Below are 56,508 nucleotides of genomic sequence, written 5' to 3'. Positions count from 1 at the left end.
CCGCGGTCAGGCTGCCGAGGCCGGCGCCGAGGAGGATGCCGAGGGTCATCCAGGTGAACACCGGCCACAGCACCGCACCCTTGCGCTGGTGCTCCAGCACCGAATTGATCGAGGTGAAGATGATGGTGGCCAGCGAGGTGCCGACGGCCAGGTGGGTCAGCACGCTCGGCTCGAAGCCCTGGGCGGTGAAGCTGAACACCAGCACCGGCACGATGATGATGCCGCCGCCGACGCCGAACAGCCCGGCCAGCACGCCCGCCGCCGCCCCCAGCAGCATGTAGAGAAGGAATTCCATGACACCCCCGTAAACGAAGCGGCATGGTAACGGATGCGCCCCCGCCCCTCCAGCCGCGGGCGACCAGCGCCGGCGACCGCAGCCGGGCGGCGCGCCGAAGGCGCTGCGACGGGGCCGCCACGGCACAGCCGCGACAGGCGGCCAGCGCCTGCGAGGATCTGTTGACGCTTAACCGTCAACAGGTCCTAAACTGCCTACGACAAGGAGAAGCCCATGTGCCTGATCGTGTTCGCCTGGCGCCCCGGCCATGCCCAGCCCCTGCTGCTGGCGGCCAACCGCGATGAGTTCTACCACCGCCCGAGCCTGCCCCTGGGCCAGTGGGCGGACGCCCCCGGCCTGTACGCCGGACGCGACCTGCAGGCCGGCGGCACCTGGCTGGGGGTAACGGCGGACGGCCGCTTCGCCGCCCTGACCAATATCCGCGACCCGAACCAGGCCAAGGGCCCGCGTTCGCGCGGCGAACTGCCGGTGGACTTCCTGCGCGGCGCGCTGGACGCCGAGAGCTACCTGGCCGAGGTGGTGGAGCGCCGGGGGCAGTACAGCGGCTTCAACCTGCTGCTGGGCAATCGCCACGAACTGCTCTTCCTCAATTCCCAGGAGGGCCGCATCCGCCGCTTGCAGCCGGGTCTCTACGGCCTGTCCAACGCCGAGCTGGATACGCCCTGGCCGAAAGTGCTGCGCGCCACCGCCCACCTCGCCGGCTGCCTCGGCGACCCGCAGCCGCAGCCGCTGCTCGACCTGCTGCGCGACTGCAGCCAGCCGCCGCGGGTGCTGCTGCCGGACACCGGCATCGGCGTGGACTGGGAACTGCTGCTGTCGAGCATCTTCATCGTCGGCCCCGGCTACGGCACCTGCGCCAGCAGCGCCCTGCTGCTGCATGCCGACGGTAGCCTGCAACTGGTCGAGCGGCGCTTCGATACCCAGGGCAATGTCGAAGGCGAGATCGACCTGCGTCTGACGCCGACCTAGGCCGGCAGCAGGGCAACGGGGGCGGACGCCGGCAACAGGGCCTGCTGGAGCGACGGCGCGGGGCCGCTGATGCGGAAACCCGCGCAGAGGCCGCTCAGATTGCCGGCCAGGCGCTCCAGACGCAGGCTGTCCTCGGCCACCTCGGCGGCGCCGCGGGCCGTATCGACAGCGATGCCGCGGGCCTGTTCGATCAGGCGCTCCACCTCGGCGGCGGCGGTCAGCTGCTCGCGGGTGGACACGCCAATGCTCTTGATCGCCTCGATCGAGCAGTGCACCCGATCCAGCAACTGCACCGTGTTGCCGGTGTATTCCACGCAGCGCTGCACCAGCTCCTGGCTGCGTTGCATGGCGACCACCGAACGCTCGGCGCCACCCTGCAAGGCCTGGATCATGGCCTGGATTTCGCCCGTGGCCCGCTGAGTGCGCTGCGCCAGCTGACGAACCTCGTCGGCCACCACGGCAAAGCCGCGGCCCTGCTCGCCGGCCCGCGCCGCCTCGATGGCGGCATTCAGCGCCAGCAGATTGGTCTGCTCGGCCACCGCATGGATCACCTCCAGCACATGCCCGATCTGCCGGGTATCGGCGGCCAGGGCGTGGATCACCGCGTTGCTCGCCTGCATGTCCAGCGCCAGCGCCTGGATGCACTGCTGAGTCTCGGCAATGGCCTGCACGCCGGCGCTGGCGTCGGCATCGGCGGTCAGCGCAGTGGCCGCCGCCTGTTCGGCGCCGGCCGAGACGCAACCGACCGCTAGGTGCAAGTGGCCGACTGCCTGATCCATCCGCTGCGACACACCGAGCAGGGTTTCGCCGCCGCAGCTGAGGCGGGCGGTGGACTCGCTGAGGCTGTGGCTGGTGTCGCGCAGCTCGTCACTGGCCGCCACCACTCGCCCCACCAGACGGTCGAGCAGGCCGAGAAAATGATTGAAACGCCCGGCCAGGCTGCCGCCGGAAGCACTGCGGTAGGCCAGGTCGATGGCATTCTCGTCGCGCAGCAGATGCTCGGAAGTTCGCTGCAGGTCCTCGCCGGCCGCCGCCTCGCGCGCGCCGCTCTGGGCCAGCACCAGCAGCACCAGGGTCTCTGCCACTACATAGAAAGCATGCAACAGCACCACCGGCCAACCACTGCCGGCAGCCACCAGCTGGATCACCTCGCCCCGTTCCTGCAGGGCAAAGAAACCCAGGTGATGCACGGCGATCAGCGCGGCAGCGCAGACGATCGGCAGCCAGTCGCGGTAATAGAGGAGGAAGGCCAGCAGGACGAAGACGCTGAAGTGCATCTCGACCATGCCATGGCTCTGTTGGATGTGCAGCGCAGCCAGCACCATGAAGGCGGCGCCCATCAGCGCACGGTACAGACGGCTACCGCCGATCATGAAATACAGCAGCGACAACGCCAGCAAGGTGCCGCCGCCAGCGCTGAGAGCCAGCGGCCAGTTGCCGAACCAGGCCGCCAGGCCAAAGGCGTAGAGAGTCATGCCGGACAACACACCGAGCATCAAGCGGTCGGCTCGCTGGAAGAAACTGGGGCTCATGGTCGGCCTCCCTGCTGACTGATAGCAAAACAATGGCCATTCAGTAGTAGTCGGCAGAATGCCGGGTGACAAGATAGCGTCAGGCGATGGACGCCAGAAGCCCGACAAATGGCTCACGGCTACTGGTGACACAGCAGGCAAGGCCGGCAACCACCCCGAACACTTCAGGCTCAGTCAGCCCGCCCAGTCGCAGAAACAGCCCACCGCCAGGTTGCTGTCGGCGCGCACCGGGCGGCCGGCGCTCAGGGCCTCTAGGATCGGCTCGATGAAGCTGTTGCTCGAGGTGCACAGCGCGCCCTCGCTGTAGGGGCCGAAATAGGCCAGCTGGCCCTGCTGGTCCCAGATCGCCACCGCCGGGCTGGCCGGCAGCTGTTCGCTGCCGGGCAAGGCGGCCAGCGGCTGCAAGGCGCTCAGGCTGTCCGGCAGGCGGCCCTGGCTGCCGGCCTTCTGCAGCGCATAGAACTGCACGCCGCGCGGCACATAGGTGTGCAGCAGTTCGGCGAGGTGCTGCTGGTTGCCGACATTGCACGGGCAGGCCGGGTCCCAGAAATGCACCACGCGGATCGCCCCCGGGCCGGCCAGCTCGGCCGGCAGGCGCAGGGCCGCGCCGGAGAACAACTCGGTGCGCTCGTCGAACGGGCGGATATAGCGCGCCTCGAACCACCAGAAGGCGAACAGCATCGCGCCCAGCCAGACGATGGCGAGCAGGCTGGCAAGGACGACTTTCAAACGCGAGGCGGGCATGGCGAAGACTTCGGCGGCGGGCCTCATAGCTTGCCACGGCAACCGCGACAGCTGAATATCATGATCCAGACCGCCACCTGCACGAGCCCCCAGTCGACCATGTCCAGCCCCATGCCAGAGCCCTTCCAGCCCGAGCGCCTGCGCCGCAGCCTGCGACCCTTGGCCGCAGCGCGCGAGCCGCTGAGCGCCGAGGCGCAGGCCTACCAGCACTACTTCGGCCTGGACCTGCCGGGCGGCGGTGCGGTGCATCGGCAGCTCGGCTGCTTCGAGCAGGACGGCCTGCGCATCGTCACCCAGCTCTGGCTGCCGGCCGAGCCACAGGCCACGCTGATCCTGCTGCACGGCTACTACGACCACATGGGCCTGTACCGCCATGTGATCGACTGGGCGCTGCAGATGAATTACGCCGTGCTGGCCTGCGACCTGCCCGGCCATGGCCTGTCCGCCGGGCCGCGGGCCAGCATCGAAGACTTCGCCCACTACCAGCACACCCTGCAGGGGCTGTTCGCCGAAGCCGCCGCCCTCGACCTGCCGCAACCCTGGCACCTGTGCGGGCAGAGTACCGGCGGGGCGATCCTGATCGACCACCTGCTCACCGGCCAGGCGCGCCCCGAGGCCGGCACCAGCATTCTCCTGGCGCCGCTGGTGCGCCCGCGCGCCTGGGGCCTGTCGAAGCTCAGCTACCAGCTGCTCAGCCCGTTCCGCGAGCAGATCCCGCGGCGCTTCTCGGCCAACTCCAGCGACGCGGCCTTCCTCGATTTCGTGCAGAACCGCGACCCGCTGCAGCCCCGCCACCTGCCGACCGCCTGGGTCGGCGCCCTGGCCAAGTGGATCCCGCGGATCGAGGCGGCGCCGCGCAGCGCCCTGAGCCCGCTGATCGTGCAGGGTGAAGAGGACATGACGGTGGACTGGCAGCACAACCTCGGGGTGCTGCAGGACAAGTTCGCCCGGCCGCAGATCATCCGCCTGCCCGGCGCCAAGCATCACCTGGCCAACGAGAGCGACGAGTTGCGCCAGCGCTATTTCGCCGCGCTGCGCGAGCGCCTGGGCTGAACCTAGGGTCTGTTTCCGTTTCGTTCACGGCCGCGACGGAGCGCGAACAGACCCTAGCGGCCGCTGACCGCCAGGCCGCTGCGCAGGGCGGCCAGGGCTGCCTGGTAGTAGGCCTGGCCCGCCGGCGACTGGGCGAAGCTGACGAACTCCTCCAGCTCCGGGTCGGACAGCTCGCGGTAGACGTACAGCAGGGTGTCATCCAGGTTGTTGCCGATCTGCGTCATCAGCTGCTCGCGCTGGCCCTGCATCAGCGCCTCGGTCTGCCCGCCGCCGAGCAGGCCGGGGAGCATCTGGCTGAGGCTGTCGGCGGCCACGCCGGCCAGGGCCATGCTCACCTCGGTGCCGGCTTCCTGGGCCGGCAGGGCCTGGGCCAGGTGGCGCACCAGCAGGCGTCGGGTGGCACTGGCCTCGCTGCGCGGCAGGCCGTTGGCATGGGCGGCCAGCTGGTCGCGGCGGGTCGCCAGAGTCTCGGCGGCGATGATCTTGCGCCCCAGCGGCGACTCGAAGAACTGCAGCGCCGGCTGCGGGTCGGCCAGCTGCGCACGCAGGGTGGCCTGGGCACGCTGGTCCATGGCCTGCGGGGCGAAGCGGCGGTTGCTGTTGTCGACCAGGGCCTGGTACACCCCCGGCGGCAGGCTGTCGCGGTAGCGCAGCTGGGCCGCGGCCAGGGCCGCGCTGAAATTCGCCCGCTGCTCGGGCCAGCCGCCGGCCTGGTACAGGCGGGCCTGCTCGTCGGCAAGGGAAGTCAGGCTGCACAACAGCAATACGAAGGCGAACACGGCACGCATGGGGGGCTCCTTTCTGGCGCAGCCATTTTCCGGGGCGGCGCCAAGCTTGTCGAGGCGACTTATCGAGGTGCAGCGGCAGCACTGCTAGAATCGCCGCCATGCCTACCGACCTCGACCCGCAGCTGCTGCCACCGATCATCGACGACCTCGCCCTCCAGGGCTGGTCGCGGCAGGAGCATTTCCTGCCAGACAGTCTGACCCGCGAACTGGCCAGCGAGTGCCGCAAGCGCGCCGAAAAGGGCGCCCTGGCCCCCGCCGGGGTCGGCCGCGGCGAAGCGCTGGCGGTGCGCGAAGGCATCCGCGGCGACCGCATCCAGTGGCTGGAAGCCGGCCAGCACGCCGCCTGCGACCGCTACCTGGCGGCCATGGACGAGCTGCGCGCGGCCCTCAACCAGGCCTTCTTCCTCGGCCTGGCCGACTACGAGAGCCACTTCGCCCTCTACCCGCCGGGCAGCTTCTACCAGAAGCACCTCGACCGTTTCCGCGACGACGACCGGCGCACCGTATCGGCGGTGTTCTACCTCAACCAGGCCTGGCAGGCCGACCAGGGCGGCGCCCTGCGCCTCTACCCGCCAGGCGGCGAGGTGCTGGACGTGCTGCCGCAGAGCGGCACGCTGCTGCTGTTCATGTCCGCCGAGCTGCCCCACGAAGTGCTGCCGGCCAGCCGCGATCGCCTGTCGCTGACCGGCTGGTTCCGCCGCCGCGCCCTGTAACGGGAGGTCCCATGGAAAAAGTCCTGGTCAGTCGCTGCCTGCTCGGCCACAAGGTGCGCTACGACGGCGGCGCCCACGGCCCCTTCGACCTGCTCCAGCGCTGGCAGGCCGAGGGCCGCATCGTGCCGCTCTGCCCCGAGGTCGCCGGCGGCCTGCCGACCCCGCGCCCGCCGGCGGAAATCCCCGGTGGCCAGGGCGGGCTGGTGCTCGACGGCACCCAGCCAGTGCTGACCAACCTGGGCGAGAACGTCACCGCCGAGTTCGTCGCCGGCGCGCAGATCGCCCTGCAGCTGGTTCGCCAGTACGGCCTGCGGGTGGCCGTGCTCAAGGCGCGCAGCCCGTCCTGCGGCAACCAGCAGACCTACGACGGCAGCTTCAGCGCGACCCTGGTCGCCGGCGAGGGCGTCACTGCCGCCCTGCTGCGCCGTGCCGGGGTCAAGGTGTTCAACGAGCACCAGCTGGCCGAGGCCGCCGCCGAACTGCAACAGCTGGAGCAACTCGACGGCTGACCGGACGGAACCCGCGCCATCGCCTAGCAGGTCGTTGAAAAATGTTGGCGAGGCAGCCGAGACAAGGCGCTACGTAGTAACAGCCTCCGGCTGGTCAAAACGCCGGAAAAGCGCAGTTTACGTGTTGTAAATGAGCATTTTGAGGCCGTTTTTAACGCAGTATCGGCAACGCAGGTAGTTTTTCAACGACCTGCTAAGGTCAGTGCTGGACCCTCGCCAAAGGAGCACCCGCATGACCTCCCCCCTGCGCACCCTGGGCCTCGCCGCCCTGCTCTGCACCAGCGCCTTCGCCGCCGCGGCGGACCTGCCGCGCACAGCCGCACCGGCCGGCGCGGCGGTGTACTTCATCGAGCCGGCCGACGGCGCCACGGTCGGCCAGACCTTCACCGTCAAGTTCGGCCTCAGGGGCATGGGCGTGGCCCCGGCCGGGGTCGACCTGCCCGCCACCGGCCACCATCACCTGCTGGTGGACAACGCCGAACTGCCGGCGATGAACCTGCCGCTGCCGGCCAGCGAACAGGTGCGGCATTTCGGCAAGGGCCAGACCGAGGCCGCAATAACCCTGCCACCGGGCCAGCGCAGCCTGCAGCTGCTGGTGGGCGACAAGAACCACGTGCCGCTCGACCCGCCGGTGATGTCCGAGAAGATCAGCATCACCGTGCAGTAAATCGTGGGCAGAAAACAGGGAGGCCGAGGCCTCCCTTTTTCATTGCAACAGCGTCTTAGAACAGGACGCGGCTGCGAATGGTGCCATTCACGTGCTGCAGTTTTTCCAGGGCCAGCTCGGAGTACTCGGCGTCGACGTCGATCACCACGTAGCCGACCTTGTCGTTGGTCTGCAGGAACTGCCCGGAGATGTTGATGCCGTTGTCGGCGAATACCTTGTTGATCTCGCTCATCACGCCCGGGATGTTCTGGTGGATGTGCAGCAGACGGTGCTTGCCCGCGTGCGCCGGCAGGGCCACTTCGGGGAAGTTGACCGAGGACACCGAGGTACCGTTGTCGCTGTACTTGACCAGCTTCTCGGCCACTTCCAGGCCGATGTTGGCCTGGGCCTCGGCGGTGGAACCACCGATGTGCGGGGTCAGGATCACGCGATCCAGGCCGCGCAGCGGGCTCTCGAACTCTTCGTCGTTGGATTTGGGCTCGACCGGGAACACGTCGATGGCGGCGCCGATCAGGTGCTCGTCCTTGATCGCTGCAGCCAGGTGATCCAGCTCGACCACGGTGCCGCGGGCGGCGTTGATCAGGATGCCGCCCTTCTTCATGGCGCGGATTTCCTTCTCGCCGATCATCCACTGGGTGGACGGCAGTTCCGGCACATGCAGGGAGACGATGTCGGCCAGGCCCAGCAGCTCGTGCAAGCTACCCACCTGGGTGGCGTTGCCCAGCGGCAGCTTGGTCACGGTGTCGTAGAAGTACACCTGCATGCCGAGGGCTTCGGCCAGCACCGAGAGCTGGGTGCCGATCGAGCCGTAACCGACGATGCCCAGCTTCTTGCCGCGGATTTCGAAGGAGTTGGCCGCCGACTTGATCCAGCCACCACGGTGGCAGGAAGCGTTCTTCTCGGGGATGCCGCGCAGCAGCAGGATGGCCTGGGCCAGCACCAGCTCGGCCACCGAGCGGGTGTTGGAGAACGGCGCGTTGAATACGGCGATGCCGCGCTCGCGGGCCGCGTTGAGGTCGACCTGGTTGGTGCCGATGCAGAAGCAGCCGACGGCGACCAGCTTCTTGGCGCAGTCGAAGACCTCGGCGGTCAGCTGGGTGCGCGAGCGGATGCCGATGAAATGGGCATCGGCGATCTTGGTCTTCAGCTCGTCGTCGGACAGCGCGCCTTTGAGGTACTCGATGTTGCTGTAGCCGGCGGCCTTCAGGGTGTCGACGGCATTCTGGTGCACGCCTTCCAGCAGAAGGAACTTGATCTTGCTCTTGTCGAGAGAGGTCTTGCTCATCGGAGTACCTGTTGTCCCACGAATAGTGTCAGGAGAAGCGTCAGCAGCGTTGCTGAGCGGGCCCCGCAGATCGGCGCGGGGCACGATTCACGGGGTGCGTATGCTAGCATACGAGCCCCGCGAAAGACCCACCCCTGGCCGATGAAGCGTGCTCAGGGTGACCATGAATCATTTGAGAGTTCCCCAGATGACCAATCCCGCCCTGATCGAAGCGCTGAAGACCCTGGTCGAGCCCGGCAAGGTGCTCACCGATGCCGACTCCCTCAACGCCTACGGCAAGGACTGGACCAAGCATTTCGCCCCGGCACCCAGCGCCATCGTGTTCCCCAAGACCACCGAGCAGGTGCAGGCCATCGTCCGTTGGGCCAACGAGCACAAGGTCGCCCTGGTGCCATCCGGCGGCCGTACCGGCCTGTCCGCCGGCGCCGTGGCGGCCAACGGGGAAGTCGTGGTGGCCTTCGACTACATGAACCAGATTCTCGCGTTCAACGAGTACGACCGCACCGTGGTGTGCCAGCCGGGCGTGGTGACCAAGCAGCTGCAGCTGTTCGCCGAGGACAAGGGCCTGTACTACCCGGTGGACTTCGCCTCCAGCGGTTCCAGCCAGTTGGGCGGCAATATCGGCACCAATGCCGGCGGGATCAAGGTCATTCGCTACGGCATGACCCGCAACTGGGTGGCCGGCCTGAAGGTCGTCACCGGTACCGGCGAGCTGCTGGAACTGAACAAGGACCTGATCAAGAACGCCACCGGCTACGACATGCGCCAGCTGTTTATCGGCGCCGAAGGCACGCTCGGGTTTGTGGTGGAAGCCACCATGCGCCTGGAGCGCGCGCCGAAGAACCTCACCGCCATGGTCCTCGGCACCCCCGATTTCGACTCGATCATGCCGGTACTGCACGCCTTCCAGAACAAGCTCGACCTGACCGCCTTCGAATTCTTCTCGGACAAGGCCCTGGCCAAGATCCTGGCCCGCGGCGACGTGCCGCCGGCGTTCGACACCGACTGCCCGTTCTATGCCCTGCTGGAGTTCGAGGCCAGCACCGAAGAGGTCGCCGAGCAGGCCCTGGCCACCTTCGAGCACTGCGTCGAGCAGGGCTGGGTGCTGGACGGCGTGATGAGCCAGAGCGAGCAGCAGCTGCAGAACCTGTGGAAGCTGCGCGAGTACATCTCCGAGACCATCAGCCACTGGACGCCGTACAAGAACGACATCTCGGTCACCGTCGGCAAGGTCCCGGCCTTCCTGCACGATATCGACCGTATCGTCGGGGACAACTACCCGGACTTCGAGGTCATCTGGTTCGGCCACATCGGCGACGGCAACCTGCACCTGAACATCTTGAAGCCGGAGAACCTGTCCAAGGACGAGTTCTTCGCCAAGTGCGCCATCGTCAACCAGTGGGTGTTCGAGACCGTGCAGAAGTACAACGGCTCGATCAGCGCCGAACACGGCGTCGGCATGACCAAGCGCGATTACCTGCACTACAGCCGAAGCCCCGCCGAGATCGGCTACATGAAGGCGATCAAGGCGGTGTTTGATCCCAACGGGATCATGAACCCCGGCAAAATCTTTCCCATCTGAAGCTACTGCGCTCGGCCATGCTGCGTTGGCGAAGCCGGGAAAAATGCTCATTGGCACTAGCCAACTCCGCTTTTTCCCGACTCCGCCGCCTTGCCTGACCTTCGCTCGTGACGCTTCATAAGCACTTGATTCGGAGCAAAGCCGGATGAGCTACCAGCACCAGTACACCGACGGCACGCCGATCCACTTCCCGCTGGGCAAGGTGGTCTGCGTCGGGCGCAACTACGCCGAGCATGCCGCCGAACTGAACAACCCGATCCCGAGCGAGCCGCTGCTGTTCATCAAGCCAGGCAGCTGCACGGTGGCGCTGAACGACAGCTTCGCCATTCCGCAGGATCGCGGCGTGGTGCACTACGAGGCGGAAATCGCCGTGCTGATCGGCAAGCCGCTGTCCAAGCAACCGTCCGTGGAGGAAGTGCGCGACGCCATCTCCGGCTTCGCCCCGGCGCTGGATCTGACCCTGCGCGACGTGCAGGCCAGGCTCAAGGAGAAGGGCCTGCCCTGGGAGCTGGCCAAGTCCTTCGACGGCGCCTATGTACTGGCGCCGTTCGTCGCCGGCGACGCCTACCCGGACCTGGCCGATATCGGCATCCGCCTGTCGCTCAACGGCGAACTGCGCCAGGACGGCAACAGCCGTGACATGCTCAACCCGATCATCGGCCTGATCCAGCACATCGCCGGGCACTTCAGCCTGCAGCCGGGCGACGTGATTTCCACCGGCACCCCGGTCGGCGTCGGCCCGCTGGCCAGTGGCGACCAGTTGCAGATCGAGCTGAGCAACCAGCCGGGTTTTACCAGCCGGGTGCTGTAGCAATGCGTTAAGGGAACCTTCATAGACTTCCTGCACTCTGACCCGCGCCGCTCAGTGAGAAGTCGTCGATGCCTGCATTCCCCCGCTTTACTCGCCAGCGCTGGCTGGCACTGGCCGGCCTGCTCGCCGCAGGTGTCGCACTGATCCACTACCTGCACCTGGACGACCGCGCCCGCTACTGGCTGAAGGAACAGAGCCTGTCGCTGCTCGAGCGGGACGCCAGCATCTGGCTGCCCGGCTATACGGCAGTGATCCAGGCCAAGCCGCTGAGCGGCCTGGATGAAGACGAAATCTCGGACCTGGCCTACAACCCGGTCACCGGCACCCTGTTTACCGTTACCGGCAAGAATCCCCTGCTGGTCGAACTGACCCGCAGCGGCGACATCTTGCGCCGCATCCCCCTGCTCGGCTTCAGCAACCCCGAGGGCGTGGCGATTCTCGAGGATGGCAGCGTGGCCATCGTCGACGAGCGCCGGCGCAGCCTGTCGGTGCTGGCGCTCGACCCGCAGACCAGTGAACTCAACGTGGTCAATTCCAGCGAGTTCGACCTGGGCTTCGCCAACTCGCGCAACAAGGGCTTCGAAGGCGTGGCCTGGGATGCCCGGCAGAACCGCCTGCTGCTCGGCAAGGAGCGCAACCCCACCGCCATGTACAGCCTGCCCGGCGACAGCCAGGAGGCACTGGCCGAAGCGCTCAAGCCGCTACCCGACTACGGCCTGGGCATGCGCAACCTCTCGGCACTGAGTGTCGACCCGCGCACCGGGCACATCCTCGTCCTTTCCGCGCAATCCAACCTGCTGCTGGAGCTGGACCCACAGGGCCAGCCGGTCAGTTTCATCAGCCTGCTCGGCGGTCTGAACGGCCTGGACAAGCGCATCCCGCGCGCCGAAGGCGTGGCCATGGACGAAGAGGGCAACCTCTATATCGTCAGCGAACCCAACCTGTTCTACAGGTTCCGCAAGGAAAACAACGACACCCGGCGCGAGTGAATGCGCGGGCCAACGCCCCGGCGCACCTCAGCCCGCGCGGGCGGTCAGGTGGCGGGCTATGGCGCTGCGCAGCGGCACCAGGCCCTGGGCCACGCGCAGGCCGGCCCCGCGCAGCAGGCGGGCGGGCAGGCGCTCGTCGGTGTACAGGCCAACCAGCAACTGGGTAGCCTGGTACAGCGGCCAGGTGGCCAGGCGATGCTGGCGCTCGTAACGACCGAGCACGCCGGTGTCGGCAATATCCCGGCCCCTGGCATGGGCCGCCAGCACGGCGGCAGCCAGCCGCTCGACACTGCCCAGACCGAAGTTGAAGCCATGCGCGGTGACCGGATGCATGCCCACCGCGGCATCGCCGATCAGCGCGCAGCGCGGCCCGGCCAGGCGCTGGGCATAGACCCCGACCAGCGGATAGGCATGCCGACTGCTGAGCAACTGCATCGCGCCGAGCCGGCGGTCGAAGCGCCGCTCCATCTCGCCGGCGAAGGCCGCCTCGTCCAGTTGCTGCAGGCGTTCGATCTCGCGCGGCGGCAGGGTCAGCACCACCGAGGAGACGTTGCCGTTGAGCGGCAGCAGGGCCAGGGTCTGGCCATAGCCGAACCACTCCCAGGCCACCTGCTGGTGCGGCTGCTCATGCTGCATGCGGCAGACCAGCATGGTCTTGCCGAAGTCCTTGAGCTGCGCGCCGATGCCGAGCAGGCGGCGGGTTTCCGAGAAGCGGCTGTCGGCGGCCACCAGCAGGCGGCTGCGCAGGCAACTGCCGTCGGCCAGCTCCAGGCTGACCTGCTGCGGCTCATGGCGGATCGCCCGCACCTGGCTGTCGCACAGCAGCTGCACATCGGCGCAGTCCTCCAGCGCAGCATAAGCCGCGCGGCGGAGCGCCTGGTTGGCCACCAGGTGGCCGAGGCGCTCGGCGCCGGCCTGCTCGGCACGAATCCGCAGGGCGAACAGCGAGAGGCCATTGAGCACCTGGGCATCGCGCAGGATCGCCACCTCGCTGGCCGGCAGGCGCTGCCACAGGCCGAGGCGCTCCAGCAGCGCCTGCGAAGCATGGGTCAGGGCGATCTCGCGGCCGTCGAAGGCCGGCTCGGCCAGGCTCTGCTCGCTCTGGCGCTCGACCAGCACGATGGACAGACCGTGACCCGACAGGGCACGGGCGAGACACAGGCCGGCCGGGCCGGCGCCGATGATGGCGACATCGCAGAACATGGGGCGCTCCCTGGATAACTGACAGTGCCGCGAGTCTAGGCGCGCCACGGCGGGCAAACCTTGCCCGAGGTCATGGCCAGGGCGCGGCCGGCGCGACCGGGTGTCGCAGGCCGATAGCCGCGTGGGGCGGCAGCCTGGAAGACTGCGGTAACGCTCTTTAAGCTTGAATTCAGCTGGACTGTGCTATTGATGGAGCCCCGATCGACCAGGTGCCCCCATGCCACGCCCGACACGCCTCATCGCAGCCACCCTGCTGCTGGCCGCCTTGCTGCTCGGCGCGGTGGCGGCCCAGCAGTTCCGCCTGTTCGAACGGGCCTGGTTCATGCTGCAGGAATGGCGGCATGCCGCCGAGTGGCGTGAACACTCGATCTGGCTGCCGGACTATGTCGCCACCCTGCAGGCCCAGCCGATCGTCGGCCTGGACGACGACGTCTCGGCGCTGACCTACGACCCGGACCGGCGCAGCCTGTTCACCGTGACCAACCAGAAGCCGCAGCTGATCGAGCTGTCACTGGACGGGCGGATCCTGCGCCAGATCCCGCTGGTCGGTTTCGGCGATCCGGAGGCCATCGAATACATCAGCCGCGGGATCTACGTGATCACCGACGAGCGCCTGCAACGCCTGATCAAGGTGCGCCTGGACGACGGCACCCGCCTCATCGACGCCGCCGAATCCCAGCAGCTGTCCCTGGGCATCGACCGCAACGGCAACAAGGGCTTCGAGGGGCTGGCCTACGACAGCCAGGGGCAGCGCCTGTTCGTCGCCAAGGAGCGCGACCCGGTGAGCATCTACGAAATCCACGGCTTTCCGCACACCAACCCGGACAAGCCCTTCGCCGTGCACGTGGCCGGCGACGCCAAGCGCGATGCAAGGCTGTTCGTGCGTGACCTGTCCAGCCTGCAGTACGACGAGGCCAGCGGCCATCTGCTGGCGCTGTCCGACGAGTCACGCCTGGTGCTGGAGCTGGATGCCAATGGCCGGCCGATCAGCAGCCTGTCGCTGCTCGGCGGCCGGCAGGGCTTGAAGAAGGGTGTACCGCAGGCCGAAGGGGTGGCCATGGATGATGCCGGCACCCTGTACCTGGTCAGCGAGCCGAACCTGTTCTACGTGTTCAAGAAACAGGCCGGCGACTGAGCCGGCCCGGGTTGCCTGACACCTCGCGACCGGAGCCGCGCGCTCAGCTGTCGTCCTGCAGCGATGCCGGCGCGGCGTTGTGCTTCACCGATTCGCTGCCGGCCACGGCACCGGCCTCGCTGGCATACAGCTGGCTGCTGCCGACCACCTGGCCATTGCTGGCCTTGAGCACGAAGTGGAACTTGCCGGATGCTGCCGCCTTGATCTCGAAGGCCCCCTCACGCTGCGAGTTCTTGCGCACCGACTCGATGCCGGCCAGCGCCGAAGCCTTGCTCTTGTACAGCTCGCTGCTGAGGATGATCTCGCCGTTGCCGGCCAGCAGGTTGAAATGCAGCTGGCCATCGGCGGCCTGCTTCAGATGAAATTTCGCGGCCATGTCAGGGCTCCTGTCGGACGGGGTGTCAGGCAAGCTTAGTCGCTCGCCACCACCCCGCCAGCCAGGCCCAACCACCAACCCCGACCGTGAACGGGTCTGCCGGGGTCAGGCGCGGCGCCGCTCAGTCACGCTTGAGGGTCTTCACCCCGTCCGCGGTGCCGAGCAGCAGCAGGTCGGCCGGGCGCGCGGCGAACAGGCCATTGGTGACCACGCCGACGATGGCGTTGATGTCGCGTTCGAGGGCCACCGGGTCGACGATCTGCAGGTTGAACACGTCGAGGATGATGTTGCCGTTATCGGTCAGCACGCCCTCGCGGTACACCGGGTCGCCGCCCAGCTTGACCAGTTGGCGCGCCACGTGGCTGCGGGCCATGGGGATGACTTCCACCGGCAGCGGGAAGGCCCCCAGCAGCGGCACCAGCTTGCTGGCGTCGGCGATGCAGATGAAGGTCTTGGCCACCGCGGCGACGATCTTCTCGCGGGTCAGCGCGGCGCCGCCGCCCTTGATCAGGTGCAGGTGCTGGTCGCTCTCGTCGGCGCCGTCGATGTAGAACTCCAGCTCGCTGACGCTGTTCAGGTCGTACACCGGGATGCCGTGGCCCTTGAGCCGCGCGGCGGTGGCCTCGGAGCTGGCCACCGCGCCGTCGAAGGCCATCTTGTGCTGGGCCAGGGCGTCGATGAAGCAGTTGGCGGTGGAGCCGGTGCCGACGCCGATCACGCTCTTGCTGTCGAGGAAGGGAAGGATATGGTCGACGGCGGCCTGGGCCACGGCCTGCTTGAGCTGATCCTGGGTCATCACGGAGTCTGCGCCTGGGGAGTACGGGAAGGGGCGAATTATAGCCTCGCCACCCGGCCCTGCGGCTGCGTTTTATCGACGCGCCCTACTGTTATGGGGTTTTCAGGACCGACTGTCGGTGGCCGCCGGCCGAAGCGCTGGGGTAGACTCCAGACTCCGTGAAATGCCCGCCAGTGAAGCCGCGATGCTCGAACAGTACGTAAAGAAGATCCTCACCTCGCGCGTCTACGACGTCGCCGTGGAAACCCCGCTGCAGCCCGCCCGCCAGCTCTCCGAGCGGCTGGGCAACCAGATTCTGCTGAAACGCGAAGACCTGCAGCCGGTGTACTCGTTCAAGATTCGCGGCGCCTACAACAAGCTGGCGCAGCTGTCGCCCGAGGAACTGGCGCGCGGCGTGGTCACCGCCTCGGCCGGCAACCACGCCCAGGGCCTGGCCCTGGCGGCCAAGCACCTGGGGGTCAAGGCCACCATCGTCATGCCGCGCACCACCCCGGAGCTCAAGGTCCAGGGCGTGCGCTCGCGCGGCGGCAAGGTGGTGCTGCACGGCGACGCCTTCCCCGAGGCCCTGGCCTATTCGCTGAAGCTGGTGGAGGAGAAGGGCTATTCCTATATCCACCCCTACGACGATCCGCTGGTGATCGCCGGCCAGGGCACCGTGGCCATGGAAATCCTGCGTCAGCAGCCGGGCCAGCTGGACGCCATCTTCGTGCCCTGCGGCGGTGGCGGCCTGATCGCCGGCATCGCCGCCTACGTCAAATACCTGCGCCCGGATATCCGGGTGATCGGCGTCGAACCGGACGACTCCAACTGCCTGCAGGCCGCCATGGCCGCCGGCGAGCGCGTGGTGCTGCCGACCGTCGGGCTGTTCGCCGACGGCGTGGCCGTGGCGCAGATCGGCCAGTACACCTTCGATGTGTGCAAGCACTATGTCGACGAGGTGATCACCGTCAGCACCGACGAGATCTGCGCGGCGATCAAGGACATCTACGACGACACCCGCTCGATCACCGAGCCGGCCGGCGCGCTCTCCGTGGCCGGGATCAAGAAGTACGTGGAGCGCGAAGGCGTCAGCGGCCAGGTGCTGGTCGGCATCGACTCGGGCGCCAACGTCAACTTCGACCGCCTGCGCCACGTGGCCGAGCGCGCCGAGCTGGGCGAGAAGCGCGAGGCGATCATCGCCGTGACCATCCCCGAGCAGCCGGGCAGCTTCAAGACCTTCTGCGAGGCGATCGGCAAGCGCCAGATCACCGAGTTCAACTACCGCTACCACACCGACGGCGAGGCGCACATCTTCGTCGGCGTGCAGACCCACCCGGAGAACGACCCGCGCGCCGCCCTGGTGCAGGGCCTGCGCGACCAGGGCTTCCCGGTGCTGGACCTGACCGACAACGAGCTGGCCAAGCTGCACATCCGCCACATGGTCGGCGGCCATGCGGCGGCGGTGCCGGACGAGTGCGTGTTCCGCTTCGAATTCCCGGAACGCCCAGGGGCGCTGTTCAACTTCCTCAACAAGCTCGGCGGGCGCTGGAACATCAGCATGTTCCACTACCGCAACCACGGCGCCGCCGACGGCCGCGTGCTGGCCGCGCTGCAGGTACCGCAGGACCAGCGCCAGCTGATTCCGGCTGCGCTGGACGCCATCGGCTATCCCTACTGGGACGAAACCGACAACCCGGCCTACCAGCTGTTCCTTGGATAACGGAGCCTAGTGATGGAGCACTACCTGCTGTTGAAGATCGCCCACAGCCTGCCCGCCGCGCTGTTGCTGCTCGGCGTGCTGGCACACGCCTTCATGCTGTGGAAAGCCAACAAGAGCGGCGATGCCGCCGTGCTCGCGCGCAAGCTGCGCGTGACCCGCCTGTACAGCCTGCCGGCCCTCGGCGTGCTGGCCCTGAGCCTGCCGGTCAGCGGCTGGTGGCTGGTGCATGGCGCCGGCTGGCCGCTGGGCCAGCTGTGGCTGCTGCTCAGCGCCATCCTGTTCGCCCTGCTGGTGCTGGCCGGCCTGCTCCTGCATGGCCGCCTGAGCGCCTGGCAGGGTGCGGTCGACGGCGCGGTGCCGGTGACATTGCTGCGCTTCGTCAGCGCCTATGGCGCACTGGTGCTGGTCCTGCTGCTGGCGATCTTCGCCCTGATGGGGGCCAAGCCGGCCTGATGCGCATCCTGCTGGTCGGTGCCGGCGGCTTTATCGGCCGGCACCTGCTCGACGCCCTGACCCTGGCCGGCCACTCGCTGGTGGCCACCCGCCGCCGGCCCTCGCCGACGCCATTGCCGAGCGTCGAATGGCGCTGCCTCGACCTGCTGCAGCCGGACGGCTTCGCCTGGCCGGAGGGCATCGAACTGGTGATCAACGCCAGCGGCGAACTGTCCACCGATGCAGCTCAAATGCAGGGCCTGCAGCACGATGGCGCCTGCGCCCTGTTCGAGCTGGCCAGGCGGCATGGCGCCGCGGTGCTGCAGATTTCCACCCTGGGCGCCGGCGAACATCCCGACATCCCCTTCCTGGCCAGCAAGGCCGAGGCCGACCGGTACCTCCTGAACCTAGGCATTCCTGCCGTGGTGCTGCGGCCCTCGCTGGTCGTCGGCCCTGGCGGCACCAGCAGTGAATGGCTGCAGCGCCTGTCGCCCTGGCCACTGATACCGCTGCTGGGCAACCGGGCACGACTGCAGCCGCTGCATATCGACGACCTCTGCGCGGCCGTGCTGGCCCTGCTGCGCAACTGGCCGGCGCAGCCGACTCTGCTGCCGCTGGTGGGCACGCAGGCGCTTACCCAGGGCGAGCTGCTCGATGTCCTGCGCCAGGCCCAGGGTTGGCGCCCGGCGCGCTATCTGACAGTGCCGGAACCGCTCGCGCGACTCGGCGCGGCGCTGGGCGATCACCTGGGCTGGCAAGCCCTGAACCGGCAGACCCTGCAACTGAGCCAGTACGACAACCTCGCCGATCCCGCGGCCCTGGAACAGGCCTGCGGCTACCGCGCCGCACCCCTGGCCAGCCGCCTGCAACACTGGCCACAGCCGGCACAGAGCCTGGCCCTGGCACTGCAGCGGCTGGTGTTGCTGGTGCTCGCGCTGATCTGGCTGGGCACGGCAGTGGTCTGCCTGGGGCCGGGCTTCGACTGGGGCCTGCGGATCATGGCGGAAGCCGGCATCGACGGCCTGCCGGCCAGGCTGGCGGTGATCGGCGGCGCCCTGCTGGACGGCGTACTCGGCCTGGCGCTGCTGTCGCGGCGCTGGCGCAGCCGGGCCCTGCAGGCACAGATCGGCCTGATGCTGGTCTACAGCCTGATCATCAGCCTGCTGCTGCCCCATTACTGGTTCGACCCCTACATGGCGCTGGGCAAGAATTTCGCGGTCCTGCTGCTGAGCGCCTGGCTGCTGGGACTTTCCACTTCCATGACGAGACACCCATGAGCCTGTACCTGCTGCTCAAGACCCTGCACATCCTTTCCGCCACCCTGCTGTTCGGCACCGGCCTGGGCTCCGCCTACTACGCCCTGCGGGCCTGGCGCAGCGGCGAAGTGCAGGTGATCGCCACGACCTTCCGCCATCTGGTCACCGCCGACTGGCTGTTCATCGCCACCACGGCCGTGTTCCAGCCGCTCAGCGGCCTGGCCCTGGCCAGACTGGCCGGCTGGCCGCTGAGCCAGTTCTGGCTGCTGTGGAGCGCGGGACTGTTCGTGTTCGCCGGGCTGTGCTGGCTGCCGGTGCTGTGGCTGCAGATCCGCGTGCGCAACCTGGCCGGCCGGGCCCTGCGCGACGGCACGCCGCTGCCGGAACGGGCCAACCGCTACATGCGCATCTGGTTCGTGCTGGGCTGGCCGGCCTTCCTGGCCTTTATCGCGATCTTCTGGCTGATGGTGGCCAAGCCGCTATAGCGCAGCAGCGCAATGGCGCAATGGCGCAATGGCGCAGGGTGCGCACACGGCACCCCCAGCCACCGCTGAAGCCACTCAGCGCAGCGAGATCACCGGCCAGCCGCGCTCGCCGGCGATGCCGCGCAGGGTGTCGTCCGGGTCCACCGCCACCGGGTGGGCGACTTTCTCGAGCAGCGGCAGGTCGTTGCGCGAGTCGCTGTAGAAGTAGCTGTCATCCAGGTTCAGACCGCTGTCCTGCAGCCACTCGTTGAGGCGCACCACCTTGCCCTCCTGGTAGCAGGGAATGCCGGCCAGCTGCCCGGTGTAGCGGCCGTCCTGCATGCCGCACTCGGTGGCCAGCAGGGTCTCGACGCCCAGGCGCGCGGCAATCGGCGCGGTGACGAAGCGGTTGGTGGCGGTGATGATCACCAGCTTGTCGCCGGCCTCGCGGTGCTGCGCCAGCAGCGCCTCGCCCTTGGCCAGGATGATCGGCTCGATCACCTCGGCCATGAACTCCGCCTGCCACTGCGCCAGCTCCTGGGCGCCGGTGCGGCCGAGAATCGCCTGACTGAAGTTCTGGTAGGCCACCACGTCGAGCCTGCCGGCGCAGTAGTCGGCATAGAAGGCATCGTTGCGCGCCTGGTACTCGGCGGCATCGACCCGGCCACGCTGGCAGAGGAATTCGCCCCAGCTGTGGTCGCTGTCACCGGCGAGCAGGGTGTTGTCGAGGTCGAAGAGGGCAAGGCGCACGTCGTTTCACCTGAATCTGGGGGGCCGAAAAGGGCGCCAGAATAGCCGCTTTTGCCTTCGCTGCCCATTCGCCGGGCCGCGCGTTTGCTGCGCCCGCGGCCTTTGTGGAACAATGCGGGCATATGCGTTTTCAAGGTATTTTGTCGTGATCGATTCCGATGGTTTCCGCCCCAATGTCGGCATCATCCTGACCAATGATATTGGCCAGGTGCTCTGGGCGCGGCGGATCAACCAGGATGCCTGGCAATTCCCGCAGGGTGGCATCAACCCCCAGGAGTCGCCGGAGCAGGCCCTGTACCGCGAACTTAACGAAGAAGTCGGCCTCGAAGAGCAGGATGTGAAGATTCTCGCCTGCACCCGGGGCTGGTTGCGTTATCGTCTGCCGCAACGCCTGGTGCGCACCCACAGCCAGCCGCTGTGCATCGGCCAGAAACAGAAATGGTTTCTCCTGCGCCTGACCGGCGCCGAAGAGCGGGTACGCATGGACCTGACCGGCAAGCCGGAGTTCGACGGCTGGCGCTGGGTCAGCTACTGGTACCCGCTGGGCCAGGTCGTTACATTCAAGCGCGAGGTCTACCGTCGCGCCCTCAAGGAACTAGCCCCGCGCCTGCTGGCGCGCGACTGACGGAAACGAGCATGCTCAACACGCTGCGCAAGATCGTCCAGGAAGTAAACGCCGCCAAGGATCTCAAGGCAGCGCTGACGATCATCGTGCAGCGGGTCAAGGAGGCCATGGGCAGCCAGGTCTGCTCGGTCTACCTGCTCGACCCGGAGACCTCGCGTTTCGTGCTGATGGCCACCGAGGGCCTGAACAAGCGCTCCATCGGCAAGGTCAGCATGGCCTTGAACGAGGGCCTGGTCGGCCTGGTCGGCACCCGCGAGGAACCGCTCAACCTCGAACACGCCTCCGAACACCCACGCTACCGCTACTTCCCGGAAACCGGCGAGGAGCGCTACGCCTCCTTCCTCGGTGCGCCGATCATCCACCACCGCCGGGTGATGGGCGTGCTGGTGGTACAGCAGAAGGAACGCCGCCAGTTCGACGAAGGCGAGGAAGCCTTCCTGGTGACCATGAGCGCCCAGCTCGCCGGGGTCATCGCCCATGCCGAGGCGACCGGCTCGATCCGCGGCCTCGGCAAGCAGGGCAAGGGCATCCAGGAAGCGCGCTTCGTCGGCGTCCCCGGCTCGCCCGGCGCCGCCATCGGCAGCGCCGTGGTGGTGCTGCCGCCGGCCGACCTGGACGTGGTGCCGGACAAACCGATCGACGATGTCGAGGCCGAGGTCGAGCGCTTCAAGCTGGCCCTGGAAGCCGTCCGCGCGGACATGCGCGCGCTGTCCAGCAAACTGGCCAACCAGCTGCGCCCGGAAGAACGCGCGCTGTTCGACGTCTACCTGATGATGCTCGACGACGCCTCCATGGGCCTCGAAGTGAAACGCGTGATCCGCACCACCGGCCAGTGGGCCCAGGGTGCCTTGCGCCAGGTGGTGCTGGACCACGTCAAGCGCTTCGAGCTGATGGACGACGCCTACCTGCGCGAACGCGCCTCGGATGTGCGCGACCTCGGCCGCCGCCTGCTCGCCTACCTGCAGGAAGAGCGCAAGCAGAACCTGGTCTACCCCGACCAGACCATCCTGGTCAGCGAGGAGGTCACCCCGGCCATGCTCGGCGAGGTGCCGGAAGGCAAGCTGGTCGGCCTGGTCTCGGTGCAGGGCTCGGGCAACTCGCACGTGGCCATTCTCGCCCGCGCCATGGGCATTCCCACGGTCATGGGCGTGGTCGACCTGCCCTACTCCAAGGTCGACGGCATCCAGCTGATCGTCGACGGCTACCACGGCGAGGTCTTCACCAACCCCAGCGAGCTGCTGCGCAAGCAGTACGCCGAAGTGGTCGAGGAAGAACGCCAGCTGTCCCAGGGCCTCGACGCCCTGCGCGAGCTGCCCTGCGAAACCCTCGACGGCCAGCGCCTGCCGCTGTGGGTCAACACCGGCCTGCTGGCCGACGTGAAGCGTGCCCAGGAGCGCGGCGCCGAAGGCGTCGGCCTGTACCGCACGGAAGTGCCGTTCATGAACGGCGAGCGCTTCCCCAGCGAGAAGGAACAGCTGGCCACCTACCGCGAGCAGCTGGCCGCCTTCCACCCGCAACCGGTGACCATGCGCACCCTGGACATCGGCGGCGACAAGGCGCTGAGCTATTTCCCGATCAAGGAAAGCAACCCCTTCCTCGGCTGGCGCGGCATCCGCATCACCCTCGACCACCCGGAAATCTTCCTGGTCCAGGTGCGCGCCATGCTCAAGGCCAGCGAGGGTCTGAACAACCTGCGCATCCTGCTGCCGATGATTTCCGGCATCCAGGAACTGGAAGAGGCCCTGCACCTGATCCACCGCGCCTGGGGCGAAGTGCGCGACGAAGGCGTTGACGTGCCGCTGCCGCCGGTGGGGGTGATGATCGAGATTCCCGCGGCGGTCTACCAGGTGCGCGACCTGGCGCGCCAGGTCGACTTCCTCTCGGTCGGCTCGAATGACCTGACCCAGTACCTGCTGGCGGTCGACCGCAACAACCCGCGGGTCGCCGACCTCTACGACTTCCTCCACCCGGCCGTGCTGCACGCCCTGACCCTGGTCATCGCCGGCGCCCATGCCGAGGGCAAGCCGGTGAGCATCTGCGGCGAGATGGCCGGCGACCCGGCCGCGGCCGTGCTGCTGCTGGCCATGGGCTTCGACAGCCTGTCGATGAACGCCACCAACCTGCCCAAGGTCAAGTGGCTGCTGCGCCAGATCAGCCTGAGCAAGGCCAAGGAGCTGCTCGAACAGCTGCTGCGCATGGACAACCCGCAGGTGATCCACAGCACCCTGCACCTGGCCCTGCGCAACCTCGGCCTGGGCCGGGTGATCAATCCGGCGGCGACCATCCAGAGCTGAAGTCCCGCTCCCGCGCCACAACCAGGCCCGGCAGCAATGGCCGGGGGTGCGCAGTGGCTGGCCCGCGCGCAGGCCATCGCCCCCTCCTACAGATCCCCTTCCGGACCGACTACCCGCCAGCTGAATGCAGCGGGAGCGGCCGCCGAAAAACAAAAGGGCCACATCAGTGGCCCTTTTGCGGTGTTGCCGAAGCGACTCAGGCCGGTTGCGCCGACCAGGTCTCGCTGGTGGTTTCTTCCATGGCCTGCTGGATCGCACGCTTGCGCTTTTCCTCGGCGCGGCGGGCGAAGTACCAGGCGAAGAAGGTGAAGATCGACACGGTCAGCAGGATCAGGCTGGCCACCGCGTTGATCTCCGGCTTCACGCCCAGGCGCACGGCGGAGAACACTTCCATCGGCAGGGTGGTGGAGCCCGGACCGGAGACGAAGCTGGCCAGCACCAGGTCGTCCAGCGACAGGGCGAAGGACATCATGCCGCCGGCCGCCAGGGATGGCGCGATCATCGGGATGGTGATCAGGAAGAACACCTTCCATGGCTTGGCACCGAGGTCCATGGCCGCCTCTTCGATGGACAGGTCCAGCTCACGCAGGCGTGCCGACACCACCACCGCCACGTAGGCGGCGCAGAAGGTGGTGTGAGCGATCCAGATGGTCAGGATGCCGCGCTCGGCCGGCCAGCCGGTCAGCTGGGCCATGGCCACGAACAGCAGCAGCAGCGACAGACCGGTGATCACTTCCGGCATCACCAGCGGCGCGGTGACCAGGCCACCGAACAGGGTGCGACCCTTGAAGCGGGTAACCCGGGTCAGCACGAAGGCCGCCACGGTGCCCAGCGCCACCGCGGCGATCGCCGTGTAGCAGGCGATCTCCAGGGAGCGCATCACCGAGCCCATCAGCTGGCTGTTGTCGAGCAGGCCGGCATACCACTTCAGCGACCAGCCGCCCCACACCGTCACCAGCTTGGAGGCGTTGAACGAGTAGATGACCATGATCAGCATGGGCAGGTAGATGAAGGTCAGGCCGGCCCAGAGCATTACATTGGAGAAACTGAAACGTTTCATGCGCGGCCCTCCATTTCTTTAGCCTGGTTACGGTTGAACAGAATGATCGGCACGATCAGGATCGCCAGCATCACCACCGCCAGGGCGGAAGCCACCGGCCAGTCGCGGTTGTTGAAGAATTCCTGCCACAGCACCTTGCCGATCATCAGGGTCTCCGGGCCGCCGAGCAGCTCGGGGATGACGAACTCGCCGACCACCGGGATGAACACCAGCATGGAGCCGGCGACGATGCCGTTCTTCGACAGCGGCACGGTGATCTTCCAGAAGCTGTTGAAGTTGCTCGAACCGAGGTCCGCGGCGGCTTCCAGCAGGCTGTGGTCGTGCTTCACCAGGTTGGCGTAGAGCGGCAGGATCATGAACGGCAGGTACGAATAGACCACGCCGATGTACACCGCCAGGTTGGTGTTGAGGATCTGCAGCGGCTCGTCGATGATGCCGAGCATCTGCAGGAAGCCATTGAGCAGGCCGTTGTTGCTGAGGATGCCCATCCAGGCATAGACGCGGATCAGGATCGCGGTCCAGGTCGGCATCATGATCAGCAGCAGCAGGGTGGTCTGCATTTCCTTGCTGGCGCGGGCAATGGCATAGGCCATCGGGTAGCCGATCAGCAGGCAGAGCAGCGTGCTGATGCTGGCCATCTTCAGCGAGCCCAGGTAGGCCGCCACGTACAGCTCATCCTCGGTGAGGAAGATGTAGTTGCCCAGGTTGAGCACCAGCGACAGCTGATTCTCGGCCCAGGTCCAGACCTCGGTGTACGGAGGAATGGCCACGTCCGCTTCGGCGAAACTGATCTTCAGGACGATGAAGAACGGCAGCAGGAAGAACATGAACAGCCAGAGGAAGGGCACGCCGATCACGGCATGCCGCCCCCTCGGCAGGTAGCGCTTGAGTCGAGAGATTTTCATGCTTGCAGTACCACGCCGCTGTCGTCTTCCCAGTACACCACCACCGCGTCGTCCCAGGTCGGGCGCTTGCCGCGGCGCTCGGCGTTGGCGATGAAGCACTGCACGATCTGCCCGGAGGACAGCTTGACGTGGTACACCGAGTGGCCGCCGAGGTAGGCGATGTCATGCACGGTGCCGCTGCACCAGTTGTAGTTGGGGTGCTCGTGGTCGGCCGGCAGCTGGGTGGCCATCAGCAGTTTTTCCGGACGCAGGGCGTAGCTGACCGACTTGGTCTCGGCCCGGGTGCTGACGCCGTGGCCGATGTAGATCGGCCTGTCCAGGTGCGGGCAGCTGATGATGGCGTGGTCGGCTTCGTCGGTGGTGATCACCCCGTCGAACAGGTTGACGTTGCCGATGAACTCGCAGACCAGGCGGCTGGCCGGGGTCTCGTAGATGTCCACCGGGCTGCCGATCTGGGCGATCCAGCCGAGGTGCATGATGGCGATGCGCTGGGCCATGGTCATGGCCTCTTCCTGGTCGTGGGTCACCATCACGCAAGTCACGCCCACGCGCTCGATGATTTCCACCAGCTCCAGCTGCATCTGCGAGCGCAGCTTCTTGTCCAGCGCGCCCATGGGTTCGTCGAGCAGCAGCAGCTTGGGACGCTTGGCCAGCGAACGGGCCAGGGCCACGCGCTGACGCTGGCCACCGGACAGCTGGTGCGGCTTGCGCCGGGCGTACTGGGTCATGTGCACCAGCTTGAGCATCTCGGCCACGCGCTCGTCGATCTCGGCCTTGGGCAGCTTGTCCTGCTGCAGGCCGAAGGCGATGTTCTGCGCCACGGTCATGTGCGGGAACAGCGCGTAGGACTGGAACATCATGTTGATCGGCCGCTCGTAGGGCGGCATATCGGTGATGTCCACGCCGTCCAGCAGGATGCGCCCGGAAGTGGGCCGCTCGAAGCCGGCGAGCATGCGCAGCAGGGTCGACTTGCCGGAGCCGGAGCCGCCCAGCAGGGCGAAGATCTCGCCCTTGTTGATGGTCAGCGAGACATCCTCGACGGCAATGGTTTCGTCGAACTTCTTCGTCACGCGATCGATTTTCACCAGCACCTCTTTGGGTTGCTGGTTGCCCTCAAGGGCTTTCTTGTAGGCGCTGGAGGCAACGGCCATTTTGCAAAACTCCCGGAACATTTAGGGCCCGGTCACCAGGACCGGGCAGAGACTCACTTACCCGACTTGACCTTGGTCCAGCTGCGGGTCATCAGGCGTTGTACTTTCGGTGGCAATTCAGCCGAGATGAACAAATTATCCAGTACCGCCTGGGGGGGGTATACGGACTCATCGTTGCGCACGTCCTGGTCCATCAGAGCCCCGGCCTTGGGGTTCGGGTTGGCATAGCCAACATAGTCGCTGACCTGGGCGATTACCGCCGGGTCGAGCAGGTAGTTGATGAAGGCGTGGGCTTCCTTGACGTTCTTCGCGTCGGCCGGGATGGCCAGCATGTCGAACCACAGGTTGGCGCCTTCCTTGGGGATGCTGTAGGCGATCTGCACGCCCTTGCCGGCCTCGTCGGCGCGGTCGGCGGCCTGCAGGATATCGCCGGAGAAGCCGACGGCCAGGCAGATGTCGCCATTGGCCAGGTCGCCGATGTACTTGGAGCTGTGGAAGTAGGTCACGTAGGGACGCACGGCCATCAGCGTCTGCTCGGCCTTCTGGTAGTCGTCCGGGTTGGTGCTGTTGGGCGGCAGGCCCAGGTAGTTGAGCGCCGCCGGGATCATCTCGTCGCCGGAATCGAGGAAGGCCACGCCGCAGGCGCTGAGCTTCTGCATGTTGGCCGGGTCGAAGACGGTGGCCCAGGAGTCGATGCTGTCGACACCGAGCACGGCCTTGATCTTCTCGACGTTGTAGCCGATGCCGTTGGTGCCCCACAGGTAAGGCACGGCGTACTGGTTGCCCGGGTCGTTCACGTCGAGCTGCTTGAGCAGCGCCGGGTCGAGATTCTGCCAGTTGGGCAGCAGGGCGCGGTCCAGCTTCTGGAAGGCACCGGCCTTGATCTGCTTGCCGAGGAAATGGTTGGACGGCACCACCACGTCGTAGCCGGAACGGCCCGCCAGCAGTTTGCCTTCCAGGGTTTCGTTGGAGTCGAACACGTCGTAGACCGGCTTGATGCCCTGGGCCTTTTCGAAGTCGGCCAGGGTGGTTTCGCCGATGTAGTCGCTCCAGTTGTAGATGTGCACGGTCGGGGCCGCCTGGGCGGCGCCAGCGATGCCCAAGGTAACCGCTGCTGTGATCAGGGTGTTGCGGAAGGAATTTCGCACACGTCAGTCCTCTTTATTGTTGCTATTGCAGGTCGCTGTACACGACCAGGGGCTTGATAACTCGTCCTACCGACCCGGAAATTCAGGCCAATCGCCCAGCCGTCCGCGCACGGAGCTGTGTGGGGGCTCGTGTGTAACGGTAGACGGAAATGGCACATGAGCCTCCAGGCGGGTCCCCGGCGGGAACACCCGCCGGAGGGTGTCGCTGTTGTCGGTTACTTGCCGGACTTGATGGTGGTCCAGCTGCGGGTCATGCTGCGCTGCACTTTCGCCGGCAGATCCGGGAAGGCGTAGAGCTTGGCCATGGTCTCCGCGCTCGGGTAGATGCCCGGGTCGTTGCGGATCGCCTCGTCAACCAGCGCAGTGGCCGCGGCGTTGCCGTTGGGGAACTGCACGAAGTTGGTGATCTCGGCCATCACTTCCGGTTTCATCAGGAAGTTCATGAAGGCATAGGCGGCTTCCGGATTGGCGGCATCCTTCGGCATGGCGATCATGTCGAAGAAGGTACCGGCGCCTTCTTTCGGAATGTTGTAGGAAACGGCTACGCCGGCCTTGGCCTCTTCGGCACGGGACTTGGCCTGGTAGATGTCACCCGAGTAGCCGACTGCCACGCACAGGTTGCCGTTGGCCAGGTCGGAGATGTACTTGGAGCTGTGGAAGTAGGTCACGTGCGGACGGATCTTGAGGAACAGCGCCTCGGCTTCCTTGAGTTCCTTCGGGTCCTGGCTGACCGGGCTGTGGCCCAGGTAGTGCAGGGCGATCGGCAGGATCTCGGTGGGCGAATCGAGGAAGGACACGCCGCAGCCTTTCAGCTTCTCGATGTTCTCCGGCTTGAACAGCAGGTCCCAGGAGTTCACCGGCGCGTCGGCGCCCAGCACGGCCTTGACCTTCTCGGCGTTGTAGCCGATGCCGATGGAGCCCCACATGTAGGGGAAGGCGTACTGGTTGCCCGGGTCGCTGACTTCCAGGGTCTTCATCAGATTGCCGTCGAGGTTCTTCCAGTTCGGCAGCTTGGACTTGTCCAGCGGCTGGTAGACGCCGGCCTTGATCTGCTTGGCCAGGAAGTTGTTGGACGGCACCACGATGTCGTAACCCGACTTGCCGGCCAGCAGCTTGGCTTCCAGCGTTTCGTTGCTGTCGAACACGTCGTAGACGACCTTGATGCCGGTCTCCTTGGTGAACTTCTCGACCGTTTCCGGGGCGATGTAGTCCGACCAGTTGTATACGTGCAGCACCTTGTCGTCGGCCTGAGCCACGCCGGCTACCGCGCCGGCCAGGGTCATGGCCAGCAGAGTTTTACCGAAGGTCTTGATCATGCGGGTTAGCTCCATTGTCGTTTGAAGTATCCGAAGGCTGCGTCGCCTGAGCGACGCACCCTCCGGTGAGCCTGGCCAACGCACCATGCAGTCTGGCAAGGTCTGGCGCGTCTCTCAAGCTCTAGACCAATACAGCACGGGCGGTGAGATCGAGGCACTTGCGTGCTTTTTCAATCAGCTCGTCGATCTCGCTTTTGCTGATAACCAGTGGCGGCGCGATGATCATGGTGTCGCCCACGGCGCGCATGATCAGTCCGTTGTCGAAGCAGTGGCCGCGGCAGATCATGCCCACGCCCAGCTCGCTCGGGAAACGCTCGCGGGTCTCTTTGTTCTTCGCCAGTTCGATGGCGCCGAGCATGCCCACACCGCGGACTTCGCCCACCAGCGGATGATCCGCCAGCTCACGAAGACGTTGCTGCAAATATGGTGCCGTTTCCGCCTTGACCCGCTCGATGATCTTTTCTTCGCGCAGCAGACGGATGTTGGCCAGGCCGACGGCGGCCGCCACCGGGTGCCCGGAATAGGTGAAGCCGTGGTTGAAATCGCCACCGGCATTGATCACGTCGAACACCTTGTCGCTGACGATCAGGCCACCCATCGGCACGTAGCCGGAGGTCAGGCCCTTGGCGATGGTCATCAGATCCGGCTGGTTGCCGTAGTAGTCGCTGCCGAACCACTCGCCGGTACGGCCGAAACCGCAGATCACTTCGTCGGCGACGAACAGAATGTCGTACTTGGCGAGGATCTCGCGGATACGCGGCCAGTAGCTGTCCGGCGGGATGATCACGCCACCGGCGCCCTGGATCGGCTCGGCGATGAAGGCGGCGACATTCTCCTCGCCGACTTCGAGGATCTTCTTCTCCAGCTGGTCAGCGGCCCAGATGCCGAACTCGTCCGGGCTCATCTCGCCGCCTTCACCGAACCAGTACGGCTGCGGGATGTGCACGATGCCCGGGATCGGCAGGTCGCCCTGTTCGTGCATGTACTTCATGCCGCCCAGGCTGGCGCCGGCCACGGTGGAGCCGTGGTAGCCGTTGAGGCGGCTGATGATCACCTTCTTGTTCGGCTGGCCCTTGCACGCCCAGTAGTGGCGAACCATGCGCAGCATGGTGTCGTTGCCTTCCGAACCGGAGCCGGTGAAGAACACGTGGTTCATGCCTTGCGGGGCGATCTCGGCGATGGCCTTGGCCAGCTCCAGTACCGGCGGGTGGGCGGTCATGAAGAAGGTGTTGTAGAACGGCAGCTCGCGCATCTGCGCCGCGGCGGCCTCGACCAGTTCCTCGCGGCCGTAGCCGACCGCCACGCACCACAGGCCGGCCATGCCGTCGAGCACCTTGTTGCCTTCGCTGTCCCACAGGTAGACGCCGTCGGCCTTGGTAATGATGCGCGGACCCTTCTCGTGCAGCTGCTGGTAATCGCTGAACGGCGCAAGGTGGTGCTCACGGCTCATGGCCTGCCACTCGCGGGTTTTCGGGTTGTTCGCTTGCTTAGTCATTATTCACCTCAGATAACGCAATCGGCGGGGGCCGGCGGATTGCACGCCGGCCCCTGCCCCCATCAGACGGAGAGCAGCAGGAACTCGCGTTCCCAGGAGCTGATCACCCGCTTGTAGTTTTCATGCTCGGCCCGCTTGACCGCGACATAGCCGCGGACAAACTTCTCGCCCAGGTATTTCTCGGCGTCCTTGCAGGCTTCCATGCGCTCCAGGGCGCTTTCGATGGTCACCGGCAGGGCCAGGTTGCGCCGCTCGTAGCCGCGACCCTTGACCGGCGCGCTCGGCTGGATGCCTTCGAGCATGCCGATGTAGCCACACAGCAGGGAGGCGGCCAGCACCAGGTAGGGGTTGGCGTCGGCACCGGCCAGGCGGTTTTCCACGCGGCGGTTCTGCGGCCCGGCTTCCGGCACGCGCAGGCCCACGGTGCGGTTCTCCTCGCCCCACTCGACATTCACCGGCGCCGAGGTGTCCGGTAGGAAGCGGCGGAACGAGTTGACGTTCGGCGCGAACAGCGGCAGCAGCTCGGGGATGTACTTCTGCAGGCCGCCGATGTGGTGCATGAACAGCTCGCTCATGCTGCCGTCCTCGTTGGAGAACAGGTTCCGGCCGGTCTCCACGTCCACCACGCTCTGGTGAATGTGCATGGCGCTGCCCGGCTGGTCGGTGATCGGCTTGGCCATGAAGGTGGCCGCCACATCATGCTTGAGCGCGGCCTCGCGCATGGTGCGCTTGAACACGGTGATCTGGTCGGCCAGGTGCAGGGCGTCGCCATGCCGGAAGTTGATTTCCATCTGCGCCGGGCCGTCTTCGTGGATCAGCGTGTCGAGATCCAGCTCCTGCAGCTCGCACCAGTCGTAGACGTCCTCGAACAGCGGGTCGAATTCGTTGGCCGCGTCGATGGAGAACGACTGGCGGCCGACTTCCGGGCGGCCGGAGCGGCCCATCGGCGCCTCCAGCGGGAAGTCCGGGTCACTGTTGCGCTTGGTCAGGTAGAACTCCATCTCCGGCGCGACGATCGGCTTCCAGCCCTTGGCGGCGTAGAGCTTGAGCACGTTCTTGAGGATGTTGCGCGGCGACAGCTCGATCGGGTTACCCTGCTTGTCGAAGGTGTCGTGGATCACCATCGCGGTCGGCTCGATGGCCCAGGGCACGAGGAACACGGCGTTCTCGTCGGGGCGGCAGAACATGTCGATGTCGGCCTCGTCGAGCAGCTCGTAATAGATGTCGTCCTCGACGTAGTCGCCGGTCACGGTCTGCAGCAGCACACTCTCGGGGAGGCGCATACCCTTCTCGTCGAGAAACTTGTTGGTCGGCGAAATCTTGCCCCGGGCAATGCCGGTGAGATCGCTGATCAGACATTCAACTTCGGTGATTTTGCGTTCTTTCAGCCAGCTGGTGAGCTGGTCGAGCTTGCTAGTCATAAAGACCTCAGGGTTTCAGAGCGGCTTCTGCGGACCGGTACAGCCTGGCGAAACCTCCCAGTTCCGCCCGCCGGTTGCCTCACCTACTCAGCGTTGCCCCGCCCTCTTCCTGCAAGCCTCACCAAAGGCCTGGAAGATGGCGAGATAATTCGGGTTCGATCGCACCTGCCACTCCGGGTGGAATTGCACCCCGAGCGCGAAGCTTGGCGCACCTTCGACGGAGAAGGCTTCGATCAACCCGTCAGGCGCCAGTGCTTCTACGCGAAGGCCCGGCGCCAGACGCTGAACGCCCTGGCCATGAATGGAATTGACTTGAATCTCGTCCGGCAAGCCGAGGCCGGCGAGCAGGCCACCCGGCTGCACCCGCAGCGGGTGGCGGGGGGCGTATTGCACTTCGACCGGTTCATCGGCCGGCTCGCGGTGGTCCAGCATGCCGGCCACCTCGTGCACCTTTTGGTGCAGGGTGCCGCCGAAGGCCACGTTCATTTCCTGGAAGCCGCGGCAGATGCCGAGCACCGGGATGCCGGCCGCCACCGCCTGACGCATCAGCGGCAGGGTGGTCTGGTCACGCTCGGGATCGTGCGGCGTACCGGGCGCACTGGCCGGGCCACTATAATGATGAGGTTCGATATTCGACGGCGAGCCGGTGAACAGCAGGCCATCTAGACTGGCTAGAAGAGTCGGCTGATCGATCAGTTCGCCCAGCGACGGGATCACCAGCGGCAGGCCACCGGCACCGATCGCCACCGCACGGACATATTTGTCCCCGGCGATGTGATTGAGATGCAGGCCTACCTGCTTGGTGCAGGCGGTTACGCCGATCAACGGCAGGCGCGACATGGAACACCTGTTTTATTGCTGTTATTAGGTTGAGGCCGAGATTAGCCTTGTTCGATTTTTTACACAATAGCCCTGTAAAAAATTGAACACAGCCCGCTGAGCGCTGCGCCAGGCAAGGCGTTGAAGGGGCCTGCGATGCCCTGAAACGCCCCAAAACTGGCCATCAGGCCCCATTTCAGGGCAAAATTGGCGGCTATTGACAGCACAGGGTGTTTAAGATTGACTCATACTTGTGCAATTGCATGATTGAAATTTTTAACAAAAAAGGTGTTGCATCATGTCGGTACCCCTGCGTGCCGTTCAGCTCAACGAAGCGAACGCGTTCCTTAAGGAACATCCTGAGGTCCTGTTCGTCGACCTTCTTATTGCAGACATGAACGGCGTGGTGCGCGGCAAGCGCATCGACCGCAACAGCCTGCATAAAGTGTACGAAAAGGGCATCAACCTGCCCGCATCCCTGTTTGCCCTCGACATCAACGGTTCCACGGTAGAGAGCACTGGCCTCGGCCTGGACATCGGCGATGCCGACCGCATCTGCTTCCCGATCCCCAATACCCTGTGCAACGAGCCCTGGCAGAAGCGCCCCACCGCGCAGCTGCTGATGACCATGCACGAGCTGGACGGCCAACCCTTCTTCGCCGACCCGCGCGAAGTGCTGCGCCAGGTGGTGGCCAAGTTCGACGAGATGAACCTGACCATCTGTGCCGCCTTCGAGCTGGAGTTCTACCTGATCGACCAGGAGAACGTGAACGGCCGCCCGCAGCCGCCGCGCTCGCCGCTGTCCGGTAAACGCCCGATCTCCACCCAGGTGTACCTGATCGACGACCTCGACGAATACGTCGACTGCCTGCAGGACATGCTGGAAGCGGCCAAGGAACAAGGCATCCCGGCCGACGCCATCGTCAAGGAAAGCGCCCCGGCGCAGTTCGAGGTCAACCTGCATCACGTCGACGACGCGATCAAGGCCTGCGACTACGCCCTGCTGCTCAAGCGCCTGATCAAGAACATCGCCTACGACCATGAGATGGACACCACCTTCATGGCCAAGCCCTACCCGGGCCAGGCGGGCAACGGCCTGCACGTGCACATCTCGCTGCTCGACAAGACCACCGGCAAGAACATCTTCACCGCCGATGACCCCATGGAGAACGACGCTCTGCGTCATGCGATCGGCGGTGTCCTGGAAACCATGCCCGCGTCGATGGCCTTCCTCTGCCCCAACGTCAACTCCTACCGCCGCTTCGGCGCCCAGTTCTACGTGCCCAACGCGCCGAGCTGGGGCATCGACAACCGCACCGTGGCCGTGCGCGTGCCCAACGGCAGCCCGGACTCGGTACGTATCGAACACCGCGTGGCCGGTGCCGACGCCAACCCGTACCTGATGATGGCGGCGATCCTCGCCGGCATTCACCACGGCCTGACCAACAAGCTGGAACCGGGCGAGCCGATCGAAGGCAACTCCTACGAACAGCTGGAACAGAGCCTGCCGAACAACCTGCGCGACGCCCTGCGCGAGCTGGACGACAGCGAAGTGCTGAACCAGTACATCAGCCCGGACTACATCGACATCTTCGTCGCGTGCAAGGAAGCCGAGCTCGAGGAGTTCGAGACCACCATCTCCGACCTCGAGTACAACTGGTACCTGCACACCGTATAAGCACCACCCCGACGCCGGCTCCCGAGCCGGCGTCGCCTTATCCGCTGCCCGCCTTTCCCGCCCCTCCGTCAGCCCCGCTGCACGGCTTGGCGAAGCTTTGCCGTTGCATTGCCTACATCACACCAAGGAGGTTGTCATGTTTCGCGTTCTTGCTCCGTTACTGCTGGCACTGACCCCGGGACTGGCGGCCGCCGCCGAGAGCATCCGGGTCTACAACTGGAACGATTACATCGCACCCCAGGTGCTGGCCGACTTCACCAAGGACACCGGCATCGAAGTCGAATACCGCACCTTCAGCACCGACGACGAACTCGACCAGGCCCTGGCCAGCGACACCGCCATCGACATCGCCGTGCCCTCCCACGACGAGCTGCCGGCGCTGATCCGCGCCGGCAAGCTGCAGCCGCTGGACTTCAGCCGCCTGCCCAATCGCCAGCACCTCGACAAGCAGCTGCTCAACAAACTGGCCGCCGTCGACCCCAACAACCGCCACGCCGTGCCCTACCTGTGGGGCGCCGTCGGCCTGGCGATCAACACGCCGCTGGCCGAGGCCGCCTATGGCGGGCCGCTGCCGCACAGCTGGAGCCTGCTGTTCGACCCCGCGCAGAGCCAGCGCCTGGCAGGCTGCGGCATGAGCGTGCTGGACGCCCCGGACGAGCTGCTCTACAGCCTGCTCAACTACCAGGGCCGCAGCCTCAACAACAGCTCGCCGGGGCGCATCCGCAAGGCCGGCGCGGTGCTCGACGGCCTGCGCCCGAACCTGCGCTACGTCGACAGCGAGCGCTACATCGCCGATCTCAACCAGGGCAAGCTGTGCATCGCCCTGGCCTGGGTCGGCGACGCCCTGGCGGCCAGCGAGGCCGGCCAGGCGGTGCAGTTCGTGGTGCCGCAGGAGGGCTCCTCGCTGTTCATCGACAACCTGGTGATCCCCACCAGCGCCCGCCGCGCCGACCTGGCGCACCGGTTCATCGACTACCTGATGCAGCCCAAGGTGGCGGCGAAGATCACCGAGGAAACCCTCTACCCGAGCGCCAACGCCGACGCCCGAGAGTTCCTCGACCCGGCCCTGCGCGACCAGCCGGGGCTGTATCCGGACCGCGACACCAAGCGCCGCCTGTTCGCCCTCATGCCTCTGCCGGACAAGCTCAAGGCCAGCCGCGACGAGGTGTGGAACCGCTTCCGCGACGGCACTGCCGCAGCGGCGCCGCTCTAGCCAGGCGAGCGGCCGGGGCGGCGGCGCCCCGGTTGCACCACTGGCGGCTTGCCTCCCCTGTCGCTCTGGCGTCCAATAGCGCCTCCGATGGACAGGAGTCCGGCATGACCCGTACCGCCAGCCCCCGCAAACCCCGCGCCAGCAGCCAGGCACGCATCGCCCTGATCCTCGACGCCGCGCGCACCCTGCTCAGCGAACAGGGTTTCAACGGCCTGTCGATCTACAGCGTGGCCGAACGCGCCGGCATCCCGCCGTCCTCGGTCTACCACTTCTTCGCCAGCGTGCCGGCCCTGCTCGAAGCGCTGACCGCCGACATCCACGGCGCCTTCCGCGCCTGCCTGCTGCAGCCGGTGGAACACGCCGCGCTGCGCGACTGGCGCGACCTGTCTCGCATCGTCGAGGAACGCATGTTGGCCATCTACGCCGGCGACAATGCCGCGCGCCAGCTGATCCTCGCCCAGCACGGCCTGGCCGAAGTGCTGCAGGCCGACCGCCAGCACGACCTGGAGCTGGGCCGCCTGATGCAGGCCCTGTTCGAGCGGCATTTCCCCCTGCCGCAACTGCCGGAGGACATCGACGTGTTCGCCCTGGCCATGGAGCTGGGCGACCGCGTCTATGCCCGCTCGATGCAGCTGCACGGTGCGATCACCCCGCGCCTGGCCGCGGAAGGCATGCGCGTGTTCGATGCCTACCTCGGCCTCTACCTGCCGCCCGCCCTGCCCAAGCGCCGCCAGCCACTCGGCTGAGGCGCAACCACCCACCACACCCCAGCATCCGCCGCCGCGCCCCCGAGCAGCGCGCTTCGGCCTGGCTCTGATCGTCCAAGAATACGGATTTAATTCGATATAAATCGATCAAATTAGCTAGCAAAGACTAAAAACAGCTTCCTAAGTCGATTTTTATCGGATATAAAATGGCCATCCGCTGCCGGGTGGCAATGCACCGCCACGGCACAGTCACGGGGCTCTGCCGGCTGCAGAGGCCCCTCAAACGCTGCTACGAGGTGTTCCATGTCGCGTATCGTTACCGTCGCCGCCACCCAGATGGCCTGTTCCTGGGACAGCGCCGCGAATATCGCCAATGCCGAGAAACTGGTGCGCCAGGCTGCCGCCGAAGGCGCGCAGATCATTCTGATCCAGGAGCTGTTCGAGACCCCGTACTTCTGCCAGAAGCCCAACCCGGACTACCTGCAGCTGGCCACCACGGCGGAAGAAAACCCGGCCATCGCGCACTTCCAGAAAGTCGCCAGGGAGCTGCAGGTGGTGCTGCCGATCAGCTTCTACGAGCGGGCCGGGCGCGCCCGCTTCAACAGCATCGCGATCATCGATGCCGACGGCAGCAACCTCGGCATTTATCGGAAAAGCCACATCCCGGACGGCCCCGGCTACCATGAGAAGTACTACTTCAACCCGGGCGACACCGGCTTCAAGGTGTGGAACACCCGCTACGCCAAGATCGGCGTGGGCATCTGCTGGGACCAGTGGTTCCCCGAGGCCGCGCGCAGCATGGCCCTGCTCGGCGCGGAGATCCTGTTCTACCCGACCGCCATCGGCAGCGAGCCGCATGACCCGAGCATCAGCTCGCGCGACCACTGGCAGCGCGTGCAGCAAGGCCACGCTGGCGCCAACCTGATGCCGCTGGTAGCGTCCAACCGTATCGGTCGCGAAGACCAGGACGGTTACCACATCAACTTCTACGGCTCCTCCTTCATCGCCGACCAGTTCGGCAAGAAGGTCGAGAAACTGAACGAGACCGAGGAAGGCATCCTGGTGCACCGCTTCGACCTGGACCAGCTGGAACACATCCGCAGCGCCTGGGGCAGCTTCCGCGACCGCCGGCCGAACCTGTACGGCCCGCTCAAGACCCTCGACGGCAGCCTCGAATCCTGACATCCCCGGCCGGAGCCAGCCAGCTGGCTCCGGCAACAGCCCATACATAGGTAGATCCGATGACCACTCTCACCAGCACCCCACGCGCAGATGGCTTCCGCATGCCAGCCGAGTGGGAAACCCAGAGCCAGGCCTGGATGGTCTGGCCCGAGCGCCCGGACAACTGGCGCCTCGGCGGCAAGCCGGCACAGGCCGCCTTCAGCGCGGTGGCCAAGGCCATCGCCGAATTCGAACCGGTGACCGTCTGCGTTTCCGCCGGCCAGTACGAGAACGCCCGCGCGCGCCTCGACCACGGCAATATCCGCCTGGTGGAAATCAGCACGGATGATGCCTGGGTGCGCGACACCGGACCGACCTTCGTGATCGATGACCAGGGCGGCGTGCGCGGCGTGGACTGGGGCTTCAACGCCTGGGGCGGCTTCGACGGCGGCCTCTATGCGCCCTGGCAGCGCGACGACCAGGTGGCCAGCAAGATCCTCGAGATCGAGCGCTGCGCTCGCTACCGCACCGAAGGCTTCGTGCTGGAAGGCGGCTCGATCCATGTCGACGGCGAAGGCACCCTGATCACCACCGAGGAATGCCTGCTCAACCGCAACCGCAACCCGCACCTGTCCCGCGAGCAGATCGAGGACATGCTGCGCACGCACCTGGCCATCGACACCGTAATCTGGCTGCCGGACGGCCTGTACAACGACGAGACCGACGGCCACGTCGACAATTTCTGCTGCTACGTGCGCCCCGGCGAAGTGCTCCTGGCCTGGACCGACGACGCAGGCGATCCCAACTACCCGCGCTGCCAGGCCGCCATGCGCGTGCTGGAAAGCGCCCGGGATGCCAAGGGCCGTGCGTTCATCGTGCACAAGATGCCGATTCCCGGCCCGCTGCATGCCACGGCAGAAGAGTGCGCCGGGGTCGACCTGGTGGCCGGCACCCAGGAACGCAGCCCGGAAGTGCGCCTGGCCGGCTCCTACGTCAACTTCCTGATCGTCAACGGCGGCATCATCGCGCCGAGCTTCGACGACCCCCAGGACGAGGAAGCCCGCGCCATCCTCCAGCGCCTGTTCCCCGAGCACCGCGTGGTGATGGTGCCGGGCCGCGAGATCCTCCTCGGCGGCGGCAATATCCACTGCATCACCCAGCAGCAGCCGGCCGGCTGATCCTGCGCCGTCACAGCACCCGCCAAGCGCCCTGCCTGGCGGGCGCTATCCAGCCAGTTGCAGCAACTTGATCTAGGCTTGCCCACTCAAGCCCAGAGCAAGGATGCTCAGCATGCAACGCTGGATCGCGTTACTCCTCTATTGCTTCGTCTGCCCGCTGCTCGCCGCCCCCTGCCCCGACTGGTCCACCAGCCGTGCCGGCGCCGAGCTGGCGAGCCTGCGGCAACAACTCAAGGACTGGGACCGGGCCTACCATCAGCAGGGCCGCTCGCCGATCAGCGACGAGTTGTATGACCAGGCCCGCGAACGCCTGCAGGACTGGCAGCAGTGCTTCCCGCAGCTGACCCTAGCCCCGCGCGCCGACCTCGGCCCGCCCGGCACACATGCTCACCCCATCGCCCACACCGGCCTGCACAAGCTGCGCGACGAAGCCACCGTACAGCAGTGGCTGCAGGGCCGCAGCGAGCTGTGGATCCAGCCCAAGGTGGATGGCGTAGCGGTGACCCTGCATTACCGCGACGGCCGCCTGCAGCAAGCGATCAGCCGTGGCGACGGGCAGCGCGGCCAGGACTGGACGGCCCAGACCCAGCTGATCGACGCCATCCCGCAGCAACTGGCGCATAACGATGAACTGATCCTGCAGGGCGAGCTGTACTGGCGCCTGCCCGGCCATGTGCAGGCTCAAGGGGGCACCGGCACGGCGCGCAACCAGGTCGCCGGGGCGATGAATCGCCACCAGCTGGACGCCGCGACCGCCGCACAGATCGGCCTGTTCGTCTGGGACTGGGCCAATGGCCCCAGCAGCATGGGCGCACGCCTGCAGGGATTGCGCGCCTTCGGCTTCACAGACAGCGCCGAGCTGACCCTGCCCATCACCGATCTGACCCAAGCCCGTCAGTGGCGCGAGCATTGGTACCGCCACCCGCTGCCGTTCGCCAGCGACGGCGTGGTGCTGCGCCAGGGTAAACGTCCGCCCGGCAGTAGCTGGGCCGCCGAACCGCCGCAGTGGGCCGCGGCCTGGAAATATCCACTCAGCCAGGCCCTGGCCCAGGTGCGCGCCGTGCACTTCCAGATCGGCCGCAGCGGACGCATCACCCCGGTGCTGCAACTGCAGCCGGTGCGCCTGGAGCAGCGCAGCATCCAGCGGGTCAGCCTCGGTTCGCTGCAGCGCTGGCAGGCGCTGGATATCCGCCCCGGCGACCAGGTGGCGATCAGCCTCGCCGGCCTGACCATCCCGCGCCTGGACGGCGTGGTCTGGCGCAGCGCCGAACGCCCGCTGCTGGCCAGCCCCGATCCCGCCGCCTACCACGCCCTGAGCTGCTGGCAACCGAGCCCAGGCTGCGCCAGCCAGTTCAGCGCGCGCCTGGTCTGGCTCGGCGGCAAGCAAGGGCTGCAGCTGGCGGGTGTCGGGCCGGGGACCTGGGACAAACTGCAACAGGCGGGAAAGCTGCCCAACCTGCTCGCCTGGCTCGATCTCGAAGAAGCCGAACTGGCCCGCACACCGGGCTTCGCCGCCACCCGCGCGCGCACCCTGCAGCAGAGTTTCGCCAGCGCCCGCCGGCGTCCCTTCGCCCAGTGGCTCAAGGCCCTCGGCCTACCGGCCAGCGGCGCGGCAGCGCTGGGCACTGACTGGGACACGCTGGCCGCACGCGATGCTCGGGCCTGGGATGCCTTCAACGGCATCGGCCCGCAGCGGGCGGCACAGCTGGTGGCGTTCTTCCGCCACCCGGACGTGCAGGCCCTGCGCCAGCGCCTGCACGCGGCCGGGGTGGCAGGTTTCTAGGTGGCACCCTACATCAGTACGCGCGAAACGCCTTGTGGCAGGCCTCGCAGCTGTCTTCCACGCGCTGCACCAGCGGCACCATGGCCGCTGCCGCCAGCGGCTTCTGGGTGCTGGCCGTGCGCAGGGTCGCGGTGGCTGCTTCCAGCTCACGGGCCAGCTGCTGGAAGCGCGCCTGCTCCTGCCAGACTTCGGGCTTGGCGCTGCTGCGCTCGCTTTCGGCCAGCTGCGGGAAATGCTGCCAGGGCTTGCGCGACAGCTCATCGAGCTGCTGCGCGCCCTGGGCGAAGCGCTGTTCGTTGAACGGCAGGCGCCCGCGCAGCATGCCGCCGAGGTCTTCGCTGGTCTTCAGCATCTGCTTGAACAGGGTCTGGCGCTGACCCTGGGGCGAATTGGGGTCGACGCCGCCGCAGGCGGCGAGCAGGGCACAGACACACAGCAACAACAGGCTTTTGGCTTTCATGGGCAGCGCGGAGGGACTGAAAAAGGGCCGCCAGTATCGCCACCCACCGGCCTGCGGCCAAGTGGGGCGATTGCCGCAGGTCGCCTGCGCACCCCGGGCACGCGACGGAAAGCCTTGGGCTTGCCCGTTTGCCTGGCTATAATCCCCCCGCTTCACGCGGCCGGCGCAGTCCGGTCGCTCCCGCCACCCATCCGAGGGGCGCTGCAGCAGGCTGCAAATCTGTTTTGACCCCCGAGCCCGGCATCAGCCTGGCACTGTGGCGGATTCGAATCAGGCTTGCGCCTGTCAGGCTCGGATGGGGCGTTAACCATACGCATCAACGGCGCCCATTCGCAGACAACGAATGGAGTGCTATTGCATGAGCGCCGCTTTTAACGATTTCAAAGTCGCCGATATTTCCCTGGCCGATTGGGGCCGCAAAGAACTGATCATCGCCGAGTCGGAAATGCCGGCCCTGATGGGTCTGCGCCGCAAGTACGCCGGCGAACAGCCGCTCAAAGGCGCGAAGATCATCGGCTGCATCCACATGACCATCCAGACCGGCGTGCTGATCGAGACCCTGATCGCCCTGGGTGCCGAAGTGCGCTGGTCGTCCTGCAACATCTTCTCGACTCAAGATCAAGCTGCTGCCGCCATCGCCGCCGCCGGCATCCCGGTCTACGCCTGGAAGGGCGAGACCGAGGAGGAGTACGAGTGGTGCATCGAGCAGACCATCCTCAAGGATGGCCAGCCGTGGGACGCCAACATGATCCTGGACGACGGCGGCGACCTGACCCAGATCATCCACGAGCGCTACCCGGCCATGCTGGAGAAGATCCACGGCATCACCGAGGAAACCACCACCGGCGTGCACCGCCTGCTCGACATGCTCAAGGCCGGCACCCTGAAAGTCCCGGCGATCAACGTCAACGACTCGGTGACCAAGAGCAAGAACGACAACAAGTACGGCTGCCGTCACAGCCTGAACGACGCCATCAAGCGCGGCGTCGACCACCTGCTGTCCGGCAAGCAGGCCCTGGTGATCGGCTACGGCGACGTGGGCAAGGGCTCAGCCCAGTCGCTGCGCCAGGAAGGCATGATCGTCAAGGTTTCCGAAGTCGACCCGATCTGCGCCATGCAGGCCTGCATGGACGGCTTCGAGGTGGTTTCGCCGTACCTGGACGGCCGCAACGACGGCAGCGAAGCCAGCATCGACAAGGCCCTGCTGGGCAAGATCGACCTGATCGTCACCACCACCGGCAACGTCAACGTCTGCGACGCCAACATGCTCAAGGCCCTGAAGAAACGCGCCGTGGTGTGCAACATCGGTCACTTCGACAACGAGATCGATACCGCCTTCATGCGCAAGACCTGGGCCTGGGAAGAGGTCAAGCCGCAGGTGCACAAGATCCACCGCACCGGCGCCAGCACCTTCGACCCGCGCAACGAGGACTACCTGATCCTGCTGGCCGAAGGCCGCCTGGTCAACCTGGGCAACGCCACCGGCCACCCGAGCCGGATCATGGACGGCTCCTTCGCCAACCAGGTGCTGGCGCAGATCTTCCTGTTCGAGCAGAAGTTCGCCGACCTGTCGGCTGACAAGAAGGCCGCGCGCCTGACCGTGGAAGTGCTGCCGAAGAAACTGGACGAGGAAGTGGCCCTGGAAATGGTCCGCGGCTTCGGCGGCGTGGTCACCCAGCTGACCAAGCAGCAGGCCGAGTACATCGGCGTCACCCAGGAAGGCCCGTTCAAGCCGGACGCCTACCGCTACTAAGCAGCCAAGCTGCAAGCCACAGGCCGCAGGTGACCCGTTCATCTGCGGCCTGCCGCTAAAGGAATACTTCCATGAGCCAAGAACGCCGTTACAGCTTCGAGTTCTTCCCCACCAAGACCGAAGCCGGGCATGAAAAGCTGCTGAACGTGGCCCGTCAGCTGGCGACCTACAACCCCGATTTCTTCTCCTGCACCTACGGTGCCGGGGGCTCGACCCGCGACCGCACGCTGAACACCGTGCTGCAACTGGACGGCGAAGTCGGCGTGCCGACCGCGCCGCACCTGTCCTGCGTCGGTGACAGCAAGGACGAACTGCGCAGCCTGCTCAGCCAGTACAAGAACTCCGGGATCAAGCGCATCGTCGCCCTGCGCGGCGACCTGCCATCCGGCATGGGCATGGCCAGCGGCGAGCTGCGCTACGCCAACGAACTGGTCGAGTTCATCCGTGCGGAAACCGGCGACCACTTCCATATCGAAGTGGCCGCCTATCCGGAAGTCCACCCGCAGGCGCGCAGCTTCGAGGACGACCTGCAGAACTTCGTGCGCAAGTGCCGGGCCGGTGCCGACAGCGCCATCACCCAGTACTTCTTCAGCGCCGACTGCTACTTCTACTTCGTCGAGCGCGTGCGCAAGCTGGGCGTGGACCTGCCGATCGTGCCGGGCATCATGCCGATCACCAACTACAGCAAGCTGGCGCGCTTCTCCGACGCCTGCGGCGCGGAGATTCCGCGCTGGATCCGCAAGCAGCTGGAAGCCTACGGCGACGACCTGGAGAGCATCCAGGCCTTCGGCGAACAGGTGGTCAGCGAGATGTGCGAACGCCTGCTGGCCGGCGGCGCGCCGGGGCTGCACTTCTACACCCTGAACCAGGCCGAGCCGAGCCTGGCGATCTGGAACAACCTGAAGCTGCCCCGCTGACGGTTGCGCCGCAATGAACGAGCCGGGTCATGACCCGGCTTTTTCTTGCCTGCCCGGCCAGCCGATCGACCTGCCGGTCACTTTTCAAGCAGGACAAATCTGATTACCCTGGCCGAATGCCATTATTCCAGCGCCAGATAATCGCCATATTTCTACTCGGCTGCCTCGCCCTCGCGGCACGGGCCGAGCCGCTGCGCGTGGTCACCGAGAGCTGGGCGCCCTATGTCTACGAAGACAACGGCCAGCCGGCCGGGCTCGACTACGAGATCGCCGCCGAAGTACTGCGCCGCCTGGACGTCGAAGTGCAGTGGCAGTTCCTGCCATGGAAGCGCTGCCTGCTGGCCCTGGAGCAGGGCCAGGCCGACGCCATCCTCGATATCTTCCGCCTGGCCGAGCGCGAGCGGCAGATGCTGTTCGTCGAGGAGCCGCTGTCGGAAGTCGAGTTCGTGCTGTTCTTCGCCCGCAACCGGCCCTACCCCTACCGCCGCCTGGAAGACCTGCGCGACCTGCTGGTCGGCACCTCGCCCGGCTACTGGTACAACGATGCCGAGTTCCGCCGCTCCCGGTTGTTCACCCGCGAGGAGGCGCCCAGTCACGAGGCCAACCTGGGCAAGCTGGTGCGCAACCGGGTCGACCTGGTGGTCAACGACCGCCGCGCCGGCCTGTTCCTCGCCGCCCGGCTCGGCCTCGACCAGCGGCTCGGCTACAACACGCAGGCCCTGGGCCACGACCGCCTGTACCTGGCCCTGCGCCGCGACCCCAAGCTGCAGCCGCTGGCCAGCGCCTTCGCCAGGGAACTGCGCCGCTTCAAGCTGGAAGCCGCCTATGCCGAGCTGCAGGCACGTTATGCCGAACCGGCCGACGCGGCGCTTGCCGGGGCCTGGCAACGCCCCTGAAGCAAGCGACGGGCAGCTAGCTGCGCAAGCCTGCCGCTCTGTTATACTCGGGGCTCCCGCCAGGCTTGCGCCCGGATGCTTGCCCCCGAGGCCAGCAGTACCGGACGGGATTGCGCGCCCCAGTGCCGTGATTCAAGCCAGGCAATACACCCCCATAGGGCTTCGCCCTCACTAGACAGGATTTCACATGTCCTTTGCCTCCCTCGGTCTCTCCGAGGCTTTAGTCCGTGCGGTCGAAGCCGCCGGCTACACCCAACCCACTCCGGTGCAACAGCGGGCCATTCCCGCCGCGTTGCAAGGTCGCGACCTGATGGTGGCGGCTCAGACGGGTACGGGTAAAACCGGCGGCTTCGCCCTGCCGATCCTCGAGCGCCTGTTCCCCAACGGTCACCCGGACCGCGAACAGCGCCACGGCCCGAAACAACCGCGCGTGCTGGTACTGACCCCCACCCGCGAACTGGCCGCCCAGGTGCACGACAGCTTCAAGCTGTATGCCCGCGATTTGCATTTCGTCAGCGCCTGCATCTTCGGCGGCGTTGGCATGAACCCGCAGGTGCAGGCCCTGGCCAAGGGCGTCGACGTGCTGGTCGCCTGCCCCGGCCGCCTGCTCGACCTGGCCAACCAGCGCGCCATCGACCTGTCCCACGTGGAAATCCTCGTGCTCGACGAAGCCGACCGCATGCTCGACATGGGCTTCATCCATGACGTGAAGAAGGTGCTGGCCAAGCTGCCGGCGCAGCGGCAGAACCTGCTGTTCTCGGCGACCTTCTCCAAGGACATCACCGATCTGGCCGGCAAGCTGCTGCACAACCCCGAGCGCATCGAGGTCACCCCGCCGAACACCACGGTGGAGCGCATCGAACAGCGCATCTTCCGCCTGCCGGCCAGCCACAAGCGCGCCCTGCTCGCCCACCTGATCACCCAGGGCGCATGGGAGCAGGTGCTGGTGTTCACCCGCACCAAGCACGGCGCCAACCGCCTGGCCGAGTACCTCGACAAGCATGGCCTGCCGGCTGTGGCGATCCACGGCAACAAGAGCCAGAACGCCCGTACCAAGGCCCTGGCCGACTTCAAGGCCGGCGAAGTGCGCATCCTGGTCGCCACCGATATCGCCGCCCGCGGCCTGGATATCGACCAGCTGCCGCACGTGGTCAACTTCGAGCTGCCCAACGTCGAGGAAGACTACGTGCACCGCATCGGCCGTACCGGCCGTGCCGGGCGTAGCGGCGAGGCGATCTCGCTGGTGGCGCCGGACGAGGAGAAGCTGCTCAAGGGCATCGAGCGGATGACCAAGCAGCGCATCCCCGACGGCAACACCATGGGCTTCGATCCGTCCACCGTCGAAGTGGAAAAACCCGAAGTGCGCGGCCCGCGTCCGGAGCGCCAGCCGCGCGCCGATCGCCCGCGTCACGAGGCGAAGAAGCCGGAAGGCGCCGCTGTGGAAAAGGAAAAGCGCTCGAACAACCGCCGCGACCGCCTCAAGCCGCAAGGCCAGGCCAGCGGCGGCGAGCAGCAGCCGCGCCAAGGTCGTGAGCCGCGCGAGCCCCGTGCTCCGCGTGAGCAGCGCGAACCCCGCGCCGCCCGCGAGCCGAAGGCGCCGCTGACGCCGCCGCCGAATCGTGATCCGGAAGAATTCCTCGACGACGAGTTCGACAACTTTGGCAACCGCGCGGACTACGTACCCGTGCCGGCCAAACCGCAAGGGCGCGCCAACCCGCGTCGCGGTGGCCAGCCGGGCCAGCCCGCGCAGGCTCGCGGCCAGGGCAAACCGCAAGGTCAGGGCCAGGGCCAACGCCAGGGTGGCGGCCAGGGCAGCGGCAAGCCGAAGTCCGGCCAACGCCCGCAAGGCCAGGGCCGTAATGGTTCGGGCCAGGGCCGCGGTGCTGGTGGTCCACGTCGCGATGACGTGCGCCAGGAGCGCCAGGAACCCGCCGTGCAGACCAAGCAGCCGCTGATCATCCGCAAGGGTGAGCGCCTGCCGACGCCGGAGCAGCTGGACAGCCTGTCCGCCAACCGTCCGCGCGGCGAGAAGCCGGCACTGCTGACGCGCAAGTCCGAGCAGGAATAGAGACCTTATATAGGCTCTGAGGCGTTTCACCTGCCCCATGAAAAAGCCGGCGCTAAGCCGGCTTTTTCGTTTCTGCAGAACGCTGTCGCGGGTTACTCGCGCACGCCTTCCACCGACAGGATCAGCTCGACTTCCTGGGAAGCCGGGCCGAGGTCTTTCTGGATGTCGAAGTCCTTCAGCTTGAGGGTGGTGCTGCCTTCGAAGCCGGCACGGTAGCCGCCCCACGGGTCGCTGCCTTCACCGAGGAACTTGGCCTTGATCACCACCGGCTTGGTCACGCCGTTGAGGGTCAGGTTGCCGGTGATGTCGGCGGTGTCTGCGCCGGTGGACTTGACCGAGGTGGAGGCGAAGGTCGCGGTCGGGTTCTTCTCGACATTGAGGAAGTCGCCGCTGCGCAGGTGCTTGTCGCGCTCGGCGTGGTTGGAGTCGACGCTGGCGGTGTTGATGCTGACGTTGACCTTGCTGGCTTCCGGCGCCTTGGCGTCGAAGCTGAAGCTGCCGTCGAAGTCCTTGAAGGTGCCGTACAGCCAGCTGTAGCCCAGGTGGCTGATCTTGAAGTTGATGAAGGCGTGCTGGCCCTGCTTGTCGATGGCGTAGTCGGCGGCCATGGCCTGGCCGGCGAACAGGGCGGCGCCCAGGGTGAGGGCGGCGAGGGATTGCTTGAGCATTGTTCAGTCTCCTTGTGGGGTTACTTGCTGGCACGACCGAGCATGCGAACCAGAGTCGCATCGCGGTCGATGAAGTGGTGCTTGAGGGCCGCCAGGGCATGCAGGCCGGCGAAGATCACCAAGGCCCAGGCGAGGTATTTGTGGATCAGGCCGGCCACGTCGGCCTGGTCGGGAATGCTGGTCAGGCTGGCGGGCACCTCGAACAGGCCGAACACGCCGATGCCGCGGCCGTCGGCGGTGGAGATCAGGTAGCCGGAAAGCATCAGGGCGAACAGGCCGAGGTACAGCGCGGCATGGCCGAGCCTGGAGGCGGTGCGGGTCAGCGCGCCGTGATTGGCCGGGGCCGGCGGTGGCGGGCTGATAAAGCGCCACAGCACGCGCAGCAGCATCAGGGCGAAGAGCACAAGGCCGATGCTCTTGTGCAGGTCCGGTGCGGTACGGTACCAGCCGCTGTAGTAGTCCAGGTCGACCATCCACAGGCCCAGGCCGAACAGGCCGAACACCGCCAGGGCAACGACCCAGTGCAGCAGCATGCTGACCAGGCCGTAACGGGAACTCGAGTTGCGCCACTGCATTGCGAGACTTCCATGAAAATCGATGGGGCTAGCCTAGCGGCAAACCCATCGATTTAAAGCGGAAAATTTCGCTTCGAAATATCGAGTAAACAGATAGTTCGCCGGATAGCGCGGGCCACGCGGCATCCGTGCGCAGAGGCGCGGCGAACCCGGGCGGGTTCGCCGCCGGCGCTTACCAGCTGAACAGGCGGGCGAAGAAGCCGGGCTTGGCGGCCTTCTCGTCCGGGCTGGCGGGCTTGGCCGCCGGGCTGCCCTGGGCTGCGGGCTGGGTGATCAGCACGGCCTTGCCCGCCTGCAGGTTCCGGGCCTGGCTGGCGGCGCGCTGGCCACTGCGCAGGGCGCCTTCGAGGGTGCCCGGGTACAGCGCGTCGCTGTGCTCGCCGGCGAACAGCACGCGGCCCAGCGGCTTCTCCCACAGGCGCCAATACTGGCTGATCTCGCCCGGACCGTAGGCCAGGTAGGCGCCGCCGACCAGGGCGTCCTTGCCGTAGCGGCGCACCTCGTAGCCGGTGAACTGCTCGCGGGCGCCGGGGTAGCGCTGGTCGAAGCGGATCAGCACCTGGTCGACCATCTGCCGGTCGCCGAAGGCATTGAGCAGGCGGGCGTTGTCGCCGGACAGGTTGATCAGCAGGTTGGCCCCGCCCTTCAGCGCCGGCTCGACCCACAGCATGCCCAGGCCCTTGTCGCTGAAGATCTCGCCGGACAGGCGCGCCTTGCCCCATACCGGTTTCTTGAACTTGAGCAGCATCTGGTCGCGCCAGCCGTAGTTGATGTCCTGCAGCGCCTTGCGTTGCAGGACGTCGAGCGACGGCGTCAGGCCGATCTTGTTCAGCGCCGGCAACGGCACGGCGAGGACCACGTAGTCGGCGCTGTAGCCGGTGGCGCCGACCTTGACGGTGACCTTGTCCTGCTCCTGAACGATGGCCGAGACCCGCGCGTTGGTCTTCACCAGCTTGAGCTGCTTGGCCAGGGCCAGGGCCAGCACCTGGCTGCCGCCGGGCAGGCGCGCGGCGCGCAGCTCGCTGTCCGGCAGACCACGGTAGACCCGCGCCTGCTGGGCCAGGTAGAGCAGCGACAGGCGCGACGGTTCGTCGTAGCGCGAGCGGATGCGCTGGTCGACCAGGGCACGCGCGGTGGGCGGCAGGGCCAGCTTGTCCAGCCAGCGCGCGGTGGTCATCGCGTCCAGGCTCTTCAGGGTGTGGTTGGCCAGCGGATTGAGCGGGTCGTCGATGGAGGCGGCCAGGTCATCCAGGCTCTTGTCGAAACGCGCCAGGCCCTCGCTGGTGCTCGGCGAGTTCTTGGCCAGCTCGGCGGCGGACTGGTAGTGGCCGTCGATCAGGTAGCCCGGGCTGCGCACGTAGTCCGGCGCCGCCTGCGCCTTCAGCTTGAAGCGTTGCAGGTAGGCATGCACCAGCGGCTGCACCTTGGCCGAGCCGAGCCATTCGCTGCTGGCCAGCCCGGAGCGCCCGCCGACACTCGGCTTGGCCTCCAGCAGGGTGACCTGCCAGCCCTTGTCCTGCAGCTCAAGGGCAGCGGTCAGGCCGGCCAGGCCGCCACCGACCACGATGGCCGTGGGTTGCTTGTCCTTGCCCAGCGCCAGGCTGCTGCTGAGGGCCAAAACCATGAGCGCACAGGCGCGCAACCAGACTGCGGACATACGGAAAATCCCTGGGCAAAAAACGACGGCGCGCAGGATACGCCAGGGCCCGATGGCGGGCCAGACGTATCCGTCGGCGGGCGGGCAGAACCCATCGGCAATCTGCTAGGCTGGCGCCCCCGAATGAGGAGACCTCGCGATGAGCCTGAACGCCGAGTGGATGCAGCGCGACCTGGCCGTGCTCTGGCACCCCTGCACCCAGATGAAGGACCACGAGCGCCTGCCGCTGATCCCGATCAAACGCGGCGACGGCGTGTGGCTGGAGGACTTCGACGGCAAGCGCTACCTCGATGCAGTCAGCTCCTGGTGGGTCAACGTGTTCGGCCACGGCAACCCGCGCATCAACGCGCGCATCCGCGAGCAGCTGGACAGCCTGGAACACGTGATGCTGGCCGGCTTCAGCCACCAGCCGGTGATCGAGCTGTCCGAGCGCCTGGTGCAGATCACCCCGGCCGGGCTGAACAAGGTGTTCTACGCCGACAACGGCTCCTCGGGCATCGAAGTGGCGCTGAAGATGAGCCACCACTACTGGCTCAACTGCGGCCAGCCCGGCAAGAAGCGCTTTATCACCCTGACCAACAGCTACCACGGCGAGACCGTGGCGGCCATGTCGGTGGGCGACGTGGCGCTGTTCACCGACACCTACAAGGCGCTGCTGCTCGACACCATCAAGGTGCCCAGCCCGGACTGCTACCTGCGCCCGGCAGGCATGGGCTGGGAAGAACATTCGCGCAACCTGTTCGCCGCCATGGAACAGACCCTGGCCGAACATGCCCACGAAGTCGCGGCGGTGATCGTCGAGCCGCTGATCCAGGGCGCCGGCGGCATGCGCATGTACCACCCGGTCTACCTCACCCTGCTGCGCGCGGCCTGCGACCGCTATGGCGTGCATCTGATCCACGACGAGATCGCCGTCGGCTTCGGCCGCACCGGCACGATGTTCGCCTGCGAGCAGGCCGGCATCACCCCGGACTTCCTGGTGCTGTCCAAGGCGCTGACCGGCGGCTACCTGCCGATGGCCGCGGTGCTGACCACCGACAACGTCTACGCCGCCTTCTACGACGACTACGCGACCCTGCGCGCCTTCCTGCATTCGCACACCTACACGGGCAACCCGCTGGCCTGCGCCGCCGCCCTGGCGACCCTGGATATCTTCGAGCAGGACAACGTGATCGAGGCCAACAAGGCATTGAGCGCGCGCATGGCCAGCGCCACCGCGCACCTGGCCGAGCATCCGCATGTGGCCGAAGTGCGCCAGACCGGCATGGCCCTGGCCATCGAAATGGTCCAGGACAAGGCGAGCAAGACCGCCTACCCCTGGCAGCAACGCCGCGGCCTGCAGGTCTACCAGCACGCCCTGGGCCGCGGCGCCCTGCTGCGCCCGCTGGGCAGCGTGGTGTACTTCCTGCCGCCCTATGTGATCACCCCGGAGCAGATCGACTTCCTCGCCGAGGTGGCCAGCGAAGGCATCGATATCGCCACCCGCGATTCGGTCAGCGTGGCGGTGGCCAGCGGCCTCTACCCCAACCACCGCGATCCGGGCTGAGCCTGGGGTGGATGACGGGTCGCTCGGCCAGCAGCGCACATCGCGGGTGGACGGATAAAGCGCCGTCCACCCTACCCCCACCCAGACCTCGCCGCTAGAATTCGCGCCTCTGTCCCAGGTTCTCGCCCATGCGCCTATCCCGCTTCTTTATCGACGCCCCCCTGTCCCTCGGCCAGCACGAGCTGCCGGAAACCCAGGCGCACTACATCGGCCGCGTGCTGCGCCATGCCGTGGGCGACGCCGTGCAGCTGTTCGACGGCAGCGGCCAGGAATACCGCGGCGAGCTGATCGAAGTGGGCAAGAAGAGCGTGCGGGTCGAGCTGCGCGAACAGTTCGAGGGACAACCGGAGTCCGCGTTGCGCGTGCACCTGGGCCAGGGCCTGTCGCGTGGCGAGCGGATGGACTGGGCGATCCAGAAGGCCACCGAGCTGGGCGCCAGCAAAATCACCCCGATCGTCTCCGAACGCTGCGAAGTGCGCCTGAAGGACGAGCGCGCCGACAAGCGCCTGGCCCACTGGCGCCAGGTGGCGATCAGCGCCTGCGAGCAGTGCGGCCGTTCGGTGCTGCCGCAGATTAACCCGCCCGTGCTGCTGGCCGACTGGCTGCAGCAGACGGAGGCGGAGCTCAAGCTGGTGCTGCACCCGGTCGCCGAGCCGCTGGCCAGCCACGCCAAACCCGGCAGCCTGGCCTTTCTGATCGGCCCGGAAGGCGGTCTCAGCGATGGCGAAGTGGCACAGGCCAAGGCCGCCGGCTTCCACGCCGCCCGCCTCGGCCCGCGGGTGCTGCGCACCGAGACCGCACCGGTGGTGGCGCTGAGCGTGGCGCAGCAGCTATGGGGCGATTTCTAAAGCGGATGGTGTAGGAGGCCCGCGAATTGGCCCTGGTGCGCACAGCGCACTCTACGCCAAACCCGTAGGTTGGGTTGAGGAGCAACGCGACGAAGCCCAACAGCCGGAAACCGGGTTCGTTGGGCTTCGCTGCGCTCAACGCCAACCTACCCTGTGCCCCCGGGCACAGCCGAGCGCCCGCAAAAAAGCCCGCCGAAGCGGGCTTTTTCCATACGGACGCAGCGCGGCTCAGATCAGCCCGGCATCCGCCAGTTTCTGCTCCAGGCCGATCAGGTCAGGGATCTTCACCACGGCTTCGCCGAGCTGCACGGCGTCCAGCTCCAGCGGCGCCAGGCGTTCGTTGGCCCGCGCCAGATGGCCGTCGACCTTCAGCGAACGCGGAATGCCCTGCACCAGCAGGGCGATGAACTTGACCTGGTCACGCCCGCCGAGGGCGTTGAGCACCGCCACACGCACGCCCGGACCGATCTGCGGCTGGCCGTCGGAGGCCGCCTCGAACGACAGCAACGGCAGCTGCAGGTCGCGCCAGGCCACCTGGCCGAGGAACCAGCCCGGCAGGCCCGGGGTGACGTGCGGCGCACGGTAGGGGATCAGCTCCGCCAGGGCCACGTTGGGCAACAGCAGGGTGCGGTCGGCCAGGGGCACCAGCAGGGCGGTGAGGTTGCTGACGCTGTTGGCGGTGCTTACGGCTTGGCTCATGGATCAATCCTGTACGAAGGCGAAGCGGGCGTCAGACGCACTGCTCGGCCAGATGGTTCACCAGCGCCGCGGCCAGCTCGCGCGGGTCGCCACTGAGGGCGCTGTAGCCGCCCTCGCGCAGGCTGTCGGGCATGCTCGGGCAGGCACAGCTGTCGCCGCGCTGGGTCCAGATCTGCCCGCCCTGGCGGCGCACGTAGGCGGCGGCGGCACTGCCGTCGCTGCCCATGCCGCTGAAGGCGATCACGCCGCAGTTGCCGGCGAAGTGCTGGGCCAAGTTGAGCATCATCTGGTCGATGGACGGGCTGTAGGGTTCCGGCCAGGCGCGGTCGCAGACCTGCATGGCGCCGTTATCGGCGAAGCCCAGCTCGTGGGATACCGGGGCCACCACCACTTCGCCGCAGCGAATCGGGTCGCCATGCCGCGCCGGATTGACGTGCCACTGGCTGTGCCGGCCGACGGCCTGCGGCAGCGCGGTCTCGAAGCTGGCGCCGATGTGCTGGGCGTAGACGAAGCCGATCGGCAGGCCGCCGGGCAAGGCGTCGAGGAAGGCCTTGACCGCCTCCGGGCCGCCCAGCGAGGCCGCCAGCAGCCATACCTGGCGCGCCGGCTCGCCGGCCACCAGCGGCGTGCCGGCCAGGGCCGCCGGCAGCTCCAGGCGCCCGGGGCGCTGCGCTTCGGCGAGCAGGGCTTCGAGGCTCGGGCCGATGGCCTGGGCCGGGTCGCCGACCAGGCGCTTGAGCTTGCCGAACAGGCTGCGCTCCCAGCGCGGGTAGTTTTCCGAGTGGCGCTCCGGGGCATGGCCCTCGCCGAACAGCACCGGCGCGTTGGAGCGCTCCAGCAGGTTGTCGACCAGCGGCGAATCCTCCGACTGGGCCAGATCGACCAGCCACAGGTCCGGCTCGCAGGCGGCCAGGGCTTCCTCGTCGAGGCGCGCCGGGTCGCTGTTGAGCACGACCTGGTATCCATTGCCGGACAAGGCCTGCTGCAGCACATGGCGCTGCAGCGAGGTATCGGCAATCACGGCAATCCTTGCGGCTGTACGGCTATCACTCATGGTGCTTGACCAACTTCTGGATGTTTTCGAGCAGATCGGATTCCTGGTACGGCTTGCCCAGGTACTCGTTGACGCCGATCGCCATGGCCCGCTCGCGGTGCTTCTCGCCGGTACGCGAGGTGATCATGATGATCGGCAGGTCTTTCAGGCGCTCGTCGTGGCGCACCAGGGTGGCCACTTCGAAACCGTCCATGCGCGGCATTTCGATGTCCAGCAGCATGATGTCCGGCTTGTGTTCCTGCAGCTGGGCGATGGCGTCGACCCCGTCCTTGGCGGTCAGCACGTTCATGCCGTTGCGTTCCAGCAGGCGGCTGGTGACCTTGCGCACGGTGACCGAGTCGTCGACCACCATGACCAGGGTCGGCCGATCCGCTTCGACCTCCGCCACGCTCTGCGGCACATGGCTGGCCAGACGCGGTTGCTGCAGCTGGCTGAGCAGGTGGGCGTGGCGCACCCGGATGGTCGCCAGCAGGTCGAGAATCACCACCACGCGACCGTCACCGAGGATGGTCGCACCGGAAATGCCGTGCACGCCGGCGAACTGCGGGCCGAGGCTCTTCACCACGATTTCGCGCGAGCCGGCCAGGCTGTCCACCTGCACGGCCACGGCGTGCTCGTTGGAACGCACCAGGATCACCGGCAGCGGCAGGCTCTGGCCGATCAGCTTGGGCTGCTGGCCGTTGTTCAGCAGGTCGCCGAGGTATTTCAGTTCATAGGCCTGACCGGCGTACTCGAAGCGCGGCGCATCCGGCGCGTAGTAGGCCTCCAGCTCGTACGGCGAGACCCGCACGATGCCTTCGATGGTGTTCAGCGGGATGGCATACAGGTCTTCGCCGGACAGCACCATCAGCGCGCGGTTGACCGACACGGTGAACGGCAGGCGGATGAGGAAACGGGTACCCTCGCCCACGGTCGATTCGATGCTCATCGAGCCGCCGAGCTGCTTGACCTCGGAATGCACCACGTCCATGCCGACGCCGCGGCCGGAGATCTGGGTGACCTTCTCGGCGGTGGAGAAACCGGCCTCGAGGATGAACTGCAGGATCTCGTGGTCGGACAGATCGGAGTCGGCATCCATCAGGCCGCGTTCGATGGCCTTGCGGCGTACCGCATCGAGGCGGATGCCGCCGCCGTCGTCGGCCAGGGTCAGGAGAATGTCGCCACCCTCGCGGCCCAGGCTCAGGCGGATATTGCCGGCCTCCGGCTTGCCGCTGGCGCGACGCTTGTCGGCCGGTTCGATGCCATGGTCGACGGCGTTGCGCAGCATGTGTTCCAGCGGCGCGACGATGCGCTCCAACACGGTACGGTCCATCTCGCCTTCGGCGTTGCCGACATGGAATTCGACCTGCTTGCCCAGTTCCGCCGCCACTTGGCGCACGATGCGGCGCAGCCGCGGAACCAGGCGGTCGAACGGCACCATGCGGGTGCGCATCAGGCCTTCCTGCAACTCGGTGTTGACCCGCGCCTGCTGCAGCAGCAGGGTCTCGGCATCGCGGTTACGCGCGGCCAGGGTTTCCTTCAGGTCGAGCAAGTCGGAGGCGGATTCGAACAGCGCCCGCGACAGCTGCTGCAGCTGCGAGTGGCGGTCCATTTCCAGCGGGTCGAAGTCTTCGTAGCCGGCACGCTCGGCCTCGGCCTGGTAGCGGCTGAGGATCTGCGCCTGAGTTTCGATGTCGAGGCGGCGCAGCTGGTCGCGCACCCGCTCGATGGTGGCTTCCATCTCGCCGAGGGTGAAGCCGACGTCGCTGACCTGCTGCTCGACCCGGCCACGGAAGATCGAGGTCTCACCGGCCAGGTTGACCAGGCCTTCGAGCAGTTCGGCCGGGACCTTGACCAGCTCCTGCGGCGCGCGCTGGGCGGCGGCGCGGGCAGCAGCCTCGGCGGCGCGCTGAACGAACGGCAGGACCCGCTGCTCCTGCTTGGCCTGCGGCTGGCTGCTGGCGGCGACCAGCGGCGTATTCAGGGTCACCTGCGCGGGCACCGGCGCTTCGGCCGGCGCGGTTTGCGGCTGCGCGGCTTCGGCTTGCGTCTGCGCGTCGAGGCGCTGGCGCAGCTGGTCGAGCTCCTGTTGCAGACCTTCGTAACCGGACTGCACGTCGAGGAACAGGCTTTCCGGCCAGGGTGCGCCCTGCTGCTGGGCCTCGGTCAGGTGCTGCTCGAGATCGTGGCTGAGGTCGCCCAGGCGCTTCTGCCCGGCCAGCCGGGCACCACCCTTGAGGGTATGCAGGATGCGCAGCATCTCGTCGATGGCGCTGCCATCTTCGCGACTGGCTTCCCAGCGGCCGATGCTGGCCTCCATGGCCTCCAGCAGGTCGTCACCTTCCTCGAGGAAGATGTCGAGGATCTCGTCTTCGGCGGCGGAGTCGTCTTCCACCACCGGCTGCAGGTGCACGCTGGAGGGAATGCTCAGCTGTTCCGCGGGGTTGGCGCGAAACTGCTTGATGGTGGCGATCAGCGCCTCGCCATCGGGCACGGCGCGATGGTCGCGCACCGCCTCGAGCATTTCCGCCAGGCGATCGTGGCAGGCCTGCAGCAGGCCGATCAGGTCCTGGCCGGCACGCAGGCAGCCGTCGCCGACGCCTTCGTAGAGGAACTCCAGCTCGTGGGCCAAGTCGCCGATCTCGCGGATCTCGGCCATCCGCGCACCGCCCTTGAGGGTGTGCAGATCGCGCTGCAGGGCCTCGACCTCGAGGGTGTTGTTGATGTCGCCCATCCAGCGCTGCAGGGCGGCGCCGGCGCTTTCGATGATGTCGAAACCTTCTTCGAGGAAGATTTCCACCAGCTCCGGGTCACGCTCGTCTTCAACCGGCGGCGCAGGGATCACGGCAACCGGTTGTTCGAGCGGCTGCACTGCGGATTCGGCTGGTTCACTCGCCGCCCACTCGACGAACTGCGGCTCGGCCTGCACTGCCGGCTCGACAGCGAGCGACGCCTCGTCGACGCCGGCGAAGGGTTCCGCGGACCAGATCGGGTCGGCCGCGGCCGACGCTTCCTGCTCCTCGGCACGGCTCTCGGCCGGCTCGGCGGCGGCCACCAGCGGCTCGCTGCCCAGCTCGGGCAAGGCACCGTCCAGCGACCAGTCGGCGCCACTGAGGTCGGGCAGGCCTTCCAGCTGCGGCTCTTCGATGACGAAGGGCGCCGGCTCCGCCGCGGCGGCAAAGTCCGCCGCATCGCCCAGGTTGGGGGTGCTGAACTCGACGTCGGCCAGTTCGCCCAGGTCCATTTCCGCCGACTCGGCGAGTTCGGCCTCTAGCGGACTGTCGACCAGCGTCAGCGCGGGCAGCTCTTCCTCGACCAGCAGCTCGGGCAGGGCTTCGGCTTCGGCTTCGGCTTCGGCTTCGGCTTCGGCTTCGGCTTCGGCTTCG

50 protein-coding genes, 1 pseudogene and 1 riboswitch (1 of these 52 only partly in view) are annotated in these 56,508 nt (G+C 66.8%); of the genes and pseudogenes, 27 read left to right on the top strand and 24 right to left on the bottom strand.

Annotation, left to right across the window (positions count from 1 at the left end; translation table 11 throughout):
• Positions 1-295: the start of a sulfite exporter TauE/SafE family protein gene (locus tag F3I16_RS03375; RefSeq protein WP_160492326.1), read on the bottom strand. Its footprint begins 488 nt before the window's first position; 295 of the gene's 783 nt are visible here — the first part of the coding sequence; the start codon lies at positions 293-295; its stop codon lies beyond the left edge, outside the window.
• A gap of 213 nt (positions 296-508) precedes the next feature.
• On the opposite strand from F3I16_RS03375, the gene F3I16_RS03370 reads away from it, so the two are divergent.
• Complete coding sequence (locus F3I16_RS03370; RefSeq protein ID WP_160492325.1) at positions 509-1,264, top strand: NRDE family protein; 756 nt, start codon at positions 509-511, stop codon at positions 1,262-1,264.
• Here the strand turns inward: F3I16_RS03370 and F3I16_RS21315 are convergent.
• Together F3I16_RS21315 and F3I16_RS03360 are read right to left on the bottom strand one after the other, a co-directional pair.
• Positions 1,261-2,043, bottom strand: a complete 783-nt coding sequence (locus tag F3I16_RS21315) for a methyl-accepting chemotaxis protein (RefSeq protein ID WP_160492906.1) — start codon at positions 2,041-2,043, stop codon at positions 1,261-1,263. The genes F3I16_RS03370 and F3I16_RS21315 overlap by 4 nt on opposite strands.
• Before the next feature lie 927 nt (positions 2,044-2,970).
• On the bottom strand, positions 2,971-3,567 hold the full coding sequence (locus F3I16_RS03360) for a DUF6436 domain-containing protein (RefSeq protein ID WP_160492324.1): 597 nt from the start codon (positions 3,565-3,567) through the stop codon (positions 2,971-2,973).
• An 84-nt stretch (positions 3,568-3,651) separates the two neighbouring features.
• Here F3I16_RS03360 and F3I16_RS03355 point away from each other — a divergent pair, with 84 nt between their 5' ends.
• Positions 3,652-4,593 (top strand): alpha/beta hydrolase, encoded by a 942-nt coding sequence (locus F3I16_RS03355; protein WP_160492905.1) that lies wholly within the window; start codon positions 3,652-3,654, stop codon positions 4,591-4,593.
• Positions 4,594-4,646: 53 nt separating this feature from the next.
• Here the strand turns inward: F3I16_RS03355 and F3I16_RS03350 are convergent, their stop codons facing one another.
• Positions 4,647-5,381, bottom strand: coding sequence for a DUF2059 domain-containing protein (locus F3I16_RS03350; RefSeq protein ID WP_160492323.1), 735 nt, complete (start codon positions 5,379-5,381; stop codon positions 4,647-4,649).
• Positions 5,382-5,479: 98 nt separating this feature from the next.
• Between F3I16_RS03350 and F3I16_RS03345 the strand changes: the two genes are divergently transcribed.
• The 3 genes from F3I16_RS03345 (at position 5,480) to F3I16_RS03335 (ending at position 7,270) form a co-directional block, all read left to right on the top strand.
• On the top strand, positions 5,480-6,094 hold the full coding sequence (locus F3I16_RS03345) for a 2OG-Fe(II) oxygenase (protein WP_160492322.1): 615 nt from the start codon (positions 5,480-5,482) through the stop codon (positions 6,092-6,094).
• A gap of 11 nt (positions 6,095-6,105) precedes the next feature.
• Complete coding sequence (locus tag F3I16_RS03340; RefSeq protein ID WP_160492321.1) at positions 6,106-6,603, top strand: DUF523 domain-containing protein; 498 nt, start codon at positions 6,106-6,108, stop codon at positions 6,601-6,603.
• Positions 6,604-6,835: 232 nt separating this feature from the next.
• Complete coding sequence (locus F3I16_RS03335; RefSeq protein WP_160492320.1) at positions 6,836-7,270, top strand: DUF4399 domain-containing protein; 435 nt, start codon at positions 6,836-6,838, stop codon at positions 7,268-7,270.
• A 55-nt stretch (positions 7,271-7,325) separates the two neighbouring features.
• Here F3I16_RS03335 and serA read toward each other — a convergent pair whose 3' ends face one another.
• Positions 7,326-8,555 (bottom strand): phosphoglycerate dehydrogenase, encoded by a 1,230-nt coding sequence (gene serA / locus F3I16_RS03330; RefSeq protein WP_160492319.1) that lies wholly within the window; start codon positions 8,553-8,555, stop codon positions 7,326-7,328.
• A gap of 187 nt (positions 8,556-8,742) precedes the next feature.
• On the opposite strand from serA, the gene F3I16_RS03325 reads away from it, so the two are divergent.
• The 3 genes from F3I16_RS03325 to F3I16_RS03315 all read left to right on the top strand — a co-directional run bounded on the left by F3I16_RS03325 (position 8,743) and on the right by F3I16_RS03315 (position 11,937).
• The gene (locus tag F3I16_RS03325) at positions 8,743-10,137 is read left to right on the top strand and encodes an FAD-binding oxidoreductase (protein ID WP_160492318.1); all 1,395 of its coding nucleotides are present in this window, start codon (positions 8,743-8,745) and stop codon (positions 10,135-10,137) included.
• Between the two features lie 145 nt (positions 10,138-10,282).
• Positions 10,283-10,948: a fumarylacetoacetate hydrolase family protein gene (locus F3I16_RS03320; protein ID WP_160492317.1), complete on the top strand. Its 666-nt coding sequence runs from the start codon at positions 10,283-10,285 to the stop codon at positions 10,946-10,948.
• A 68-nt stretch (positions 10,949-11,016) separates the two neighbouring features.
• Positions 11,017-11,937, top strand: coding sequence for an SdiA-regulated domain-containing protein (locus F3I16_RS03315; protein ID WP_160492316.1), 921 nt, complete (start codon positions 11,017-11,019; stop codon positions 11,935-11,937).
• Between the two features lie 27 nt (positions 11,938-11,964).
• Here the strand turns inward: F3I16_RS03315 and ubiM are convergent, their stop codons facing one another.
• Positions 11,965-13,140 carry a 5-demethoxyubiquinol-8 5-hydroxylase UbiM gene (gene ubiM / locus F3I16_RS03310; protein WP_160492315.1) on the bottom strand — a complete coding sequence of 392 codons (1,176 nt, stop codon included), beginning with the start codon at positions 13,138-13,140 and terminating at the stop codon, positions 11,965-11,967.
• A 217-nt stretch (positions 13,141-13,357) separates the two neighbouring features.
• Here ubiM and F3I16_RS03305 point away from each other — a divergent pair, with 217 nt between their 5' ends.
• Entirely contained in the window at positions 13,358-14,275 is a 918-nt protein-coding gene (locus F3I16_RS03305) for an SdiA-regulated domain-containing protein (RefSeq protein ID WP_160492314.1), read from the top strand.
• A 43-nt stretch (positions 14,276-14,318) separates the two neighbouring features.
• Here the strand turns inward: F3I16_RS03305 and F3I16_RS03300 are convergent, their stop codons facing one another.
• Both F3I16_RS03300 and rpiA read right to left on the bottom strand, forming a co-directional pair.
• Positions 14,319-14,651 (bottom strand): YegP family protein, encoded by a 333-nt coding sequence (locus tag F3I16_RS03300; protein WP_160492313.1) that lies wholly within the window; start codon positions 14,649-14,651, stop codon positions 14,319-14,321.
• 121 nt (positions 14,652-14,772) lie between these two features.
• A complete protein-coding gene (gene rpiA, locus F3I16_RS03295) occupies positions 14,773-15,447 on the bottom strand; it encodes a ribose-5-phosphate isomerase RpiA (RefSeq protein ID WP_160492904.1) in 675 nt (224 codons plus the stop codon).
• A 163-nt stretch (positions 15,448-15,610) separates the two neighbouring features.
• On the opposite strand from rpiA, the gene ilvA reads away from it, so the two are divergent.
• Genes ilvA through F3I16_RS03275 form a run of 4 tightly spaced genes read left to right on the top strand, consistent with a single transcriptional unit; the run spans position 15,611 to position 19,319 of the window.
• Entirely contained in the window at positions 15,611-17,146 is a 1,536-nt protein-coding gene (gene ilvA, locus F3I16_RS03290; RefSeq protein WP_160492312.1) for a threonine ammonia-lyase, biosynthetic, read from the top strand.
• A 12-nt stretch (positions 17,147-17,158) separates the two neighbouring features.
• The gene (locus F3I16_RS03285; protein ID WP_160492311.1) at positions 17,159-17,599 is read left to right on the top strand and encodes a DUF2269 family protein; all 441 of its coding nucleotides are present in this window, start codon (positions 17,159-17,161) and stop codon (positions 17,597-17,599) included.
• Positions 17,599-18,855, top strand: a complete 1,257-nt coding sequence (locus F3I16_RS03280) for an SDR family oxidoreductase (RefSeq protein ID WP_160492310.1) — start codon at positions 17,599-17,601, stop codon at positions 18,853-18,855. Before F3I16_RS03285 ends, F3I16_RS03280 begins: the two co-directional genes overlap by 1 nt.
• The gene (locus F3I16_RS03275; protein WP_160492309.1) at positions 18,852-19,319 is read left to right on the top strand and encodes a DUF2269 domain-containing protein; all 468 of its coding nucleotides are present in this window, start codon (positions 18,852-18,854) and stop codon (positions 19,317-19,319) included. Before F3I16_RS03280 ends, F3I16_RS03275 begins: the two co-directional genes overlap by 4 nt.
• Positions 19,320-19,394: 75 nt before the next feature.
• Here the strand turns inward: F3I16_RS03275 and F3I16_RS03270 are convergent, their stop codons facing one another.
• Entirely contained in the window at positions 19,395-20,048 is a 654-nt protein-coding gene (locus F3I16_RS03270; protein WP_160492308.1) for an HAD family hydrolase, read from the bottom strand.
• A gap of 145 nt (positions 20,049-20,193) precedes the next feature.
• Here F3I16_RS03270 and F3I16_RS03265 point away from each other — a divergent pair, with 145 nt between their 5' ends.
• Positions 20,194-20,673 carry an RNA pyrophosphohydrolase gene (locus F3I16_RS03265; RefSeq protein WP_160077046.1) on the top strand — a complete coding sequence of 160 codons (480 nt, stop codon included), beginning with the start codon at positions 20,194-20,196 and terminating at the stop codon, positions 20,671-20,673.
• Between the two features lie 11 nt (positions 20,674-20,684).
• A complete protein-coding gene (gene ptsP, locus F3I16_RS03260; RefSeq protein ID WP_160492307.1) occupies positions 20,685-22,967 on the top strand; it encodes a phosphoenolpyruvate--protein phosphotransferase in 2,283 nt (760 codons plus the stop codon).
• 196 nt (positions 22,968-23,163) lie between these two features.
• Here ptsP and F3I16_RS03255 read toward each other — a convergent pair whose 3' ends face one another.
• The 8 genes from F3I16_RS03255 to F3I16_RS03220 form a co-directional block, all read right to left on the bottom strand.
• Positions 23,164-24,027 carry an ABC transporter permease subunit gene (locus F3I16_RS03255; RefSeq protein WP_160492306.1) on the bottom strand — a complete coding sequence of 288 codons (864 nt, stop codon included), beginning with the start codon at positions 24,025-24,027 and terminating at the stop codon, positions 23,164-23,166.
• Entirely contained in the window at positions 24,024-24,905 is an 882-nt protein-coding gene (locus F3I16_RS03250; protein ID WP_178116645.1) for an ABC transporter permease subunit, read from the bottom strand. Before F3I16_RS03250 ends, F3I16_RS03255 begins: the two co-directional genes overlap by 4 nt.
• A 23-nt stretch (positions 24,906-24,928) precedes the next feature.
• Positions 24,929-26,083, bottom strand: a complete 1,155-nt coding sequence (gene potA / locus F3I16_RS03245) for a polyamine ABC transporter ATP-binding protein (RefSeq protein WP_160077054.1) — start codon at positions 26,081-26,083, stop codon at positions 24,929-24,931.
• A 53-nt stretch (positions 26,084-26,136) separates the two neighbouring features.
• A complete protein-coding gene (locus F3I16_RS03240; RefSeq protein ID WP_160492304.1) occupies positions 26,137-27,231 on the bottom strand; it encodes a polyamine ABC transporter substrate-binding protein in 1,095 nt (364 codons plus the stop codon).
• Positions 27,232-27,446: 215 nt separating this feature from the next.
• Complete coding sequence (locus tag F3I16_RS03235) at positions 27,447-28,547, bottom strand: polyamine ABC transporter substrate-binding protein (RefSeq protein ID WP_160492303.1); 1,101 nt, start codon at positions 28,545-28,547, stop codon at positions 27,447-27,449.
• A gap of 121 nt (positions 28,548-28,668) precedes the next feature.
• Entirely contained in the window at positions 28,669-30,042 is a 1,374-nt protein-coding gene (locus F3I16_RS03230; RefSeq protein ID WP_160492302.1) for an aspartate aminotransferase family protein, read from the bottom strand.
• Between the two features lie 62 nt (positions 30,043-30,104).
• Entirely contained in the window at positions 30,105-31,463 is a 1,359-nt protein-coding gene (locus tag F3I16_RS03225) for a glutamine synthetase family protein (protein WP_160492301.1), read from the bottom strand.
• 87 nt (positions 31,464-31,550) lie between these two features.
• Positions 31,551-32,303, bottom strand: coding sequence for a gamma-glutamyl-gamma-aminobutyrate hydrolase family protein (locus F3I16_RS03220; protein WP_160077064.1), 753 nt, complete (start codon positions 32,301-32,303; stop codon positions 31,551-31,553).
• A gap of 277 nt (positions 32,304-32,580) precedes the next feature.
• On the opposite strand from F3I16_RS03220, the gene F3I16_RS03215 reads away from it, so the two are divergent.
• The 6 genes from F3I16_RS03215 (at position 32,581) to ligB (ending at position 40,002) form a co-directional block, all read left to right on the top strand.
• On the top strand, positions 32,581-33,960 hold the full coding sequence (locus F3I16_RS03215; RefSeq protein ID WP_160077066.1) for a glutamine synthetase family protein: 1,380 nt from the start codon (positions 32,581-32,583) through the stop codon (positions 33,958-33,960).
• 136 nt (positions 33,961-34,096) lie between these two features.
• Positions 34,097-35,173: a polyamine ABC transporter substrate-binding protein gene (locus tag F3I16_RS03210; protein ID WP_160492300.1), complete on the top strand. Its 1,077-nt coding sequence runs from the start codon at positions 34,097-34,099 to the stop codon at positions 35,171-35,173.
• Positions 35,174-35,277: 104 nt separating this feature from the next.
• Complete coding sequence (locus F3I16_RS03205) at positions 35,278-35,919, top strand: TetR/AcrR family transcriptional regulator (protein ID WP_160492299.1); 642 nt, start codon at positions 35,278-35,280, stop codon at positions 35,917-35,919.
• A gap of 264 nt (positions 35,920-36,183) precedes the next feature.
• Positions 36,184-37,062 carry an N-carbamoylputrescine amidase gene (gene aguB / locus F3I16_RS03200; RefSeq protein WP_160492298.1) on the top strand — a complete coding sequence of 293 codons (879 nt, stop codon included), beginning with the start codon at positions 36,184-36,186 and terminating at the stop codon, positions 37,060-37,062.
• Positions 37,063-37,121: 59 nt separating this feature from the next.
• Positions 37,122-38,219, top strand: a complete 1,098-nt coding sequence (aguA, locus tag F3I16_RS03195; RefSeq protein ID WP_160492297.1) for an agmatine deiminase — start codon at positions 37,122-37,124, stop codon at positions 38,217-38,219.
• A gap of 112 nt (positions 38,220-38,331) precedes the next feature.
• A complete protein-coding gene (gene ligB / locus F3I16_RS03190; protein ID WP_160492296.1) occupies positions 38,332-40,002 on the top strand; it encodes an NAD-dependent DNA ligase LigB in 1,671 nt (556 codons plus the stop codon).
• Between the two features lie 13 nt (positions 40,003-40,015).
• Here ligB and F3I16_RS03185 read toward each other — a convergent pair whose 3' ends face one another.
• Positions 40,016-40,462 (bottom strand): cytochrome c, encoded by a 447-nt coding sequence (locus F3I16_RS03185; RefSeq protein WP_160492295.1) that lies wholly within the window; start codon positions 40,460-40,462, stop codon positions 40,016-40,018.
• 187 nt (positions 40,463-40,649) lie between these two features.
• Positions 40,650-40,797: riboswitch (S-adenosyl-L-homocysteine riboswitch) on the top strand.
• Between the two features lie 23 nt (positions 40,798-40,820).
• Here F3I16_RS03185 and ahcY point away from each other — a divergent pair.
• The 4 genes from ahcY (at position 40,821) to F3I16_RS03165 (ending at position 46,096) form a co-directional block, all read left to right on the top strand.
• Complete coding sequence (gene ahcY / locus F3I16_RS03180) at positions 40,821-42,215, top strand: adenosylhomocysteinase (protein WP_256670059.1); 1,395 nt, start codon at positions 40,821-40,823, stop codon at positions 42,213-42,215.
• Positions 42,216-42,286: 71 nt separating this feature from the next.
• The gene (metF, locus tag F3I16_RS03175; RefSeq protein ID WP_160492293.1) at positions 42,287-43,132 is read left to right on the top strand and encodes a methylenetetrahydrofolate reductase [NAD(P)H]; all 846 of its coding nucleotides are present in this window, start codon (positions 42,287-42,289) and stop codon (positions 43,130-43,132) included.
• A 116-nt stretch (positions 43,133-43,248) separates the two neighbouring features.
• Positions 43,249-44,028 carry an ABC transporter substrate-binding protein gene (locus tag F3I16_RS03170; protein ID WP_160492292.1) on the top strand — a complete coding sequence of 260 codons (780 nt, stop codon included), beginning with the start codon at positions 43,249-43,251 and terminating at the stop codon, positions 44,026-44,028.
• 187 nt (positions 44,029-44,215) lie between these two features.
• A complete protein-coding gene (locus F3I16_RS03165) occupies positions 44,216-46,096 on the top strand; it encodes a DEAD/DEAH box helicase (protein ID WP_160492291.1) in 1,881 nt (626 codons plus the stop codon).
• Between the two features lie 92 nt (positions 46,097-46,188).
• On the opposite strand, the gene F3I16_RS03160 is transcribed toward F3I16_RS03165, so the two are convergent.
• The 3 genes and pseudogenes from F3I16_RS03160 to F3I16_RS03150 form a co-directional block, all read right to left on the bottom strand.
• Positions 46,189-46,764: a YceI family protein gene (locus F3I16_RS03160; RefSeq protein ID WP_160492290.1), complete on the bottom strand. Its 576-nt coding sequence runs from the start codon at positions 46,762-46,764 to the stop codon at positions 46,189-46,191.
• 20 nt (positions 46,765-46,784) lie between these two features.
• A complete protein-coding gene (locus F3I16_RS03155; RefSeq protein WP_160492289.1) occupies positions 46,785-47,339 on the bottom strand; it encodes a cytochrome b in 555 nt (184 codons plus the stop codon).
• Between the two features lie 181 nt (positions 47,340-47,520).
• Positions 47,521-48,996 (bottom strand): annotated as a pseudogene (locus F3I16_RS03150) (flavin monoamine oxidase family protein); the annotation flags it as partial.
• 139 nt (positions 48,997-49,135) lie between these two features.
• Here F3I16_RS03150 and F3I16_RS03145 point away from each other — a divergent pair.
• Positions 49,136-50,542 carry an adenosylmethionine--8-amino-7-oxononanoate transaminase gene (locus F3I16_RS03145; RefSeq protein ID WP_160492287.1) on the top strand — a complete coding sequence of 469 codons (1,407 nt, stop codon included), beginning with the start codon at positions 49,136-49,138 and terminating at the stop codon, positions 50,540-50,542.
• Between the two features lie 128 nt (positions 50,543-50,670).
• Positions 50,671-51,390, top strand: a complete 720-nt coding sequence (locus F3I16_RS03140; RefSeq protein ID WP_160492286.1) for a 16S rRNA (uracil(1498)-N(3))-methyltransferase — start codon at positions 50,671-50,673, stop codon at positions 51,388-51,390.
• 228 nt (positions 51,391-51,618) lie between these two features.
• Here F3I16_RS03140 and F3I16_RS03135 read toward each other — a convergent pair whose 3' ends face one another.
• The 3 genes from F3I16_RS03135 to F3I16_RS03125 all read right to left on the bottom strand — a co-directional run.
• Complete coding sequence (locus F3I16_RS03135; protein WP_160077097.1) at positions 51,619-52,089, bottom strand: chemotaxis protein CheW; 471 nt, start codon at positions 52,087-52,089, stop codon at positions 51,619-51,621.
• 31 nt (positions 52,090-52,120) lie between these two features.
• Positions 52,121-53,143 carry a chemotaxis protein CheB gene (locus F3I16_RS03130; RefSeq protein ID WP_160492285.1) on the bottom strand — a complete coding sequence of 341 codons (1,023 nt, stop codon included), beginning with the start codon at positions 53,141-53,143 and terminating at the stop codon, positions 52,121-52,123.
• Positions 53,136-56,508 (bottom strand): response regulator (locus tag F3I16_RS03125; protein WP_256670058.1); only part of this gene is annotated, 3,373 nt, incomplete at its 5' end. The genes F3I16_RS03130 and F3I16_RS03125, both read right to left, overlap by 8 nt.

The organism is Pseudomonas sp. L-22-4S-12 (assembly GCF_009799935.1).
Lineage (GTDB): Bacteria > Pseudomonadota > Gammaproteobacteria > Pseudomonadales > Pseudomonadaceae > Aquipseudomonas.
The sequence above is the reverse complement of the archived record's forward strand: the minus strand, read 5'-3'. Positions and strand labels throughout refer to the sequence as shown.

Coding starts and splice junctions, on each gene's coding strand:
- F3I16_RS03370 (WP_160492325.1), top strand. CDS start 509: ATGTGCCTGATCGTGTTCGCCTGGCGCCCCGGCCATGCCCAGCCCCTG.
- F3I16_RS21315 (WP_160492906.1), bottom strand. CDS start 2,043: ATGGATCAGGCAGTCGGCCACTTGCACCTAGCGGTCGGTTGCGTCTCG.
- F3I16_RS03360 (WP_160492324.1), bottom strand. CDS start 3,567: ATGAGGCCCGCCGCCGAAGTCTTCGCCATGCCCGCCTCGCGTTTGAAA.
- F3I16_RS03355 (WP_160492905.1), top strand. CDS start 3,652: ATGCCAGAGCCCTTCCAGCCCGAGCGCCTGCGCCGCAGCCTGCGACCC.
- F3I16_RS03350 (WP_160492323.1), bottom strand. CDS start 5,381: ATGCGTGCCGTGTTCGCCTTCGTATTGCTGTTGTGCAGCCTGACTTCC.
- F3I16_RS03345 (WP_160492322.1), top strand. CDS start 5,480: ATGCCTACCGACCTCGACCCGCAGCTGCTGCCACCGATCATCGACGAC.
- F3I16_RS03340 (WP_160492321.1), top strand. CDS start 6,106: ATGGAAAAAGTCCTGGTCAGTCGCTGCCTGCTCGGCCACAAGGTGCGC.
- F3I16_RS03335 (WP_160492320.1), top strand. CDS start 6,836: ATGACCTCCCCCCTGCGCACCCTGGGCCTCGCCGCCCTGCTCTGCACC.
- serA (WP_160492319.1), bottom strand. CDS start 8,555: ATGAGCAAGACCTCTCTCGACAAGAGCAAGATCAAGTTCCTTCTGCTG.
- F3I16_RS03325 (WP_160492318.1), top strand. CDS start 8,743: ATGACCAATCCCGCCCTGATCGAAGCGCTGAAGACCCTGGTCGAGCCC.
- F3I16_RS03320 (WP_160492317.1), top strand. CDS start 10,283: ATGAGCTACCAGCACCAGTACACCGACGGCACGCCGATCCACTTCCCG.
- F3I16_RS03315 (WP_160492316.1), top strand. CDS start 11,017: ATGCCTGCATTCCCCCGCTTTACTCGCCAGCGCTGGCTGGCACTGGCC.
- ubiM (WP_160492315.1), bottom strand. CDS start 13,140: ATGTTCTGCGATGTCGCCATCATCGGCGCCGGCCCGGCCGGCCTGTGT.
- F3I16_RS03305 (WP_160492314.1), top strand. CDS start 13,358: ATGCCACGCCCGACACGCCTCATCGCAGCCACCCTGCTGCTGGCCGCC.
- F3I16_RS03300 (WP_160492313.1), bottom strand. CDS start 14,651: ATGGCCGCGAAATTTCATCTGAAGCAGGCCGCCGATGGCCAGCTGCAT.
- rpiA (WP_160492904.1), bottom strand. CDS start 15,447: ATGACCCAGGATCAGCTCAAGCAGGCCGTGGCCCAGGCCGCCGTCGAC.
- ilvA (WP_160492312.1), top strand. CDS start 15,611: ATGCCCGCCAGTGAAGCCGCGATGCTCGAACAGTACGTAAAGAAGATC.
- F3I16_RS03285 (WP_160492311.1), top strand. CDS start 17,159: ATGGAGCACTACCTGCTGTTGAAGATCGCCCACAGCCTGCCCGCCGCG.
- F3I16_RS03280 (WP_160492310.1), top strand. CDS start 17,599: ATGCGCATCCTGCTGGTCGGTGCCGGCGGCTTTATCGGCCGGCACCTG.
- F3I16_RS03275 (WP_160492309.1), top strand. CDS start 18,852: ATGAGCCTGTACCTGCTGCTCAAGACCCTGCACATCCTTTCCGCCACC.
- ptsP (WP_160492307.1), top strand. CDS start 20,685: ATGCTCAACACGCTGCGCAAGATCGTCCAGGAAGTAAACGCCGCCAAG.
- F3I16_RS03255 (WP_160492306.1), bottom strand. CDS start 24,027: ATGAAACGTTTCAGTTTCTCCAATGTAATGCTCTGGGCCGGCCTGACC.
- potA (WP_160077054.1), bottom strand. CDS start 26,083: ATGGCCGTTGCCTCCAGCGCCTACAAGAAAGCCCTTGAGGGCAACCAG.
- F3I16_RS03235 (WP_160492303.1), bottom strand. CDS start 28,547: ATGATCAAGACCTTCGGTAAAACTCTGCTGGCCATGACCCTGGCCGGC.
- F3I16_RS03230 (WP_160492302.1), bottom strand. CDS start 30,042: ATGACTAAGCAAGCGAACAACCCGAAAACCCGCGAGTGGCAGGCCATG.
- F3I16_RS03225 (WP_160492301.1), bottom strand. CDS start 31,463: ATGACTAGCAAGCTCGACCAGCTCACCAGCTGGCTGAAAGAACGCAAA.
- F3I16_RS03220 (WP_160077064.1), bottom strand. CDS start 32,303: ATGTCGCGCCTGCCGTTGATCGGCGTAACCGCCTGCACCAAGCAGGTA.
- F3I16_RS03215 (WP_160077066.1), top strand. CDS start 32,581: ATGTCGGTACCCCTGCGTGCCGTTCAGCTCAACGAAGCGAACGCGTTC.
- F3I16_RS03210 (WP_160492300.1), top strand. CDS start 34,097: ATGTTTCGCGTTCTTGCTCCGTTACTGCTGGCACTGACCCCGGGACTG.
- F3I16_RS03205 (WP_160492299.1), top strand. CDS start 35,278: ATGACCCGTACCGCCAGCCCCCGCAAACCCCGCGCCAGCAGCCAGGCA.
- aguB (WP_160492298.1), top strand. CDS start 36,184: ATGTCGCGTATCGTTACCGTCGCCGCCACCCAGATGGCCTGTTCCTGG.
- aguA (WP_160492297.1), top strand. CDS start 37,122: ATGACCACTCTCACCAGCACCCCACGCGCAGATGGCTTCCGCATGCCA.
- ligB (WP_160492296.1), top strand. CDS start 38,332: ATGCAACGCTGGATCGCGTTACTCCTCTATTGCTTCGTCTGCCCGCTG.
- F3I16_RS03185 (WP_160492295.1), bottom strand. CDS start 40,462: ATGAAAGCCAAAAGCCTGTTGTTGCTGTGTGTCTGTGCCCTGCTCGCC.
- ahcY (WP_256670059.1), top strand. CDS start 40,821: ATGAGCGCCGCTTTTAACGATTTCAAAGTCGCCGATATTTCCCTGGCC.
- metF (WP_160492293.1), top strand. CDS start 42,287: ATGAGCCAAGAACGCCGTTACAGCTTCGAGTTCTTCCCCACCAAGACC.
- F3I16_RS03170 (WP_160492292.1), top strand. CDS start 43,249: ATGCCATTATTCCAGCGCCAGATAATCGCCATATTTCTACTCGGCTGC.
- F3I16_RS03165 (WP_160492291.1), top strand. CDS start 44,216: ATGTCCTTTGCCTCCCTCGGTCTCTCCGAGGCTTTAGTCCGTGCGGTC.
- F3I16_RS03160 (WP_160492290.1), bottom strand. CDS start 46,764: ATGCTCAAGCAATCCCTCGCCGCCCTCACCCTGGGCGCCGCCCTGTTC.
- F3I16_RS03155 (WP_160492289.1), bottom strand. CDS start 47,339: ATGCAGTGGCGCAACTCGAGTTCCCGTTACGGCCTGGTCAGCATGCTG.
- F3I16_RS03145 (WP_160492287.1), top strand. CDS start 49,136: ATGAGCCTGAACGCCGAGTGGATGCAGCGCGACCTGGCCGTGCTCTGG.
- F3I16_RS03140 (WP_160492286.1), top strand. CDS start 50,671: ATGCGCCTATCCCGCTTCTTTATCGACGCCCCCCTGTCCCTCGGCCAG.
- F3I16_RS03135 (WP_160077097.1), bottom strand. CDS start 52,089: ATGAGCCAAGCCGTAAGCACCGCCAACAGCGTCAGCAACCTCACCGCC.
- F3I16_RS03130 (WP_160492285.1), bottom strand. CDS start 53,143: ATGAGTGATAGCCGTACAGCCGCAAGGATTGCCGTGATTGCCGATACC.